This is a genomic window from Negativicutes bacterium (assembly GCA_018052945.1).
Lineage (GTDB): Bacteria > Bacillota > Negativicutes > JAGPMH01 > JAGPMH01 > JAGPMH01.
Genome location: JAGPMH010000013.1, coordinates 1 through 42,319, shown reverse-complemented (window position 1 = coordinate 42,319; position 42,319 = coordinate 1). Strand labels below are relative to the sequence as shown.

Annotated in this window: 43 protein-coding genes and 1 tRNA gene; 27 read left to right on the top strand and 17 right to left on the bottom strand. The window is 33.4% G+C overall.

From position 1 onward, the window contains the following. Window positions 1-43 precede the first annotated feature (43 nt). The 3 genes from KBI38_03595 to bioD form a co-directional block, all read right to left on the bottom strand. Window positions 44-475 (bottom strand): peptidylprolyl isomerase, encoded by a 432-nt coding sequence (locus KBI38_03595; protein MBP8629150.1) that lies wholly within the window; start codon window positions 473-475, stop codon window positions 44-46. A gap of 92 nt (window positions 476-567) precedes the next feature. Further along, entirely contained in the window at window positions 568-1,944 is a 1,377-nt protein-coding gene (gene bioA / locus KBI38_03590) for an adenosylmethionine--8-amino-7-oxononanoate transaminase (GenBank protein ID MBP8629149.1), read from the bottom strand. Between the two features lie 2 nt (window positions 1,945-1,946). Beyond that, entirely contained in the window at window positions 1,947-2,669 is a 723-nt protein-coding gene (gene bioD, locus KBI38_03585; protein MBP8629148.1) for a dethiobiotin synthase, read from the bottom strand. 212 nt (window positions 2,670-2,881) lie between these two features. Between bioD and KBI38_03580 the strand changes: the two genes are divergently transcribed. From KBI38_03580 to KBI38_03570, 3 genes are all read left to right on the top strand, one after another. Then, window positions 2,882-2,958 (top strand) — tRNA-Pro (locus tag KBI38_03580). Window positions 2,959-3,221: 263 nt separating this feature from the next. Beyond that, window positions 3,222-3,764: a hypothetical protein gene (locus KBI38_03575; protein MBP8629147.1), complete on the top strand. Its 543-nt coding sequence runs from the start codon at window positions 3,222-3,224 to the stop codon at window positions 3,762-3,764. Window positions 3,765-3,836: 72 nt separating this feature from the next. Continuing rightward, window positions 3,837-5,933 carry an AMP-binding protein gene (locus tag KBI38_03570; protein MBP8629146.1) on the top strand — a complete coding sequence of 699 codons (2,097 nt, stop codon included), beginning with the start codon at window positions 3,837-3,839 and terminating at the stop codon, window positions 5,931-5,933. Between the two features lie 28 nt (window positions 5,934-5,961). On the opposite strand, the gene KBI38_03565 is transcribed toward KBI38_03570, so the two are convergent. The 11 genes from KBI38_03565 to dnaA all read right to left on the bottom strand — a co-directional run bounded on the left by KBI38_03565 (window position 5,962) and on the right by dnaA (window position 19,211). Then, entirely contained in the window at window positions 5,962-8,619 is a 2,658-nt protein-coding gene (locus tag KBI38_03565) for a calcium-translocating P-type ATPase, PMCA-type (protein MBP8629145.1), read from the bottom strand. A 3-nt stretch (window positions 8,620-8,622) separates the two neighbouring features. Continuing rightward, a complete protein-coding gene (locus KBI38_03560; protein MBP8629144.1) occupies window positions 8,623-9,903 on the bottom strand; it encodes an SH3 domain-containing protein in 1,281 nt (426 codons plus the stop codon). An 83-nt stretch (window positions 9,904-9,986) separates the two neighbouring features. Beyond that, a complete protein-coding gene (gene htpX, locus KBI38_03555) occupies window positions 9,987-10,847 on the bottom strand; it encodes a zinc metalloprotease HtpX (protein MBP8629143.1) in 861 nt (286 codons plus the stop codon). 558 nt (window positions 10,848-11,405) lie between these two features. After that, entirely contained in the window at window positions 11,406-11,906 is a 501-nt protein-coding gene (locus KBI38_03550; GenBank protein MBP8629142.1) for a MarR family transcriptional regulator, read from the bottom strand. A 130-nt stretch (window positions 11,907-12,036) separates the two neighbouring features. Next, a complete protein-coding gene (gene gyrB, locus KBI38_03545; protein ID MBP8629141.1) occupies window positions 12,037-13,953 on the bottom strand; it encodes a DNA topoisomerase (ATP-hydrolyzing) subunit B in 1,917 nt (638 codons plus the stop codon). A gap of 47 nt (window positions 13,954-14,000) precedes the next feature. Further along, a complete protein-coding gene (locus tag KBI38_03540) occupies window positions 14,001-14,243 on the bottom strand; it encodes a DUF370 domain-containing protein (GenBank protein MBP8629140.1) in 243 nt (80 codons plus the stop codon). Further along, the gene (locus tag KBI38_03535) at window positions 14,243-15,088 is read right to left on the bottom strand and encodes a DUF721 domain-containing protein (protein MBP8629139.1); all 846 of its coding nucleotides are present in this window, start codon (window positions 15,086-15,088) and stop codon (window positions 14,243-14,245) included. Before KBI38_03535 ends, KBI38_03540 begins: the two co-directional genes overlap by 1 nt. A 4-nt stretch (window positions 15,089-15,092) precedes the next feature. Next, the gene (gene recF, locus KBI38_03530; protein ID MBP8629138.1) at window positions 15,093-16,190 is read right to left on the bottom strand and encodes a DNA replication/repair protein RecF; all 1,098 of its coding nucleotides are present in this window, start codon (window positions 16,188-16,190) and stop codon (window positions 15,093-15,095) included. A 2-nt stretch (window positions 16,191-16,192) separates the two neighbouring features. Further along, on the bottom strand, window positions 16,193-16,417 hold the full coding sequence (locus KBI38_03525) for an RNA-binding S4 domain-containing protein (protein ID MBP8629137.1): 225 nt from the start codon (window positions 16,415-16,417) through the stop codon (window positions 16,193-16,195). 9 nt (window positions 16,418-16,426) lie between these two features. Continuing rightward, window positions 16,427-17,536, bottom strand: coding sequence for a DNA polymerase III subunit beta (dnaN, locus tag KBI38_03520; protein ID MBP8629136.1), 1,110 nt, complete (start codon window positions 17,534-17,536; stop codon window positions 16,427-16,429). Between the two features lie 244 nt (window positions 17,537-17,780). Continuing rightward, window positions 17,781-19,211 carry a chromosomal replication initiator protein DnaA gene (gene dnaA / locus KBI38_03515; protein ID MBP8629135.1) on the bottom strand — a complete coding sequence of 477 codons (1,431 nt, stop codon included), beginning with the start codon at window positions 19,209-19,211 and terminating at the stop codon, window positions 17,781-17,783. Window positions 19,212-19,706: 495 nt separating this feature from the next. Here dnaA and rpmH point away from each other — a divergent pair, with 495 nt between their 5' ends. From rpmH to KBI38_03465, 10 genes are all read left to right on the top strand, one after another. Further along, entirely contained in the window at window positions 19,707-19,841 is a 135-nt protein-coding gene (gene rpmH, locus KBI38_03510) for a 50S ribosomal protein L34 (GenBank protein ID MBP8629134.1), read from the top strand. A 51-nt stretch (window positions 19,842-19,892) separates the two neighbouring features. Next, window positions 19,893-20,237, top strand: a complete 345-nt coding sequence (gene rnpA / locus KBI38_03505; GenBank protein ID MBP8629133.1) for a ribonuclease P protein component — start codon at window positions 19,893-19,895, stop codon at window positions 20,235-20,237. 2 nt (window positions 20,238-20,239) lie between these two features. Next, the gene (yidD, locus tag KBI38_03500) at window positions 20,240-20,449 is read left to right on the top strand and encodes a membrane protein insertion efficiency factor YidD (GenBank protein ID MBP8629132.1); all 210 of its coding nucleotides are present in this window, start codon (window positions 20,240-20,242) and stop codon (window positions 20,447-20,449) included. Window positions 20,450-20,466: 17 nt separating this feature from the next. Next, window positions 20,467-21,129, top strand: coding sequence for a membrane protein insertase YidC (locus KBI38_03495; GenBank protein MBP8629131.1), 663 nt, complete (start codon window positions 20,467-20,469; stop codon window positions 21,127-21,129). Window positions 21,130-21,132: 3 nt separating this feature from the next. Next, the gene (locus tag KBI38_03490; protein MBP8629130.1) at window positions 21,133-21,759 is read left to right on the top strand and encodes a protein jag; all 627 of its coding nucleotides are present in this window, start codon (window positions 21,133-21,135) and stop codon (window positions 21,757-21,759) included. An 85-nt stretch (window positions 21,760-21,844) separates the two neighbouring features. Continuing rightward, the gene (gene mnmE, locus KBI38_03485; GenBank protein MBP8629129.1) at window positions 21,845-23,224 is read left to right on the top strand and encodes a tRNA uridine-5-carboxymethylaminomethyl(34) synthesis GTPase MnmE; all 1,380 of its coding nucleotides are present in this window, start codon (window positions 21,845-21,847) and stop codon (window positions 23,222-23,224) included. Between the two features lie 12 nt (window positions 23,225-23,236). Then, window positions 23,237-25,114 carry a tRNA uridine-5-carboxymethylaminomethyl(34) synthesis enzyme MnmG gene (mnmG, locus tag KBI38_03480; protein MBP8629128.1) on the top strand — a complete coding sequence of 626 codons (1,878 nt, stop codon included), beginning with the start codon at window positions 23,237-23,239 and terminating at the stop codon, window positions 25,112-25,114. Then, the gene (rsmG, locus tag KBI38_03475) at window positions 25,114-25,833 is read left to right on the top strand and encodes a 16S rRNA (guanine(527)-N(7))-methyltransferase RsmG (protein ID MBP8629127.1); all 720 of its coding nucleotides are present in this window, start codon (window positions 25,114-25,116) and stop codon (window positions 25,831-25,833) included. Before mnmG ends, rsmG begins: the two co-directional genes overlap by 1 nt. A 71-nt stretch (window positions 25,834-25,904) precedes the next feature. Then, window positions 25,905-26,798, top strand: coding sequence for a nucleoid occlusion protein (noc, locus tag KBI38_03470; GenBank protein ID MBP8629126.1), 894 nt, complete (start codon window positions 25,905-25,907; stop codon window positions 26,796-26,798). A gap of 55 nt (window positions 26,799-26,853) precedes the next feature. Beyond that, a complete protein-coding gene (locus KBI38_03465) occupies window positions 26,854-27,399 on the top strand; it encodes a hypothetical protein (GenBank protein ID MBP8629125.1) in 546 nt (181 codons plus the stop codon). Between the two features lie 47 nt (window positions 27,400-27,446). Here KBI38_03465 and KBI38_03460 read toward each other — a convergent pair whose 3' ends face one another. Continuing rightward, a complete protein-coding gene (locus tag KBI38_03460) occupies window positions 27,447-29,807 on the bottom strand; it encodes a homocysteine S-methyltransferase family protein (GenBank protein MBP8629124.1) in 2,361 nt (786 codons plus the stop codon). A 4-nt stretch (window positions 29,808-29,811) separates the two neighbouring features. Beyond that, the gene (locus KBI38_03455) at window positions 29,812-30,474 is read right to left on the bottom strand and encodes a methionine synthase (GenBank protein ID MBP8629123.1); all 663 of its coding nucleotides are present in this window, start codon (window positions 30,472-30,474) and stop codon (window positions 29,812-29,814) included. A gap of 152 nt (window positions 30,475-30,626) precedes the next feature. Between KBI38_03455 and KBI38_03450 the strand changes: the two genes are divergently transcribed. The 14 genes from KBI38_03450 to cadA all read left to right on the top strand — a co-directional run bounded on the left by KBI38_03450 (window position 30,627) and on the right by cadA (window position 41,832). Further along, window positions 30,627-31,385 carry a ParA family protein gene (locus KBI38_03450; protein ID MBP8629122.1) on the top strand — a complete coding sequence of 253 codons (759 nt, stop codon included), beginning with the start codon at window positions 30,627-30,629 and terminating at the stop codon, window positions 31,383-31,385. Further along, window positions 31,382-32,278, top strand: a complete 897-nt coding sequence (locus KBI38_03445) for a ParB/RepB/Spo0J family partition protein (GenBank protein ID MBP8629121.1) — start codon at window positions 31,382-31,384, stop codon at window positions 32,276-32,278. The genes KBI38_03450 and KBI38_03445 overlap by 4 nt, the downstream gene beginning before the upstream one ends. Before the next feature lie 27 nt (window positions 32,279-32,305). After that, window positions 32,306-33,499, top strand: coding sequence for a [FeFe] hydrogenase H-cluster maturation GTPase HydF (hydF, locus tag KBI38_03440; protein MBP8629120.1), 1,194 nt, complete (start codon window positions 32,306-32,308; stop codon window positions 33,497-33,499). A 34-nt stretch (window positions 33,500-33,533) separates the two neighbouring features. Next, window positions 33,534-34,214, top strand: coding sequence for a DUF554 domain-containing protein (locus KBI38_03435; protein ID MBP8629119.1), 681 nt, complete (start codon window positions 33,534-33,536; stop codon window positions 34,212-34,214). A 15-nt stretch (window positions 34,215-34,229) separates the two neighbouring features. Beyond that, window positions 34,230-34,733 (top strand): DUF4446 family protein, encoded by a 504-nt coding sequence (locus tag KBI38_03430; GenBank protein MBP8629118.1) that lies wholly within the window; start codon window positions 34,230-34,232, stop codon window positions 34,731-34,733. 268 nt (window positions 34,734-35,001) lie between these two features. Beyond that, a complete protein-coding gene (locus tag KBI38_03425; GenBank protein MBP8629117.1) occupies window positions 35,002-35,904 on the top strand; it encodes a peptidoglycan DD-metalloendopeptidase family protein in 903 nt (300 codons plus the stop codon). A 24-nt stretch (window positions 35,905-35,928) separates the two neighbouring features. After that, the gene (locus tag KBI38_03420; GenBank protein ID MBP8629116.1) at window positions 35,929-36,303 is read left to right on the top strand and encodes a polymer-forming cytoskeletal protein; all 375 of its coding nucleotides are present in this window, start codon (window positions 35,929-35,931) and stop codon (window positions 36,301-36,303) included. Between the two features lie 110 nt (window positions 36,304-36,413). Beyond that, the gene (locus tag KBI38_03415; GenBank protein MBP8629115.1) at window positions 36,414-36,638 is read left to right on the top strand and encodes a DUF1659 domain-containing protein; all 225 of its coding nucleotides are present in this window, start codon (window positions 36,414-36,416) and stop codon (window positions 36,636-36,638) included. Window positions 36,639-36,670: 32 nt separating this feature from the next. Next, on the top strand, window positions 36,671-36,883 hold the full coding sequence (locus KBI38_03410) for a DUF2922 domain-containing protein (GenBank protein ID MBP8629114.1): 213 nt from the start codon (window positions 36,671-36,673) through the stop codon (window positions 36,881-36,883). 5 nt (window positions 36,884-36,888) lie between these two features. After that, complete coding sequence (locus KBI38_03405; GenBank protein MBP8629113.1) at window positions 36,889-37,032, top strand: YvrJ family protein; 144 nt, start codon at window positions 36,889-36,891, stop codon at window positions 37,030-37,032. A gap of 200 nt (window positions 37,033-37,232) precedes the next feature. Further along, complete coding sequence (locus tag KBI38_03400) at window positions 37,233-38,336, top strand: hypothetical protein (GenBank protein ID MBP8629112.1); 1,104 nt, start codon at window positions 37,233-37,235, stop codon at window positions 38,334-38,336. Window positions 38,337-38,355: 19 nt separating this feature from the next. Beyond that, window positions 38,356-39,267, top strand: a complete 912-nt coding sequence (locus KBI38_03395; protein MBP8629111.1) for a diguanylate cyclase — start codon at window positions 38,356-38,358, stop codon at window positions 39,265-39,267. Window positions 39,268-39,381: 114 nt separating this feature from the next. Then, complete coding sequence (locus KBI38_03390; GenBank protein MBP8629110.1) at window positions 39,382-39,738, top strand: helix-turn-helix transcriptional regulator; 357 nt, start codon at window positions 39,382-39,384, stop codon at window positions 39,736-39,738. 12 nt (window positions 39,739-39,750) lie between these two features. Further along, entirely contained in the window at window positions 39,751-41,832 is a 2,082-nt protein-coding gene (gene cadA / locus KBI38_03385; protein MBP8629109.1) for a cadmium-translocating P-type ATPase, read from the top strand. Window positions 41,833-41,964: 132 nt separating this feature from the next. Here the strand turns inward: cadA and KBI38_03380 are convergent. Beyond that, a partial coding sequence (locus KBI38_03380) for a SpoIIE family protein phosphatase (GenBank protein ID MBP8629108.1) occupies window positions 41,965-42,319 on the bottom strand: 355 nt, incomplete at its 5' end.

Below are 42,319 nucleotides of genomic sequence, written 5' to 3'. Positions count from 1 at the left end.
AAAAATACCGGTTAGCTAAAAAGCTAACCGGTATTTTTATGTTTTAATCTTCTACTATTGTTACATTTTGCATTAAATCGCCTTGTTGAATTTTATCAATTAAATCAATACCTTCAACAACTTGACCAAATACAGTATGAACACCATCTAAATGTGGTTGTGCTTCTAATACAATGAAAAACTGGCTACCACCGGTATTTTTACCGCGATGTGCCATTGATAAAGCTCCTCGATCATGAATGTGTGGATTATTTTCCGTTTCACAAGGAATTGTATAACCAGGGCCACCAGTACCGTTACCATCTGGACAACCGCCTTGTGCCACAAATTCAGGAATAACACGATGGAATTTCAGACCATTATAAAAGCCATCTTTAATTAATTTTTCAAAGTTTCCGACAGTAATTGGTGCTTCTTTTTCAAATAATTCAATAACTATATTGCCATGTTTCATTTCAATAATTGCTTTTTTCATTTAAATACCCCTCTTTACTTACTTTTGCCATCATTAAATAATAGCTAAACCAAAAATATTATAACAAATTAATTTTTTTCTGTCGATAAAACTTAAAAATATGCACTGCCACCAGCTGTTGTTAAATGACCTAAATTGGTTACTTCATCAATCGCTTTGTAAATAATATCAAGCATTTCACTCAATTCTTCTTCCGTACTAATAAGTGGTGGCATAAAGACAATAACATCACCCACCGGTCTAATAAATAAACCATATTCACGAGCCTTCATACATATTACCGCGCCCATACATTGATCCCATTCATACGGCGTTTTAGTTTCTTTATCAGCCATAACTTCAATCCCGACAATCATACCGGTTTGACGAGCTTGACCGACATGTTTTAAGGTATTAATTTTAGCAATTTTTTGCGCAATCAACGACATCTTTGGTTCTAAATTAGCAATAACATTTTCTTGTTCGAAAACTTCCAAACTAGCTAAGCCTGCGGCACAAGCAAGTTGATTCGCGGTATAAGAGTGACCATGATAAAAAGTTTTTTTATCGGCCATTTCACCTAAAAATTCATTGAAAATTTCTTGCGTCGTAATAGTTGCCGCTAATGGCATATAGCCTCCGGTAATCCCTTTCGATAAGCACAGTAAATCAGGTGAAACATCTTCATGCTCACAAGCAAACATCTTGCCGGTTCTGCCAAAGCCAGTTGCCACTTCATCTACTATTAATAAAACGTTATATTTTTTAGTTAAGGCCGAAACTTTTTTCAAATAGCCCGGTTTTGCCATCAACATTCCGGCGGCCGCTTGTACTAATGGTTCAATCACCAGCCCGGCAATTTCTTGATGATGTTGCTGTAAAACTTCTTCTAATTTATCAGCACATATTAAGGGACAATTTTCTTTGGTTGTAGTTAAATTACAATGATAACAAGACGGTGCAGGAATATACTGCGCTTCAAACAACAATGGTTTAAAAACTCTATGAAATAAATCAATTCCGCCCACACTAACAGTCCCAACGGTATCACCGTGATAAGCATTTGCTAAAGAAATAAATTTTTGTTTCTTCGGCTGATTTTTATGCTGCCAATATTGAAACGCCATTTTTAGCGCAACCTCTACTGCCGTCGAACCATCATCGGAAAAAAACACTTTATTTAAGCCTTGAGGCATAGTCTGAATTAATTTTTCGGCAAATTTACTGGCGGGCACATTCGCCAATCCTAACGCTGTAGAGTGAGCAACTTTGCCCAGTTGAGCTATAATTGCTTTATCAATATGAGGATGTTGATGTCCATGAATATTAACCCACAGCGAAGAAACGCCATCATAGTATTCTCGGCCTTCTTCATCGATTAATTTAATCCCTTTTGCTGCCGTTATCACCGTTTGCTCATTCTCTAGCCACCCTTTCATTTGCGTAAAAGGATGCCATAAATATTTCTTATCTAAATCAATAGTTCTCATTACTACTTCAGCTCCATCATCTTAATTATCTCATTTATATTGATATACTCTTCCGCTATTTTTCCTAATTGCGGTGAAGTTATCTCTAAATTTTTCAACATTGGAAACTTTCCTAAAATCGGCAAGCCGGTCAGTCTTGTCATATATTCAAGATTACTTTCTTCTAATATTCCTGCCTTATTTTCATCATATTTATTAATAATAATTCCCACTAAATTTATCTTACGTTGTTTTGCATATTCAGCCGTTAACACAACTTGGTTTATTGATCCTAACCCTGCTGTTGCCACCAAAATCGTTGGCAAGTTCATTGCAACAATCATATCCGCTAATAAATAATCATCTATTAACGGAGCTGTTATACCGCCGACCCCTTCTACTACAACTGCTTCATAACTATCAGCAACCTTATAACAATGCTCCATAACTGTAGCCATATTTATTGTTATCCCACTTACTTTCGCCGCTACCGCTGGTGTTAATGCCGGTTCTAACGCTAGCATATTAACTTCAGTTCTTTTACTTTCCGGAAAATCCAAAGCTCTCATTAAAAATGTAGCGTCCTCGGCTTCTAAAACTCCATCATTATTGCTAATACAGCCCGATGCCAATGGTTTTAACGCTCCAATATTAATGCCTCTATTTTTTATCGCTGCTAAAATTGCTCCGGAAATAATGGTTTTACCGATATCAGTATCAGTCGCTGTTACAAATAAACCTATCACAATATTCACCTTCTACATCAATATTATAAAACAAAGAAAAGTTAACCTATCTTTAAAAACAAGTTAACCATTGTTATTCTACCTCTTCTTTTTTATTTAGTAAATACATTCAGCCCTGTAAAATGATTTTTAAAGAAAAAAATCATTTTACTTTAATTTAATATTGACAAATCAATATATTATTTATATAATATATTTTGTCGATAAGACAGCGGGGCGTGGCTCAGTTTGGTAGAGCACCTGGCTTGGGACCAGGGGGTCGCAGGTTCGAATCCTGCCGCTCCGACCATTAAAATCTGTAACTCTTCTTGTAATAAGAAGGGTTTTCTTTTTTTTATTGATTTTTAATCCTAAATATTGTATCATAAAAGACGGGGATTGCTATGGTCTGGTAAACCATGGTGATGATGGTAAAGGGTATAGAGGTGCGAAAACGAGGGCTGATCGGAATGGCCCTCGTTTTTGTTTGTCTTTTTACTGACAAATATTTTTACTATAAGGTTTTTATGTTATAATTATCTTTATAAATACATTATGGAAGTAGTAGTCAATATGAGTAAAGTTTATGCAATTATCGGACCTACCGCCTCAGGCAAAACTGCCATTATTTCTGAACTAAAGAAATTAGGCTTACACGAAATAAAACGTTATACGACAGCTACCACTGAAGATTTTTCGGTAGAAGAATTTAAAATTGTTTCAGAAGAAGAATTTAATAACATTGATTTCTTTCACACTTTTCATTATGAAAACATTGTTTGTGCCTTTAGTAAATTAGATATTATTAAAGCGATTCAACAACATCCTATTTCGTTAATTCAAATAGACAAAGCCGGACTAAATTTACTATATCGCTTACTAGGGGAAAAAGTTGAATCAATTTACATTATGCTTGATCCAGTTAATATTGTGCAGCGTTTATTAGAAAAAAATATTGATACTTATGCTATTCAATTGAAGATAAATTCCGCTGAGAAAGCTGCTGATTTTTCATTATGGGAAAATACCGATCATATTGTAAAAAACACTGCCGATCTAGATTTGGCGGCAAAACAAGTTTTGGCCATAATGGGCTTTATGAAACCAAAAATTTAAATTTTTTGAGCCATTAGTAACAAAGCGTTTTTTTGTACTGATGGTTTTATTTATATAGGAGTTTATATGAATATTCTAAAGTTAATGTTACGATTATTTTTAAAATTATTTTTTAAAACCAAGCTAACCTATCATCAACAAATACTATTAAATGAGCCTTCGATTATTATCCCTAATCACACTTCTTTTTTAGATGCGGTCTTTGTTTTTGCTTATTTACCAAATGATGTTTATTTTGTTATTAATACAAGAATTGCTAAGAAATTAGAATTACCGTTAAAACTTATCAATCATGTAACGATTGATCCACTAAGTCCCTATTCCTTAAAAAAACTCATCAACCTCGTTAAAAGTGGTCAGTCGGTAGTTATCTTTCCTGAGGGTCGAATTAGCCGGACTGGTATGTTAATGAAAGTCTATAATGGTATTGGCTTAATTGCTTTAAAAACCAATGCCACTTTAGTGCCCATTATTTTTACCGGTCTTAAATATTCTAAACTATCTCGTGTCACCGATAAATTTAAAGCTCATTTTTTTCCACAAGTTAGTATGTACATCGGTGATTCTTTTAAACTTGATCCTAGTAAAGCTAAAAGTTTTCGTTTGCAAAAAAAAGAAATCAGCAATCAAATTTTACAAGTATTACAAAACTTATCATTAACCGCTCGCCAATTAAATGAGCCTGCTGATAATATCTTTAACCAACTTTATACTTCGGCAAAACTGTTTGGTGCTAACAAAAGAATTATTATTGATATTAATGGTGAGGTCAGTTATAAAAAATTATTAATTGGTACTTTATTATTTGCTAATAAACTAAAGCCATTATTACATAACAATGCTAATGTTGGTATTTTATTACCTAATAGTATTGCCAATGTTTTAACTTTATTATCCTTATCTTTTTTAGGAAAAACACCCGCTATTTTAAATTTCAGCACTGGTATTGATAATGTTTTAAACTCAGCACAAGTAGCACAACTTAAAACAATTGTAACCTCTAGAGCCTTTATTGAAAAAGGAAACTTTCAGAACTTAGAACAACAATTACAAACACAATTTAATATTATTTATCTAGAAGATATTAAACAGCAAATAAATTTCAATGATAAAATAATATCTTTTTTAAAGTATTTATTAAAAGTAAAAACAAAATTTACCGGTACAGTAATTTTATTTACCAGCGGTAGTGAAGGCTTACCGAAAGGTGTCGTTTTATCACATAAAAATATTTTAAGTAATATCCATCAAATTTCCACTATTATTGATTACAATAATAACGATAAATTTTTTAATGCTTTGCCAATGTTTCACTCGCTTGGTCTAACGGCTGGAACATTATTACCACTGTTAGATGGTATGGAAGTATTTTTATATCCAAGCCCTCTACATTACAAGTTAATTCCTGAAATAATTTATCGTCATAATTCTACGATTATGATTACCACCCCAACTTTTGCTATGGGCTATGGGAAAAATGCTCATCCGTATGATTTTTACAGCATTCGCTTTTTTGTTACCGGTGGTGAAAAGCTAAAAGATGAAGTCAGAACCTTTTGGCTCGAAAAATTCGGTGTACGGATTTTTGAAGGCTATGGTACAACCGAAACCGCTCCGGTCTTAGCTGTTAATACACCATTATTTAATAAACCAGGTACTGTCGGCAAAATTATGCCAGGAATTGATGTTAAGCTGGAACCGATTGCCGGTATTGCTGCCGGTGGTAGCTTAAAAGTTAAAGGTCCTAACATTATGGAAGGATATTTATTACATAATAAAGGCTTTGTTCCTCATACTAACTGGTATGATACCGGCGATATTGTTGATATTGATGAGGAAGGTTTTATTTCAATCAAGTCTCGCCTAAAGAGATTTGCCAAAATTTCCGGCGAGATGATCAGTTTAGATTTGGTCGAAAAATTAGCGGAAGAATGTTTTAATAATAGCAGTTTTGCCGCAATTAATTTACCTGATAAGCGCAAAGGTGAAAAAATCATCATTTACACCACCTATAAACAATTTGATAAACAAACTTTTCGAACCTTTATTTTAGCCAAAGGTTTTACCTTATTATTTATGCCAGCAGAAATAATAATATTAGAACAATTACCTCTACTCGGTAATGGTAAAATAGATTATGTAACATTAAAAGGGGCTGTGACAAAATGAGGAATCATTTTGTCCACAGCCCCTTTATTTATTTTGCTATTTTTTTTCTAAGCATATCTATTGGAATAATAGTTGCTGCCAGCAATATAATAACTAACCACTCTTCAAACGTTAAACCATATGATCTTAAAATATGACCACCAAAATAAGTCATAACAATTTGTATCGATAACATTAGCATAATCATTTGAATAAACCCTTGATTTTTCGTAATATTATCAAAGATATTTATCGAATCTGTTCTTGAATTAAAAGCATTAAAAATAGCAATAAAGACAAAGAAGGTAAAGTAAGCCGTTAATAAATATTCATAATTAGGAGCAAACCTAAATAATGATTGACCAATTGCAGTTAATAAAATTAATAAGCTTAGCGCTACAATCCATAATGCATTAACCGCAATCGCTTGCTTCATTCTTTGGCTAACAATATCTTCTTCTCTACTTTTCGGTTTCTCACTCATATAACGCCTTAAGGCTGGTTCTCCACCAAAAGCCAACGCCGCAAAGGTATCCATAATTAAATTAATCCATAATATTTGTGTAATTGTAATCGGATTTTCCATCCCCATTAAAGGTGCGATAAAAGATACCAACACCGCACTAATATTAATTGTTAATTGGAAGATAATAAATTTTCTAATACTGTTAAAAATCGTTCTGCCATATAAAATCGCTTTATCAATAGAACTAAAATTATCATCTAAAATAACAATATCACTAGCTTCTTTAGCAACTTCAGTCCCACTACCCATCGCAAAGCCAACATCAGCTTTTTTTAGTGCCGGCGAATCATTAACTCCATCACCGGTCATACCTACCACTAAGTTAAGATTTTGGGCAATTCCTACTAATCTACTTTTATCAGTTGGCAAAGCTCTTGCAATTACTTTAATATTTTTCAATTTAGTACTAATCTCTTGATCTGACAACAGTGCTAATTCTGCCGAAGTTATGACAATATCTTGCTGTGAAGTTAAAATTCCAGCTTCCTTTGCTATTGCTAAAGCCGTATCTTGTCTATCACCAGTAATCATCACTACCTGCACGCCAGCAGCATGTACTTCTTTAATCGCTTGAATTGATTCTTCTCTCACATCGTCACGAATACCTAATAACCCAATAAAAATCCAATCATTATTAGGCGGTAATTGATCATCAACAATACTATCTTTTGAAACCGCTATTGCTAAAACTCTAATCGCCTTTTGTGCTAATTCACTAATTTTATCTTCAATAATATTTTTATCGGTAAAATCTTGTGCTACACCATTTTTATCATAGAAATATTGACATTTTTCTATGATTTTTTCCGGTGCACCTTTTATTAAAGTATAATTATATTCCCCTTTTACTTCAGTCGCCGAATATTTAATTGCACTATCAAATGGAATATTATCAACTTTTTCTACATTAAAAACTCTGCAACTATCGCCACAAACAAATTCTAACGCTGCTTTTTCTGTCCCATTACCACCTAGCACTTTCTTTTCGCCATTATCTTGACTAATAACGGCCGTAGTATTATGTAATAAACTTAAAGAAACATAGTCAGCTAATTTTCCTTCAATTTCTTCAAACTTTCTACAGGACTGACCACTACCATCAATAAAGTTTACAACTTCTAATTGTCCTTTGGTAATAGTACCGGTTTTATCACTAAATAGAATATTTAAACTACCGGCAGTTTCTATCCCTGAAATCTTTCGCACTAACACATTGTCTTTCAACATTTTATTCATATTTAAAGCTGAGACCAAGGCAATCATTAATGGTAAGCCTTCCGGTACAGACATTACAATAATAACAACACCTAAAATAATAGATTGAATAATATCATGCATTAAATTCATATAGTTAGAACAATATATGATAATCTGCTGAATATTAAAATTATTATGCACAATAATTTTTTGCAATAAAAAGGCAAAGGCAATACAAATACCACCATAATATCCCAACTTGCTAATATCATGCGCTAATTTTGTTAATTTAACCTTTAATGGAGAGTCTCGTTCTTCATCATTTTGTAATTCTTTAGCAATTAGTCCATAAGCAGTATTATCGCCAACACTGGTCACCTTCATTACGGCATTACCTTGACAAACTACGGTACCACGAAAAACCTTATATTCATTATAAAAATCCATTTGATTATCTTCAGTCTGATAATCAGGTGGCTGCACTAATTTCGTTGCTTCTTTACTTTCACCATTTAATACAGCTTGATCAACTTTTATATGACCTTCTATTAAAATACCATCCGCCGGAATTTTATCACCTGATTGTAAAATTAATAAATCATTTACTACAATATCATCAATAATAATTTCTTTAACTTCTTCTTCACGATAAACTTTACAATAAATTTTTGAAGCGTCTTCTTGTAATTTTTTAAACGCATTCTCATTACTATACTCTGAGTATGTTGAAACAAATGTTGCAATAACAATGGCAAAAGCTATCCCTAAAGATTCATACCATGGAGTTTCTCCCATTAAGGTAAAGATAATATTAATAAACAAGGCAAAGCACAATATCTTAATCATTGGATCGCCTAAATTCTTTATTAATTTCTTTTTAAAGCCTTCGCTTTCTACTTCTGTTAGTTTATTACTGCCATATTTTTGACGACTATCTAGTACTTCTGTTTCTTTTAAACCTACTTTAAGCACTGTTACCACCATCCTTTATTTTATTTCTGCACCACTTGTTAACGCTGTTAAGAAAGTTTTGCCACTATAACGTTGTAGCTGCAAATCGCTAACAACAACTTTTAGTATCGGTATTTTTTTCATAGTGCCATCACCTTGCCTAATACTATAACTTCCTAGTGCATGAATGATATAAGGTTCATTGTTAATACTACCTAAATATAACATCACATGACCATCCATAAATAATAAACTACCTTTAGTTAATTTATTAATATCAGCATTTTTTAAGTTATCCGTGACAGCATTATAATAATGTCGTTGTAAACTAAGCTCTTGCTGATCAGCATTACGCGGTAAATTTATTCCGAAGGTTTTATAAATATTTTGTACAAAACTGGAACAATCAACACTATTCTCTAAGCCACCCCAACCATAAACATCACCTAACATTTTAAAACTTTGTTTGATAATATTATTAGTAGTATAAGGTAAATATCCTTCACTCAAGCCATCGTTATTATTAAGCTTCAAATAATAATTATTTAAGCCATCTTTATTGTAAGGCATTAATATTTTATTACTGCCCTCTTCTTTTAGTAATGGAATTTTAGCACCCATTTGATAAGTTAAAACTTCACCATTAAAGTTTATTATTTTTTTATTAGCAGTAACCACCATAAAATCTTGCGGTTCCAAATATTTTAACCAATCTGATTTTGTAGCAACTGCGACATTTTTTGTCGCCACCCAACCACTATAATCTGCTGTTTGAATATAATAAAACTGATTATTTTTACTGGTATGTAAAATAACCACCGCAGTACCGGGATCAACAACAGTTTCTTGCAAATAATCAAATTTAGTAGACTTCAGACTTTCATATAAACCTTGAGCACTAGGTAATGTTCTAATATTAGTACGCCTTACAGTAACACCATACTTTATTTCTGTCGGAATTTTTTCTAAATTTAACTCTGCTATAATATCATTTTTCAGCGCCGTAGTTATTAACCCTGAACCTAAATAATCATATTCATTTAAAATAGTGCTAGATGATTTTATTTTATTACTTAAAGCTGTTTTATTAATAATAGATTGATAATTTTTTAAATCACATAAAGCTGACTGCTGTTGTGAGATGCTTTGATTTAACTTTAGAATCTGTTGATTAGATAAGATAATATTATTACCATTTTGATAATCATAAAAAGCTTCTGGTCTCAATAGTTGTGTTTCTTGTACTATTCCTTGTGCCTGTGAAATATTATTACTACTAATGATTAACAACATTATTATTAAAAATATTTTTTTCATAACATCCTTCTTTATTAAAAATTATCTTTTTACACAAAAAACGGTCTTTTTAGATATTCTAAACAGACCGTTTTTAATTAATATTATCTCCGTCTTGCTAAAGCTTCTAATTTTTCAACCCTTTTCGCCGTTGTCGGATGAGTACTGAATAAATTCATTATCGCTCTACCGCTACCACTTAACGGATTAATAATAAACATATGGGCTGTCGCCGGAGTAGCTTCTTGCATTACCCCATACTTAGAGTAATGCTCTATTTTCTTTAACGCACTTGCTAAAGCTAATGGATTACCACAAATAGTTCCACCATCTTCATCAGCTTCAAATTCACGCGACCGCGAAATTGCCATTTGAATTAAGGTTGCCGCTAATGGTGCCACAATGATAGTAAATAGTAAACCGGCAATACCTCCGCCATTATCTTCTTCATCACTACGCCCAGTTCCCAAAATGGCAGCCCATTGAGCCATCGTGCCAATCCAAGAAATAACACCGGCAATAGAAGCAACAATCGTACTAATTAAAGTATCACGATTTTTAATATGAGCTAACTCATGTGCTACTACCCCTTCTAATTCGTCATAATTTAATGCTTTCATAATCCCGGTAGTAACTGCAACAACACCATTTTCCGGATTACGCCCCGTTGCAAAAGCATTCGGCATTTCAGTATTAATCACATAAACCCTCGGCATTGGCATCTTCGCATTTTGCGTCAATTTTTTTACCATATTATATAAATCCGGTGCTTGATTTTCATTCACCGGTTGAGCATTATACATGCTTAAGACAATTTTATCACTAAACCAATAGCTACCAAAATTCATTGCTAAGGAAATAATAAGCATAATTGATGCTCCGGTTTTACCACCTACCGCACCGCCAACCCCTACTAATAATAAGGTTAAAGCAGTTAATAATATAGTCGTTTTAAAAGTATTCATAAAATAAAATCCCCTCTCATTGTTATTAAAAATAGTTAAATAAAAAGACCTAGCCTCAACAAATGCTGAGACAAGGTCTTGCTTGCAATAAATTGCCAACAATGCCGGAGCTTAAGCTCGTATTGACGACAGTTGTTGTACAGCTACTCCCCTTGAAGTAATATTAATTTCACATTAATATTATCATATACCTTTAATATTGTCAAATATTATCTCTTAATTTTTAAAACTCAAGATTGGTATTCAACAGTTTTGTAATAGCTATTTACAATTTAAGAAATAACAAATTTGTAAAAAAATAATTAACATCTAATCCCCAAAAGATGTTATTGCTATAATAACCCATTAATACTGTTTTTTCTCTCAGTTGAATACCAATCTGCAATTTTAAAACTATCTATGGTAACCAACTAACTTAAACATCTTTAGAATTATAGTTTATATAATTTACAATATTGTTCATTTGGTTAACTATATTGTAATAATAAATCTTGTTTTTGTCAATTTATAAAAAAAGAGAGTAAACTTAATTATTAAAGTTTACTCTCTTAATAAATTTTATAATATTTTAGTATAAATTTTTTCTTCTTCTTTATAGAGATTATTAATTAATTTATCTGCCATTATATCAAACATTTTTATAAAAATATCACTATATTTTTTAGGAATTTGCTTACTAATATCAAAAATATCTTTAAAGAAAAATTCATGCATCGCCTTGGAATAAGTAATATAAACATTTTTCCCTTGTGGCGTTACTTTAAGAAAAATTTCTTTTTTATTATTGTTACAACGATATTTTTCCAGCCAACCTTTTTCTTCTAGTTTTTTAGCTATTTGCGATAATGCACTTTTAGTTATTCCCAGTCGCTTCGCAATATCAGACATTTTTTGATTTTCAACCTCTAACACATATTCCAACACTTGAATTTGTGATAACGAAACATCATTATACAGTCCTAGATTAACAACTTTATGGTGATTATTAGCATATATATTGCCACACTTTATTATTTTTTCAAATAACTCTCGATTTTGTTCCATCCATTCAACACTCATAAGCTAAATAAACACCTCTAGCATCACAAATTAAATACATTTTATTATAGCATAGTTATTAACCAAAAAGACGATAATATTACGAAAATATGAGCTCTAGCATTTGCTAAAGCTCATATTGTTATTACTATTAAATATCCAAATTACGTACTAATTTTGCATGATCTTCAATAAATTTACGACGAGGTTCAACCTTGTCACCCATTAATATTGAAAAAATTTCATCTGCTTCCATCGCATCTTCTAATTGTACTTGTAAAATTGTTCGCCCTTCTGGATTCATCGTAGTTTCCCATAATTGTTCCGGATTCATTTCACCTAAACCTTTATAGCGTTGTAAACTGATATTTTCCCGACCAATTTTACCAAGTAATTCACTTAGCTCATCATCACTATATAAATACCAACTCTCTCGGCCTTTTTTCAATAAATAAAGTGGTGGTTGGGCAATATAAATTCTGCCATTTTCAATTAATGGTCTCATATAACGATAAAAGAAGGTTAATAGCAATGTTCTGATATGAGCACCATCAACATCAGCATCAGTCATTATAATAATTTTACCATAACGACTTTTTTCTAAGTCAAAATCATCACCAATACTATTACCAAACGCAGTAATCATCGTTCTGATTTCTTCATTATTTAAAATTTTATCTAATCTCGCTTTTTCAACATTTAAAATTTTACCACGCAATGGCAAAATAGCTTGGAAGCGACGATCACGCCCTTGTTTTGCTGAACCACCGGCAGAATCACCCTCAACTAAGTAAATTTCAGTTTGCATCGCATCTTTCAATGAGCAATCTGCTAATTTACCAGGTAAGGAGCTGATCTCCAAGGCACTTTTTCTTCTGGTTAATTCACGTGCTTTGCGTGCAGCTTCTCTTGCTCGTGATGCCATTAAAGATTTTTCAATTATTTTTTTTGTAATAGCCGGGTTTTCTTCAAAAAATTCTGATAAGCCTTCACTTACTACAGAATCAACAATCCCTCTAACTTCACTATTACCAAGTTTAGTTTTAGTTTGTCCTTCAAATTGCGGTTCTCTTATTTTAATACTGATAACACAAGTTAAACCTTCTCTAACATCTTCACCGGAAAGATTTTCATCATTGCTTTTTAAGATATTAGTTTTTCTGGCAAAATCATTAGTTGCTCTGGTTAAAGCAATTTTTAACCCGCTTAAATGAGTTCCACCTTCTTCAGTATTGATATTATTAACAAAACTATAAATATTTTCTGTATAGCTAGTATTATACTGCAATGCTATTTCAACAATAGTATCATCTTTAGCACCGGTAAAATAAATCGGTTGTGGCTGTAATACTTCTTTACTTTTATTTAAATATTCCACAAAAGACTTTATTCCGCCCTCATAATAATAAGTTTCACTTTTTTCAAAGCGTTCATCAGTTAGAATAATCGTTAAACCCTTATTTAAAAATGCTAATTCTCTTAAGCGATGTTTTAAAGTATCAAAACTATATACTAAATCTTCAAAAATTTCAGCATCAGGTCTAAAAGTAACCATCGTTCCATTTTCTTGAGTATCACCAATTACTTTTAACTCTTGAATGGTATTACCACGTTCAAATTTTATTTGATGAATTTTGTTATCTTTTTTTACTTGAACTTCTAAATAACTACTTAACGCATTAACTACTGAAACTCCAACACCATGTAAACCACCGGAAACTTTGTAGCCACCGCCACCAAATTTACCGCCAGCATGTAATACCGTTAAAACAACTTCAATCGCCGGTTTACCACTTTCATGCATATCAACCGGAATACCACGGCCATTATCAACCACTGTAATACTGTTGTCTTTATGAATAATGACATTAATTTTATCACAGTAACCTGCTAACGCTTCATCAATACTGTTATCAACAACTTCATATACCAAGTGATGTAAACCTTTTAATGAAGTACTACCAATATACATCCCCGGACGCTTTCTAACAGCTTCCAATCCTTCTAAAATCTGAATTTGCCCGGCACCATAATCACCGTCTACTAATAATTCATCGTTATTTTCCATATTCATCCCCCAATAAACTGAGATTAACTTCTTTTATTTTCCATCTATTAATCATTATATAAATTATCGGCTCTTTTTTTCAAGGTTACTGAAGAAATAGCTGATAAGTAAATTTTTTTATCGGTTATAACAAAACTTTTCGGATCATTCTCAGAGATATCAATAATAAATTTCTTACTTCTCATATTTTTTAAAAATTCTTTATTAATAGTTTTTAAATATGAATAATCATTTATTGCAATAACATCTTTTAAAGCAACACTAACATCTGAGCCTAAATGTAGAAACATTATTTTTTCCTCCTAAACTTTGTTAAAGTCTTTTGAATTAAATTATCATTAATTTCTTCCATTTTTGCCCCATTAAATAACATTACTAAAGTAAGTAAATAAATTTTATTATCTTTATTATTGGCTACTAAATCAGCATAATAATTCAATAAAATAATTTTTTCATTAATAAATTCTTTGGATGTACAATTTTCATAACTATTTAATTCAGCGTAAGTCAGCCATGGTGCTTCTATTAATAATTTCCTAATTTTACTGGCTTTCTCTGCTTTCCTCTGAATTTTACAAACAGTACAATATTGTTCTTGCTTCGAACACAGAGTATCACAATTTAAACATTTATGCCAATTATTATCAACTTTTATTTTATTAAAAGCAAGATTCTTCACCATTAATTTTTTTAAATTTTTTCGTAATTTTTCATCTGTTATGGTAGCTGTCAACTCATTAACTTTATCATTTTCTTCTTTTGTTAATTTTATTTGAGCAATATTATTAGCTAAATTATATTCTTTCTTATCTACAATAGCTCTTTTATTTTTATCATAATATTGATTGCGAAATTTTAAATCTTCTACCAATAAAACTCCGGCAAATTTATTAATTTTATAAATAATATCATCCTTTAACATTGATAAATGTTGGCACCATACAGAATTATTAACGGCAACAAATAAAATCTTATTTTCAATATTAACAGGAATGGATTGCAATGCTATATCTTTACCAACAATTTTTTCCCAATGATACAGAACATTATAGTTGTTGAGTTTTTGTAAATTAGCATCTTTATTTAAGGCTTTTTCATTAATTGCTGTTGAGATAAGTTTATTTATTTTTATCAAGCAATCACCCCATTATTTTTCCTTGTTCGACTTTAAATATTTTGGCAGTAATATTTCCCGGAAAATAATTTCTATCAGTAGCGGTGATAAAGGTCTGAATTTTATCTTTAATAAAGCTTAGCAATTGCTCTCTTCTATTAAAATCAAGCTCACTCATAACATCATCTAATAATAAAATAGGATATTCACCGGTTTCCGATTTTATAAATTCAAGTTCAGCCAATTTTAAAGCTAAAACTCCGGTTCGTTGCTGCCCTTGTGAGCCAAAAGTTCTTAAATTAACATTATTAACTTTTAAAATAATATCATCGCGTTGCGGACCGATTGAGGTTGAACCTCTAATAATATCAAGCTCTCTATTTTCAGAGATCTTCTTATAATAAAAATCCAATAATTTTAAATTTTCATCATTATCCCAACCATTTATATCATAACTTATTTCTAAATTTTCCTTATTAGTAGAAATTTTGCGATGCATTAAATTTGCCAGCATATTTAATTTTTTTACCGATTCTATTCGTTTTTTGGTTATTTTTTCCGCTAAAATAACCAATTGCTCATCCCAAGAATCTAGCAAATCTTTAACCGCTTTTCTCTCTTTAATTTTTTTTAATAAATTATTTCGTTGTAAAATAATTCTATTATATTGCAACAATTGCTTATAATAAGCAGGATTTGCTTGTGATATTTCAGTATCAAGGAAGCGCCTGCGACCAGCAGGCGCTCCTTTAATTAATGATAAATCTTCCGGAGAAAATAATACAACATTAAGTAAGCCAATGAGATCTTTTGGCTTAATATTATGACTATTATATATTATTTCTTTATTTTGTGCTAATTTAAATTGAAAATTGAGATTATTTTCAATTTCCAATCGCGTAAAATCCAATTTTATCATGGCATTATTTTTTTGCCATTTTATTAATTCTTGATCATTATTACTACGATGGGATTTTCCCATCGCTGCATAATATATGGCTTCTACAATATTAGTTTTCCCTTGAGCATTTTGACCAATAAAAATATTAATATTATTTATAAAATCAATTTTTAAATCTTCATAATTACGATAATTAATAAGACTTAGTGTTTTGACTTTCATCATTACTCCCCAAATTCTCTTTGAACTTCCCACTGCCCACTATCTATAATTTCAATAATATCACCAGGATATATTTTTTTTCGTCGTTGCGTGACCACTTCACCATTGACTTTGATTAATTGATCTTCAATCATAAATTTTACAATGCCACCAGAATCAACAATACTAGCCCATTTTAATAATTGATCTAAATTTATAGTTTCTGTTTTAATTAATATTTTTTCCATAATATCCCCTTAATTTGATCTAACCGGCGTAATAATATAATTATAATTTTCATCATTTTCCGGCTTTATACTCGCCGGACTAAGTGGAGTATTTAAAGTAAAGAAAATTTTCTCATCATCAATATTTTTTAGAATATCAACAATATATTTTGCATTAAAGGCTATTTCTAATTCATTTCCTTCGATATTGGCAGCAATCGCCTCCTCCGCTTTACCAACTTCTGGATTGTTGGAGGTTATCAATATCTCATTATTTCTAAACGCTAATTTTACAACATTATAATCACCATCTCGAGAAATTAAAGAAACACGTTCCACAGCTGATGAAAAATCAGCTGTTTTTATTGCTACTGTTGTCGCGAAATTTGGCGGTATTACTCTCTGATAATCAGGAAATTGTCCTTCAATAATTCGCGAAATAATATAAATATTATCAAAAGAAAAACTGATTTGATTATGATGACAAGTTATTTTTATCGGACTAGGTATTTCAGAAACCATAATACGAGCCAATTCATTTAATATTTTAGAAGGAATAATAACCTTAATATTATTAGTAATATTATCTAAATTTTCTTTTTTTAAGGCTAAGCGGTGAGTGTTAGTTGCTACCATTAATACTTCACTATCAACAACTTCCAGCAAAGCTCCGGTAAAAACAGGACGAGCTTCATCATTTGATGCTGCAAAAACAGTCTTTTTAATTAAATCACGCAAAATATTATCACGAATTGTAAAATTAGTTTCACCAATTAACGGATATAGTACCGGAAACTCATCAGCCGGTAAACTTAATAAATTAAATTGTGCTGATAATGAAATTAATTTAACGGTATTATCTTCTTTATTAGTATAAATTTCAATATTATCCCCAGGCAATCTCTTAACAACTTCTTGAAAATAACGACCGGATAAGACTATAGCACCTGGTTCAGTAACTAAACCTTCGATTTTACAACTAATACCGATTTCATAATCAGTGGCTTGAATTTCAATACAATCAGGTTGTGCATTAATATAAATTCCTGATAATATCGGCATTTGTGGTTTATTTGATACTGCTTTTTGTACTACTTGAACAGCGTGAACCAATTGATCTTTTGAGCAAGAAAATTTCATTTAGGGCACCTCTCTTAAATATTAATACTGATTAATAATATATATATTTATAGTCGTATTAGTAGTAGGGCTTGTAGATATGTGTATAAGTCTGAAAATCTTAATGGGCGTATAAATAAGATATGTGAATAAGTTGTCAATAAAACATATCACACTTATCCACATATCTACAGGTAAATTCACAATAAAATTTATACACAGTTAATATACAGCACAATAACACAGTTATACACAGAGTTATACACTACATACTTTCTATTCTCTTAATAAGTTCTTTAATTGTATTATTTAATTTATTATCTTCATTACGTTCGCGAGCAATTTTATCGTGGGCATGAATTACCGTAGTATGATCTCTACCACCAAATAGCTCACCGATACGCGGTAAAGAAGTATCAGTTAATTCTCTTGATAAATACATGGCAATTTGCCTTGGAAAAGCTAAGTTTCTGGTTCGTTTTTTTGCCAATAAATCTTCCATTTTGATTTTAAAATAAGAAGATACTATTTCTTGAATCAGCTCTAATGTTATTTCTTTGGTTTTACCGTGTGGAAAAACATCTTTTAGAGCTTCTGAAACAAGTTCATTGGTTACTACTTGATTAGTTAAAGAGGCATAAGCCATTACTCTGATTAAAGCGCCTTCTAATTCTCTGATATTGTTGTCGATTCTACTGGCGATAAACAACATCACATCATTCGGGACCGTTAAATTTTCTAATAAGGCTTTTTTCCGTAAAATTGCAATCCTTGTTTCTAAATCCGGTGCTTGAATATCTGTAATTAGGCCCCATTCAAATCTTGATCTTAAACGATCTTCTAACGTTTGAATTTCGCGAGGTGGCCGGTCACTGGAGATAATAATTTGCTTGTTAGCATTATGTAAAGTATTAAAGGTGTGGAAAAATTCTTCTTGGGTATGTTCTTTTTTTGATAAAAACTGAATATCATCGACTAATAAAACATCAATATTACGATATTTTTGACGAAAACTTTCAGGATTACCATCGCGAATAGAATTTATAAGCTCATTAGTAAATTTTTCACTTGAAATGTATAAGACTCTTAAATTAGGATTTTTTTCTAAAATTCTATGGCCAATAGCATGCATTAAATGAGTTTTACCCAAGCCAACACCGCCATACATAAAAAACGGGTTATATACTTTAGCCGGTGCTTCAGCTACGGCTAGAGCAGCAGCGTGGGCAAACCGATTGGAATTACCGGTAACAAAGGTTTCAAAAACATATTTAGGGTTTAAAGAGAAAGAATCTTCTAAAATCACTGAATTAGTTGGTTTTATTTCCGGTGCAGTGGTAGCTGTAACAGCAGTACTGGTTGGTAATACTATTTCTTCAGCTGTATTAACAGAACTAATACTAGGAACGGTACTTACTAATTCAGGTTCGACAGTATCGCCTAATTGGAGGTTGATTATTTTTAACTGCAAATTATTATTAGTTACTTTAGCCGTAGCCGCCTTAATGGAATTAACATAGCGATCTTCTAAAAATTCTTTGACAAACTGATTTGGTGTGCCTAATTCTAAAATTTGTTCGTTAATTGATAACGGAACGATTGGCTTTAGAAAAGAATCACAGCTAAGCTTGGAAATATCTTTGGATAATTCTACTAAAATCTGCTCCCAAATAGCTTGTAATTGTTTTGTATCCATAAAAAAATCCTTTCATCAAGAGAAAATATAAACAAATTTTATTAACATGGTAATAAGTTATCCACAAAACTATCCACAAGTGTGTATAACTTTAGGGAATATAAGGTAAAAAGGCGAAAAAAAATATGCTATCATACATATAGCAAAGAAAAAAAGGTAGTATTTGCTTATGTTGCATAGTATTTAATGTTTTGTGGGTAAAACTGTGGAAAAATCAAGGGTTATGGGGATAAGAGATGAATTTATTAACATTTTTACAGTACTATGTTAATAATGTGGATAAACATCTATGATTATATTATCAAAAGGAGGTAAAGTTATCAACATATTTCCACGAAAAAAATAAAATAATCTCATAAATATCCACAGAGTTATTAACTATTAAATAGTAAAATTCTTGACACTATCTAAGACCTAGTCTATAATTTTTATAGTTAAAATTGATTATTTTGACATAGTATAGTTTTCGTTTTTTCTGAGGGAGGTGTTATAGATATGAAACGCACTTATCAACCAAATACATTGTGGAGAAAAAGAACGCACGGCTTTCGTGAGCGCATGAAGACCAGAGGTGGTCGTCTTGTTTTAAAAAGAAGACGTGCTAGAGGCAGAAAAAAATTATCTGCTTAGTAGGCCGCATTAGTGGCCTATTTTTTCCATATAGCAGGATGGATAATATTTATGTATAATTTGTCAAAGAATTTAGTTTTAAAAAAAAATAAGAATTTTCAAACTGTTTATCGTCTTGGTAAATCTTACGCTAATAGAATGTTGGTTGTTTATATCTTAAAAAGAAACGATCAGCATTCTAAAGTAGGATTTGCGGCAGGAAAAAAATTAGGAAATGCTGTGACTCGTAATCGGGTGAAGCGTTTATTAAGGGAAGTTTATCGTTTAAATCAATTTCAATTGATAAAGGGAATTGATTTATTGCTGGTTGGCAGAAAAAATCTTACGACGGTAAAATATACTGTGGCGGAAAAAGCTTTTTTGGATATTGCTAAAAAAGCTAATATTTTGGAGTGATTATGAATAAGCTGATTATTTTACTGATCAAGTTTTACAGATTATTTATTTCACCGCTAAAACCGCCGACCTGTAGGTTTGTGCCAACTTGCTCGGAATATGCAATTGTAGCTTTTGAAAAATATGGGGTCATAAAAGGTCTATCACTGACGGTGAAGCGGATTTTAAAATGTCATCCTTTTCACCCCGGTGGTTATGATCCTGTTAAATGATAAAATAAAATTAAAGTGTGGAGTTGAGTTTTTTGTTCGATAGTTTCATTGCTTTTTTACAAGCAATTTTGACGGTTTTTTATAATATTAGTGGTTATATCGGTTTTGCCAATTATGGTGTGGCAATTATTTTAATGACAATTGTTATTAAAATTTTGCTATATCCATTGACTGTAAAGCAAATTAAATCCATGAAGGCAATGCAGGATTTGCAGCCTAAAATGAAAGAACTTCAAGAAAAATTCAAAGATAAACCGGAAAAATTACAACAAGAAATGGCCGCATTATATAAAAATTCCGGTGTTAATCCGTTAGCAGGTTGTTTACCATTATTAGCGCAAATGCCGATTTTAATGGGAATATTCTTTGCGATTAGAGATTATAGTTATATCGGTGATCCGACTTTTTTTTGGTTGAGTAATTTATCAGTAGCTGATCATATTTATGTTTTACCAATTTTATCAGCAGTAACAACATATATTCAGCAAAAACAAACCATGAATGATGATAATCCGCAAACTAAAATGATGATGTATTTTATGCCAATTTTTATTGGTTATATTAGCATTAATTTTCCTTCAGGATTAGTACTATATTGGGTAGTTAGTAATATTGCTCAAATTATTCAACAATGGTGGATGTATCGTGATGAGGCTAAAGTTAAAGAGGGGGCAGTTTAAGAGATGTTGACAATAGAGAAGACTGCTAAAACTGTGGAAGAAGCTCTTAGTGAGGCATTAAGAGAGCTTAATGTTGATGAAAATCAGGTTGACTATGAAGTACTAGAAGAGCCTAGTAAAGGATTATTTGGCTTTATTGGTAATAAACCGGCGAAAATTAGAGTATCAGTGAAGAAGAATAGTCCGATTGAGATTGCTACTAAATTTTTAGAAGATATTTTTAGTGCAATGAATATTACGGTAAATATTGAAAAAGTGGAGTGTGCTGAACATATTTTATTTAAATTATCAGGCGATAATTTAGGTATTTTAATCGGCAAGCACGGACAAACGCTTGATTCATTGCAATATTTAACGAATTTAGCGGCTAATAGTGATATGAGTGAAGCTAAGGTTAAAATCATAATTGATATTGAAGATTATCGAAAAAGACGTGAAGATACTTTATGTCGTTTAGCTAATAGATTAGCTGATAAAGTTAAAAGAACTGGTGAAAAAATAACACTGGAGCCAATGAATCGACATGAACGCAAAGTAATTCATACTGCGCTACAAGATGATCGCCGTATCTTGACTTATAGTGATGGTGAAGAACCTTTTCGTAAGGTTGTTATTGCGTTAAAAAGATAATTAAATGAAAAACCCAGTAATAATTATTACTGGGTTTTGTTGATTGTAAAGTACAAGCAAAATCAGCAAAATGGAGGTAAATTTTGTGATTCACGATGATACTATCAGTGCCGTAGCAACAGCGTTAGGTGATGGTGGAATTGGCATTATTAGAATAAGTGGTAATAAGGCAATTGAAATTGCCAATAATATTTTTCGCGGGATTAATGGAAAAAAAGCTGAAGATATAAAAACACATCAAGTTTCTTATGGGCATATTATTGCTGACGGAGAAATTTTAGATGAAGTTATTTTAATCATAATGAAAGCACCCAATACTTATACTAGAGAAGATGTAGTGGAAATTCACTGCCATGGTGGCTCGTTAACAGTTAAGCATATTTTAGACTTAACCTTAAGACAAGGCGCACGCTTGGCAGAGCCGGGAGAGTTTACTAAAAGGGCGTTTTTAAATGGGCGGTTAGATTTAACACAAGCACAAGCCGTGATGGATATTATCAGATCAAAAACCGATGCTTCGCTGAAAATGGCACTGGGGCATTTGTCAGGTCAATTTGCTGACAAAATAAGTTCTTTTCGCCATGAATTATTAGGAATGATAGCACATTTAGAAGCCTCGATTGATTTTCCGGAAGATGAAATTGAGGAATTTGCGATTGCCGATGTTAAACAAAAGGTTAATAATTTAGTAGCGGAAATTAATGATTTAGTAGCAACTGCCGATACCGGAAAAATATTGCGTGAAGGCTTAGAAACAGCGATTATTGGAAAACCTAATGTGGGTAAATCGAGTTTGTTAAATGCTTTATTAAAAGAGCAACGGGCGATAGTAACTGATATTCCGGGAACGACGCGTGATATTATCGAGGAATTTATTAATATTGAAGGCATTCCGCTAAAAATTATTGATACTGCTGGTATTAGAGAAACTGATGATTTTGTGGAACAATTAGGGGTGGAAAAAGCTAAAACTTTTATTGATAATGCTGATTTAATTTTAGTATTATTAGATAGCTCAAAAGCTTTGACCAGAGAAGATGAAGAAATTTTATTAAAGATAAAAGATAAAAAAGCAATTATTTTAGTTAATAAAAGTGATTTAACCGAGGTGTTAGATTGTGCTTATGTTCAAACCTTGGTACAAGATAAAAAAATAATAAAAATTTCGACAATTGATGAAGTCGGATTAAATGAATTAAAGCAGGAAATAGTCAATATGGTGTATCACGGCAAGATGCCACAAAGTGAAGGGGTATTTGTTAATAATGTTAGACAAGCCGATTTATTAAGAACAGTACTTAAAAACTTAGATGAAGTATTATTAACCATTGAAAGCGCGATGCCGGCGGATTGTATTGTTATTGATTTACGGACAGCTTGGGAAAAACTTGGTGAAATTACCGGTGATACGGTCAGTGATGATATTATTGATCAGATTTTCACCCAGTTTTGTATTGGTAAGTAGGGAGTGAATAATTTGTTTATTGCAGGTACATATGATGTTGTGGTAATTGGTGCCGGTCATGCTGGTTGTGAAGCGGCGCTAGCGGCTGCCAGAATGGGTGCAAAGACTTTATTGACAACATTAAGTTTAGATAATATTGCGATGATGCCATGTAATCCGTCCATTGGAGGACCGGCAAAAGGGCATTTAATTAGAGAGATTGATGCCTTAGGTGGCGAGATGGGCATTAATGGTGATAAAGCGTCGATTCAAATGCGAATGCTAAACACCAGTAAAGGGCCGGCTGTTCATGCCTTAAGATCACAATCTGATAAAAATCTTTATCATGTTTCAATGAAAAAGGTTATTGAAAATCAAGAAAACTTGGATACCAAACAAGTTTTAATTGAAAAAATTATAGTAGAAGATGCTACCGTTAAGAGTGTTAAAGCAGAAACCGGCGAAGAGTTTTTATGTAAAACTGTTATTATTGCGACCGGTACTTATTTGCGCGGAAAAATAATTATTGGTGAAACAATGTATAGTGGTGGTCCGAGTGGACAGCGATCAGCGGAAAATTTGTCTACTTCGTTAAAAGAAATTGGCGTAAAATTAATGCGTTTTAAAACCGGAACTCCGGCACGGGTTAATAAACGCAGTTTAGATTATTCTAAAATGACGATTCAACCTGGTGATGAAAAGGTTAATCATTTTTCCTTTATGACAAAGGAAAATAAATTAGAGCAAGTTCCTTGTTGGCTTAGTTATACTAATCCTAAAACTCATGAAATTATTAGAGCTAATTTTCATCGGGCGCCAATGTTTACCGGAGTGGTAGAGGGCATTGGTCCAAGATATTGTCCGTCGATTGAAGATAAATTATTTAGATTTGCCGATAAAGAAGCTCACCAACTCTTTGTTGAACCAGAGGGTCTTGATACTAATGAAATGTATGTTCAAGGGATGTCAACCAGCTTGCCGATTGATGTTCAATATGCGTTTTTAAGAACAATCAAGGGGCTAGAAAATGTTGAAATTATGAGACCGGCTTATGCGATTGAATATGACTGTGTTGATCCGACGCAATTAAAACCATCCTTAGAATTTAAAGAAATTGATGGTTTATTTTCAGCCGGTCAAGCTAACGGTACTTCGGGTTATGAAGAGGCTGCTGCGCAAGGTTTGATGGCAGGGATTAATGCAACCTTGAAAATTCGTCAGGAAAAGCCGTTAATTTTAACTAGAGCGGAAGCTTATATTGGAGTTTTAATTGATGATTTGGTTACGAAAGGGACTAATGAGCCCTACCGCTTAATGACGTCTAGAGCAGAGTATCGCTTATTGTTACGACAAGATAATGCTGATATGCGGTTAACCGAAAAAGGTCGTCAAATCGGATTAGTAAAAGATGAACGCTATCAATTGTTTTCTAAGAAAAAACAAGAGATAACTGATAATCTAGCATTGTTACAAAATACTATCATTACTCCAACCAAGGAAACACAAGAAAAACTTAAACAAATTGGTAGCAGTGAAATTCATACCGGAATGTCATTGTATGATTTGTTAAAAAGAACGGAAATTACCTATAATTTATTACAACAAGTGTTTGCTTTACCAGAAATTATGCCTGAATCCAGTAATCAGCTAGAAATATTAGCAAAGTACGAAGGTTATATCAAAAAACAAAGTGAACAAATTGAAAAAGTTTTAAAATTAGAAGAAAAATTACTACCACAAGACTTTGATTATAATAAAATTGAAGGTTTAGCCTTAGAAGCACGACAAAAGCTTAATAAAATTATGCCATTGTCGGTTGGTCAAGCTTCTCGAATCTCCGGTATTTCACCGGCAGATATTTCGGTATTGCTAGTTTATTTGGAACAAGAACGTCGTAAAGGGGAAGCATAATGGGGTTTAAACAATTTTTACAAGATGCTGCTCTTAAAAGTAAGTTAGAGCTTTCAGCACAGCAACTTGATGCTTATGATAAATATTATCAAGCATTGATTAGCTGGAATGAAAAGATCAACTTAACCGCAATCACCGAACCGCAGCAAGTAGCGATAAAGCATATGATTGATTCTTTAACTTGCTATGATGAAGATTTTTTTAAAGGCAAAGTCAAACTGATTGATGTTGGAACCGGAGCAGGGTTTCCGGGTTTACCACTAAAAATTTATAATAATGAGATTGAGTTAACCTTGTTAGATTCGCTTAATAAAAGGGTAAAGTTTTTAGAAGCGGTGGTAACTGAAATTGGCTTAGAAAATGTTAATTTAGTTCATAGTCGCGCTGAAGATGGCGGAAAAAATAAGCTTTTACGGGAAGTTTTTGATATTGCGGTATCAAGAGCGGTTGCTAGGTTAAATGTTTTAAGTGAGTTATGCTTGCCCTTTGTAAAAGTCGGAGGATATTTTATCGCCTTAAAAGGTGCGCAGTATGAAGCGGAATTAACAGAAGCAAGCTCGGCGATAAAAACCTTAGGTGGTGAAGTAGTGAAGGTTCAGCCAGTTACTTTACCGGATTTGGCTGATGTCAGGGCGGTTATTTATATTAAGAAAGTTCAACCGATGGCGGCTAAGTATCCGCGCAAGGCCGGCCAAATTGAAAAAAATCCGCTAATTTAAAATGCAAAAGGATTTAGCACTGGTTATGACGAATAAAGATTGCAATAAATGTACTTTGGGGCGGTGTGTAAATGAAAAAATTAGCTAGATTATTTGGGATAAGTTCATCTCAAACCGTAGCTGAAGATAAAGAGCCACAAATTGAACCGACTTTGCCGGAAGCAGAGGCTACAGTAGATTTGAATAATATTAAAACTGTGTTAATTGAAGATGTTATTCCGAACCCGTTTCAGCCAAGAAAGACCTTTAAGCCGGAGGCGTTGCAGGAACTGGCTAGCTCAATCACTGAATATGGGGTAATCCAACCGTTATTAGTGCGACAAGTAAATGATAAATACGAACTAATCGCCGGAGAACGGCGTTTAAGAGCCTCAAAACTAGCAGGACTAGACAATGTTCCAATAATCATTAAAGAGCTCTCAGACAAGGAAATGGCGGAGCTGGCGATGATTGAAAACTTGCAACGAGAAGATCTGCACTTTTTTGAGGAAGCCGAAGGCTTTCAACAATTGATTGCTAATTTTAGCTTTACGCAAGAAGAATTAGCACAGCGGATGGGGCGGAAACAGTCTACTATTGCTAATAAAATGAGATTGTTAAAACTAAGCACTCAAGCGCGAACCGCTTTATTTCAGGCTAATCTTACCGAGCGTCATGCCAGAGCATTGTTAAAAGTTGAAGATGAAAAAACTCAATTAGAGTTGATTCAGTTAATCACAGAGAAAGCTTTAAATGTAAGAGATACCGAAGTTTTAGTCGAAGAGGTATTAGCAGAAAAAATGCCACCGGCTAAAGCTAAGAATAATAAAAGAGTCAGTGTGATTCGTGATGTTAGAATCTTTTTAAATAGTATTAATGATATTGCCGGCCAAATGAAAAAATCAGGGCTAAAGGTTAAGATAAAACAAGAACAAGATGATGAATTCATTACAATAAAGATGGTTATCCCTAAGCAAAAAAAATAATAAGAGGCAGTAAGCTGCCTCTTATTATTATAAGTTAAGCTAAGGATGTGAAAAAATGAAAAAAGTATTGTTAGTATTATTGTCATTATTATTGCTGAGCAGTCTGTGTTATGGCAAGGAAGCAACTACTGACAAGGTTACTGCTAATGAGGTTATTGAACCTGTTACTATTGAGTCGGATCGATTTAATTATTTACTAAGTGATAATAGTTTTGATTATTTTTTTGATAAAAAGACAATTTTGTTAAATAATCACCCTTATTTGAAAGAGCAAGTTATTGATGTTTGGTTGAAAGAAGTTAATAATGATGAGTTTGAAGCTGATACTGGCTATGTGATGAAACATTATTATTTTAGGGTTAAGGAACAGCAAATTATTTTACTGGAAGAAGCTGAGTTTACGCTGGATGGACGGCTGATTGATAATAGCGTTAAAGCTTTTACTGATGCAAGATGGGAAAATTTAATTCCGGGGACAACGATTGAAAAGTGTTATCAATTAACAGTAAATTATGCACAAAATAATAAAATTAATAAGGTGGAAGTGAAAGTTAAAAAGCAGCAAGATCTTTATGATATGCTTAGTACTATAATAATATAAAAAAAACTGAACGATTTTTTCGTTCAGTTTTTTTTATTGGCACTATTTTATTTTAAAAGGTCTTTCGCAAGATTAACAGCGACTACACCATCGGCAGCATAACAATCGGCACCGGCACTTTGAGCATATTCAGCAGTTAAGACTGCTCCACCGACCATAACTTTAGCACCACAGCCTGCTTTTTTTAAGGCGGATATTACTAAATCTATTTGGGGCATGGTAGTTGTCATCAAAGCGCATAATCCCACAATATCAGCTTGATGGGTCAAGGCTGCCTCGACAATTGTTTCCATTGGCACGTCTTTGCCCAAGTCAATGATTTTAAAACCATTATTTTCCATAAGAGCGGCGACAATATTTTTGCCGAGATCATGGATATCACCTTTGACAGTTGCTAATACCACTGTACCATTACTAGTAACTTCTTGGGCTGGTAGCAACTCTTTAATTTTTAGAAAAGCTTCTCGCATTGCTTCGGCTGATAATAATACTTGTGGTAAAAAGGCTTTACCTGAACCGAAGGCTATACCGACTTCATTCATGGCTGCTGTTAGGGCTTGATCAGTAATAGTTAAAGAGTCATAACCTTGATTTAGCGCAGTAGTTACTAAGTCTGCCACTAATTCTTTTTCACCATTTTTAACAGCATTTTTTATCGCTGTTAAAATATCGGTATCGGGGGAAGTTGGTGTTGCGACCACTGTTTCAACATTAGCTTCAGTAAGGCTATACTCTTTGGCATTTTTATCATAACCTAATAAAGCTGAGCTTGTTAGTAAAACATCTTGCATGGTCTTATCGTAAGGGTTAATGATTGGAGCATCTAATCCACAGGCTAAATTCATCGCAAAGAAAATACTATTCATTAAAGGTCGGTTTGGTAAGCCATAAGAGATATTACTTAAGCCCATTGTGGAAGGATAACCAAATTCTTCGCGATATGCTTTTAAGGTTTGCATTGTTTCGGTAGCGGCAATTTCATCAGCCGCTACCGTCATAACCAAGGCATCTAAGAGGAAATCAGTATCAGTTAGACCGATTTTTTTAGCGGCATTGATAATGGTTTTAATGATAGCAACTCGTTCTGGTGCGGTGCGTGGAACATCGCTAGCAATCGGCAAACATAATATTGCTGCTCCATACTTTTTAGCAAGCGGTAAAAACTCTGCTAATCTTTCAGGCTCAGCACTAACTGAATTAATTAAGGCTCTGCCAGGATAAGCTTTTAAGCCTGCTTCCAGAGCTTTAGTATCACTGGTATCAATGGCTAGAGGAACTGCAACTAGTTGAGATATTTCCGTAATCGCTTTATTCATGGCGGCAGCTTGGTCGATACCACCAACCCCCATATTTACATCCAAAATATGAGCGCCGGCTTGGACTTGCTCCAACGCTTCCTTTTTTACTGACATAAAATTGCCTTCTTTAATGTCAGCGGCTAATTTCTTGCGCCCGGTTGGATTAATTCTTTCACCAATGATGACCGTAGGCTCATCTTTACCAATAAAGACTGTTTTGCTTCGAGATGTCAAGGCTAAAACTTGTTTTTTTTGTTGGCGCACTACCGGTGCTAAGGTTTTAGCGACAGTACTTACGGCAGCGATATGAGCCGGAGTAGTGCCACAACAACCACCAATATAAGTAGCTCCTGCTTGTACTAGTGCTGGAACATAACTGGCCATTTCTTCGGGAGTCATTGGGAAAATAGTTTCACCGTCAACTAATTTTGGCATACCGGCATTTGGTTGAACGCTAATGGGGCAAGAACAGTTTTGAGCTAGTTCTTCTATTAACGGTAATAATTGGGCTGGTCCTAAGGAACAGTTAGCACCGATAACATCAGCTCCCATTGCTGCTAAAGTGATGGCAGCGGTTTGAGGATCTGTTCCGGTAACAGTGCGCCCATCAGAGCTAAAGGATAATTGACAAATAACCGGTTTATTACATACGTTTTTCGCAGCGAGTAGTGCCGCTCGCATTTCTTGAATATCAATTATAGTTTCGATTAAAATGAAATCAACACCAGCATCCGCTAAAGCTTTTATTTGTTCACTAAAAACGGCGACCGCATCATCAAAACTTAGTTCACCTAATGGTTGAATGAATTTACCGGTTGAACCGACAGAACCAGCAATTTTGATTCCGGTAGTCGCTGCCGCTTTGGCAGCACTAACCGCGGCGGTATTTAACTCGACAACTCTATCTTGTAAATTATAGTGGCTTAGTTTAATTCTATTTCCACCAAAGGTATTTGTTTCAATTATATTTGCACCGGCATCAACATATTTTTTATGCACAGCGGTAATATCAGCAGGTCTGGTAACATTCCATAGCTCGGGACATTCACCTGCTTGTAAACCAGCTCCCTGTAACATTGTTCCCATAGCACCATCAAACACAAAAATCATATAATTAAGACCCCTTTCTAGCAAGACAATTTTTTTGATTACAGTCGGTACAACTAGCTTGTGCGACTGTATTTTTTTCAGGAATAAAACCGATAACTGCTGTTACGGATTTTCGGGGTAACAGCATACAGCTATTGGTTGCAGTGACATTGATTAGATTAGCTCGTGCTAATTTCAAAATTTCTGGTTGCACGATTATATCCCAATCGCCATAGCCTGGGCTAAAGCGATAAGTTGTATTATAGCCAAGTTTATTAGCGGTTATTTTTATCAGGTTATTGATATTATCGGCCAGCATTTCTACGGCAGTTGTTGCAGCAGCATCTAGCAAAAGTGAAAAAGCGTAATTACCTTTCTTAAACTCAGCCGTAATAGTATTCTCAATTTCTTCACCGATTGTAACCGTCATTACGGCGACTTTTTCAGCATAACAAAATAATTTTAAAACCTTACTGCTATTAATCAGGAAGGGCGCTGGTGTTAAAATACAACCATTCATCGCATCATAATTATATATTTCCCAGCTTCCTTTAGGTTGTGCTAACAATTGAGCTTCTAAGCAGGCTTTATTAATCAAGTCATCATTAAAGTTGATATTTTTCAAACCGGCATATCTTTTTGTTTCTTCTTTATCAATTGCAGTTAAAGTTGCATTATAAATACCCATAAAATACCTCAATTCTTGCTTAGCATTATTAATATTTTAACATAAACCGTCAAGCTATTTTATCTTTAGTGAAAAGAATTAAAGAAATAGCAGGACTTTTACTGCTATTGTGGAATTGAAGTAATTTATCAAGTTAAAATGAGGTGGGTTTTTTGGCAAAAGTTATTGCGATTGCAAATCAAAAAGGTGGGGTTGGTAAAACGACTACATCAGTTAACCTAAGTGCTTGTTTAGGTGAATTGGGACAGAGGGTATTATTAATTGATATTGACCCGCAAGGAAATGCAACCAGTGGTCTGGGTATCGATAAAGGTAAAATTGAAAAATCAATTTATGATGTTTTAGTAGATGATATTCCGATAAAAGATACGGTGATTGGGACGGAAGTTGACAATTTAAAAGTTTTACCAGCAACAATTCAATTGGCCGGGGCTGAAATTGAGTTAGTAGCAAGTATGTCTCGTGAAACTAAATTAAAAAAAGCAATTGATAAAATTAAAAATGAATATGATTTTGTTATTATTGATTGTCCACCATCATTAGGGTTGTTGACGATTAACTCGTTAACTGCAGCTAATTCAATTTTGGTGCCGATTCAATGTGAATTTTATGCTTTAGAAGGCTTATCACAGCTATTAAAGACCATTACGTTAATTCAAGATAACTTAAATCAAGACTTGGTCTTGGAGGGGGTTGTTTTAACGATGTTTGATTCTCGGACTAATTTATCAGGACAAGTCGTGCAAGAAGTAAAAAACCACTTCCAGCAAAAAGTATTTAAAACCATTATTCCTCGAAATGTTAGACTGAGTGAAGCGCCGAGTTTTGGGCGTCCGGTTATTAAATATGATCCTAAATCTAAAGGGGCAGAAGTATATTATAATTTAGCAAAAGAGGTGTTAGCACAATGAATAAGCAAAGTAGAGGATTAGGTCGTGGCCTGGAGGCACTTATTCCAACTATGAGCGAACAAGAAGTAGTTAAAGAATTGCTCATTACTGATATTGTTGCTAATAAATATCAGCCACGCAATGAGTTTAATGAAGAAGCATTAGAGGAACTGGCAGAATCTATTAATCAATACGGCTTGTTGCAACCGGTTATTGTAAGAAAAGTATTAAATGGTTATGAATTAATTGCCGGCGAAAGAAGATGGCGCGCCGCCCAAAAAAACGGTGCTAAAACTATACCGGCAATTGTTAGAGAATATAGTGATATTGAAACAACGGAGATTGCATTAATTGAAAACTTACAACGCGAGAATTTAAATGCTATTGAAGAAGCGGGCGCATATCAAAGATTAGTTAATGAATTTGGCTTAACGCAAGAAGAATTAGCAAAAAAAATTGGGCGCAGTAGATCTCACATTGCTAACTTTATTAGATTATTAAATCTACCAGAAATTGTACAAGAATATGTTTCACGTGGAACATTAACAATGGGTCAAGTTCGACCATTATTAACGTTAGAAAGTGAAGATTTACAAATAGAAGCTGCTGAATATATTATTGCGGAAGACTTATCAGCCCGTGATGCTGAAAAACTAGTTAAAAAGTTAATGAAAGATCCACAGGTTTTGCAAGAAGAATTAGAAGAGGAAGAATATAAGGAAGATATTTTTGTGGTGGAAGCTGAAGATGTCTTAAAAATGGCGCTAGGGACAAAAGTTAAAATTAAACCAGGAAAGAAGAAAAGTAAAATTGAGATTGAATTTTATTCAGCAGATGATTTAGAGCGGTTAGTAGAGGTTTTAACAAATCCTAAAACTGTTACCAATAAGTTCAAAGGAAATTTAATTGTTTAATGTTTCACGTGAAACAGGGAGGTTAAGATGCAAGATACACCTAAAGGAGAACGATTACACATTGCGATTTTTGGAAAACGTAATGCCGGCAAATCCAGTTTGATTAATGCGTTAACAAAACAAGATGTTGCTTTAGTGTCTGATTTACCGGGAACAACCACTGATCCGGTATATAAAGCAATGGAAATACTACCGTTAGGGCCGGTGGTATTAATTGATACGGCGGGACTAGATGATGAGGGCCAGCTAGGCTTATTAAGAGTTGAAAAAAGCAAGGCGGTTTTGAATAAAACCGACCTCGCTATTTTGGTGATTGATGGGCAAAGTGAACTGACAGAATTTGATGTAAAAATATTCCAAGAGATAAAAGCTAAAAACATCCCGATCGTCGTTGTTGTTAACAAAATTGATTTACAGAAAAGAATAATGCCCCACAGTATTGTTGAGCAACTCGGGAATGATGTCGTTGAAGTCAGCACTGTCACTGGTGCTGGGATTGAATTGTTAAAAGGGTTGTTAATAAAAAATACGCCAGAAAAATGGGGCGAAGAAACTTTAGTCGGCGATATAGTGAAAGCCGACGATAATGTTGTATTAGTGGTGCCAATTGATAGTGCAGCTCCTAAAGGCAGATTAATATTGCCACAGGTTCAGGTGTTAAGAGCAATTTTAGATAATGATGCGAATGCTATTATTGCTAAAGAAAATAAATTGAAAGAAGCTTTAGCTAATTTAAAAAGACCGCCGTCTTTGGTAATTACTGATTCGCAAGTTTTTGGAGAAATCGAAAGTATTGTTCCTGAAGCAATACCATTTACTTCTTTTTCCATTTTATTTGCACGGTACAAAGGTGATTTAACAACATATATTAATGGTGTCAAAACTCTTGAAAAATTAGCGAAAAATGATAAAATCTTAATTGCTGAGGGTTGTACTCACCATCGGCAAAAAGATGATATTGGTACTGTTAAAATTCCTAAATGGCTGAAAGAATACACCGGCGTTGATTTAACCTTTGACTGGGTTAGTGGTGGTCAATATCCGGCTAATTTAGCAGAATATAAATTAATAATTCATTGCGGGGCTTGTATGCTAAACCGTCGTGAAGTATTATATCGTAATAGTATTGCCAAGGAACAAAATGTACCGATTGTAAACTATGGAATTTTGATTGCTTATCTTAAGGGGATTTTACCGAGAGTGATTAAACCGTTTCAGTAATTAGTGGATGATATTTAAATAAAGAAGGTTAGTTATGAAGGGAACATTAGTTAATACAGTAGCAGTGTTAGTTGGTAGTGGTTTAGGAGTGTTACTTAAAACCGGTCTTGCAGAAAAATATAAAGAAACGGTGATGCAAACTTTAGGTTTAGCAGTTGGGATTATCGGGATAAAGATGGCTCTAGCCTCGGAAAATTTTATTATGGTTATTTTAAGTTTAGTTATTGGCGCGATAATGGGGGAGTATTTTACCCTCAATAAAAAAATTGATAACCTGGGTCAAAAGCTCACAGCTAAATGTGGTGAAAAATATGGTGATGTGGGGGTTGGTTTTGTAACGGCTAGTTTGATTTATTGTATTGGTGCAATGGCGATTGTTGGAGCGCTTCAAGATGGCATTAATGGTGATGCCGGTATTTTGTATGCAAAAGCACTACTAGATGGTATTTCTGCCATTGTTTTTGCGGCAACATTAGGGATTGGCGTTAGTTTATCAGCCCTATCAATCTTAGTGTATCAGGGCAGTATCACCTTGTTGGCAGGAGTATTGCAACCACTTTTAATTCCTGCCGTTATCACTGAAATTACCGCAACGGGTGGTGTTTTAATAATAGCGATAGCATTATCAATGCTTAATATTTTAAAAATTAGAATTGCCAATTTATTGCCTTCAATGCTGGTGGTAATATTTTTAGCATATTTATGGAAAGCTTAGGAAAGGAGGAGGCAGATGGTTGAACTACAGATTATTTCAGAATTTATTTTAAATAATGTTCAATATTTTATTATTGGTTTAACGCTAATTTTTTTAATGGCACTTATTGTTTTTATAAATATTAATATAAAATTAGCAAAAATGACCAAGCGCTATCGCCGTCTAATGACCGGCATGGATGGTAGCAATATTGAAAGATTATTGATGGGGCATATTGATGAGGTCAGAGATGTCGTCAAGCAGGTTAACGAGTTAAGTCAACAATGTCAAGACAATCAAATTGTCTTGAATAAATGTTTACAGAAAGTTGGCGTAGTAAGATTTAGTGCGTTTGAGGGTGTTGGCAGTGATTTAAGCTATGCGATAGCGTTGTTAGATGAAAATAACAATGGTTTTGTTTTATCCAGTATTTTTACGAGAGATAATTCCAGAACTTATGTAAAACCGATTGAAAAATTGGAATCAAGCTATGCTTTAACAACCGAAGAAAGACAAGCCATTGAAATAGCCACAAAATAATAATATTTTAAAATAGGTCCTTATCAAAAAATTAATGATAAAGACCTATTTCATTTTGTAAGCAGACATAATATTATTATAGAGGTATCTTGATAAAATATTTTTTTAAAAAGCAGGAGTTTTCCCAAAAAGGTCTAATATATATAATATTATTTACAAAAATAGATTATTGGAGTTTACTGTTTTTAGAGGAGATTTAAGGAAGCTTTAACTAAGAAAATGTAAAATTTCCCGGTAGTAAGGTTCATTGGAATAGGGAGGCTTTGGTTTGAATAAGAAAGTAGTTAAACCGGATACTCGAGAATATACCTTTAAGATTATACCGCATCATAATGGTAAAGTTCGCAGTATTAGGATACCAATTAAAATGATAAAAGTGGGAGTCGCTACACTTGCCGCTACTTTTGTTTTTGTAACAGGGGCATTTTGTTATAATAGCTATAACACAGCACAACTGAAACATGACAAAGTTGAATTGGAAAATTTAAGACAAGTTAATAGTATGCAACAAACTCAATTATCGGAATTAGCAAAAAAGACGGCCACATTGCAAACAGAGATTGAAAAAATGGATCAATTGGAAATTGAGTTACGCCAAATGACAACGACTGAAGGCAATACGTCGCGCGGTAATATTAGTAGACCCAATATCACAAGTGGTGGTCAAGGCGGGTTGACGCCAACTGTGGAAAATCTTAATGCTATTGTTGACAATTTACAGGTTGATTTTCAGCAAAGAAAACAAAATTTAGAATATTTAAAGAATGTTTTAGCGGAAAAACAAGCGCAAGTTGCTGTTACGCCGAGTATTTGGCCGGCAAGTGGCGACGTTAGCTCGAGATTTGGCTGGCGTTGGGGTGGCAGTGATTTTCATCCAGGGATTGATATTGCAAATAATATTGGTACGCCAATTGTTGCTACGGCTGATGGTACAGTAGTAGAAAGTGGTTGGAATTCCGGTGGCTATGGTTATTTAGTGAAAATTAGTCATAGCAATGGTATCGAAACGCTATATGCTCATAATTCGGACTTGGTTGTAAGTGCTGGAACAGTTGTTAAAAAAGGACAGGTTATTGCTTATATGGGCAATACTGGCTTTAGTACTGGACCGCATCTACATTATGAAGTAAGAGTTAATGGTACCGCTGTTAATCCCGATAAATTTCTATAATTATAAGGAAAGGTAGCGTGATTTATGTTTGGATTTAAGAAAGATGCTTCATCAATCAGTAATGACATTCAAACAATAGTGAGCAAGGAAACGAAAATAAAAGGCTCTATTATTAGTGAGGGTAATATTAGAATTGATGGTAGTATTGAAGGCGAAATAATGGCCGAAGGTAATGTTATTATTGGGGACCAAGGAAATGTTTCCGGTGATATCAAAGGTGATAATGTTATGATTTCCGGCTGTGTTCGTGGTAACGTTACCGCTAATAAAAAATTAGAAATTTTATCCACGGGAAGCTTATATGGTGATGTTTCAGTAGCCATTTTAAGTGTTGGTGAAGGGGCCGTATTTAAGGGTAATAGTAATATGGTGAAGCCAGATTTGGCTTTTGCCGAATAATAAATAAAGTTAATAAATAAGTTGAGCATATTATTGTGCTCAGCTTTTTTTTATTATTTAGTTTAAAAATTAACATCTCCGGAATATATAGTAGTGAAGGAGGTGATAAGATGGCTACTGAAAAAACAGAGGCAACATGCAGATTGTTGCTAAAAGTAAAAGCTGGTGTGAATGCCAAAGGAACTGCTGTTTTTCGTCAAAGAAGTTTTAATAACATTAAAGCAACTATTAGCGATAGCGATTTGTATGAGGTTGCAGGACAATTAGCAAAGTTACAAGCAGCAGAGACTGTCAGCGTTATTCGTCAAGATGAAGCGGTGTTAGTCAACAAGTAAAGTTTATTAATTTCTTGAAAGGAGGTTGAGTGATGTCTAAATCTTTAAATATGGTGTTTAATACTACCCAAGGGAAAAAGGTCAGTATTAATATCAATAACCCTAAAGAAAATTTGACTAAAGAGCAAGTGACTACTGTTATGAACAGTATTATTGCAAAGAATATTTTTTACAATGATAATGGTGACTTTAGCAGTATTGCAGAGATTAATATTAAAAATACTGATAAAATTGCCTTAGTGTAAAGGTTATGGAAGGATTGTTTAGTCAAATTTCCAACTACGGTTTTCCGATGGTCGTAGCTTGGTATCTGTTGGTGAGAATTGAAGGAAAGCTAGAAAAATTGGGCAATAGTATCAATGAATTAAATAATACCATTACAAAAATGAAGTAGGGTTAACCCCTACTTCATTTTTGTATTTTAGAATATTTTATTTACCATAATATATCAATGGTAGTAAAATTAAGTTAAAGGTATTGTTGCATAATTGGCGAATAATACAATAAATACCCAAAATTTAGCAACCGAGTTTAAACAATAATTTTCTAATAATTAGGTGATATCCTAAATTTACAAGAAAGTAGCTGATTGTTATGTTAAACAGGTTTGTTAATAAAGTAAAATTAATAATGGTTTTAGCTTTAATCTTGCTAGTATTTAATACAACGGCTTTTGCCGGCGAATGGACTAATACGAAAGAAAATATTAAGTTTTGGAACGAATATCCTTTTGCTGGAACGATTTTTAGTTGGGATGGTGCTAAAGATGCTGAAAATTATGCTAATGGTAAAGGGAAGTTAACAACTTATATTGATAATGAGGTCATTGAAGTTTTTTCCGGTAATATGAAAAAAGGAAAATTTCAAGGTAAAGCGACCATTGATATTGTGGGCATAGTTATTTATGAAGGTAATGTCGTTGATAGCAAAATGCACGGCAAAGGTAGTTTGATCTGGAGTAATGGTGATAGCTATAAGGGTGAATTTGTAAATAATGATCAAGAAGGAAAGGGTGTTTATCTTTGGAGTGAAGGTAGTATTTATGAGGGGCAATTTAAAGATAATAAAAGAGATGGTAAAGGTGTTTTAAAGTGGAGTAATGGTGATAGTTACAGCGGACAGTGGCAAGCCGGAATGCAAAATGGCAAAGGAATTTATACTTGGGCTGATGGGACTGTCTATGAAGGTGATTTTGTTGATAATGAACGGACCGGCAAAGGGAAGATTAGCTGGACTACCGGAGACAGTTATGACGGTAGTGTTGTTAAGGGGCTAAGAGTTGGTTATGGTGTTTACAAATGGAAAAATGGTGATGTTTATAGCGGTCAATGGGCCAATGGTCAACAAAATGGCAAAGGCGTTTATAAATGGCAGGATGGAACGGTCTATGAGGGTGATTTTGTTAATGATGCCAGAACCGGAAAATGTAAGATTACTTGGAAAACCGGCGATTATTATACAGGTGATATTGTTAATGGCGTTCAAGAAGGCAAGGGCTTTTTTAAGTGGAACGATGGAACAACTTATGATGGGGACTGGGTTAATGGCTATTTACATGGCTATGGTATTATCAAATGGCCGAATGGTGATGTTTATGAGGGTGAGTTTGCCTATGGCCTAATGGATGGGTATGGAATTTATACTTACAGTGATGGTTATGTTGAAGAAGGCTATTGGCTAAATGGTGAACCGATATAATAAAGATAGGGGTATTCTGATGATAGTTAAATATATTGAAATATTAGATCAATTATTTGAACCGGCCTATATTATTGACGATAAACAAAAAATTTTATTTTGGAATAAGGCGGCAGAAAAGTTAACCGGTTATGATGCAAAAAGTGTTATCGGCAAAAACTGTAGCCTTAGTGAAATTGTCCATACCAATGAAAGCGGTGAAAAACTTTGTTTAGACCAATGTCCATTTCAAGAATTACTGGATAAGGGTAAGGTTAGTGAACATAATTTATTTTTAAGTCATAAAACCGGCTATCGTATTCCGATATCCTTAAGAATGGTACCGATTTTTAATCAAAATAAAAAAATAATTGGTGCAATTGAATTTTTTATTAAAAGAGATCAATTTACCACTTCCGCCCGTCCGGATGTTATTAAAGAATTAGTAAAAACAGCTTATATTGATTCGATAACAGGTTTGCCGAATAAAGAGTATATGGAAAGTAAACTTCTTAAAATTTTAAATGAGGCTAAAATAAATCCCTTGGATACACAATATGGATTGCTAGTAATTGATATTCATAACCTCCAAGAATTTAACAATGTTGGAGGATTGGAAGGTGGCGATTTTTTATTAAAGGTACTTGGACAAACGCTTGTTAATAATTTAGAAGATATCGCAGACTGCTTTGTTACAAGGTGGTATGGTGGTAAATTTATTATTATTATAAACAGTAATAAAATTAATACCTTACTGAATTGGAGTAACAAGTTTAAAACTTTAATTGAACAATCTATTATTTTAGGATATGAAAATCATAAAATAAAAGTATCAATAGCAGGAGTAATTATTTATCCTGAGGACACCTTGAAGAGTTTAATTAGAAACTTAGAGCAACAACTATTAATTAGTAAAAGACAAAATAATAATATTAGCATAAAAGAAGGCTAAAAAAATTACCCTCCGCTACTTGTAGCTGGAGGGTAATTTTTTTAGGTCTTGACGATTGTGAAAAAAAATAGTAACTTATATATGAACATATATTCATATATAAGAGGTGTAATTATGAAAAGTGAAGCAGAGCAATGTAAAGCTTGTTGTATTAATCCAGAGAAAATATTTTCAGTAGAACATCAAATTATTCCGGAGGCTGAAACACAGATTTTAGCAGAATTTTTTAGAATTTTTGGTGATGTCACTAGATTGAAAATATTACAGGCTGTTGCAAAAGAAGAATTATGTGTTTGCGATATTTCTGCGGTAGTGAGTATGGGACAATCAGCCGTATCACATCAATTAAGAATTTTACGCAATGCTAGATTGGTGCGTTGTCGTAAGGATGGAAAAAACACGTTGTATTCTTTAAATGATTATCATGTATTAAATATTTTAAAACAAGGAATTGAGCATATTCAAGAGTAAGGAGTTGAGATAATGTCTGAAAAAGAGCAAGAACAAATTTTTTTGGTAAGTGGAATTTGTTGCGCTGATTGTGCGAAGAATTTTGAAAGTGAACTCAATGATATTGATACAATCAAGAGTGCTGATTTAAATATTTTAACAGGAAAGCTAAAAATTGATGGACAGATCGAACTAACAGAACTTAGAAAGCTCGGACAGAAAGAAAACTACCAAATTGATTATTACAATAATCAAGTACTGGCTGTTCCAAAGAAATACTATCACGCGAAAGAGTTTTTAGTGATGGTGTTAGCAGGAACGTTATTGCTGCTAGCGATAGTTTTTGAGAAAATGCAAATTGGCGGTCAACTGTCAGTAGGACTATATTTATTGGCTATTATCAGCGGAGGCTGGAATAATTTCAAAAAAGGGTTTTATTCGCTACAACAAAAGAAACTGAATATGAGTGTTTTAATGAGTGTGGCAATTATTGGCGCTTGTATTATCGGTCAATATGAAGAAGGTGCAACCGTTGCCTTTTTATATGCTATTTCTGAGCTATTGGAAAATTGGTCAACTGAAAAAGCTAGACAATCTATTAGAAATTTAATGGATTTAACCCCAGCGAAAGCAATCGTTAAACGGGGGCGGGAAATGGTCGAGCTGTTGGTAGGTGATGTTAATGTTGGTGATATAATATTGATTAAGCCAGGCGCTAAGATTCCTTTAGACGGCAGTGTTGTCAGTGGCGAAAGTGCTGTTGATGAAGCTCATATTAGTGGTGAAGCCTTGCCGAGAGATAAAAAAATTGGAGCTGATGTTTTTGCCGGATCCATTAATACTTATGGTTTTTTGGAAGTTGCGGTAAATAAATTGGCGCAAGACAGTACTATTGCTAAAATCATTAATTTGGTGGAGAATGCTCAAAGTCAAAAATCACCAATGCAAAAGTTCATTGAAAAATTTGCCGAAATATATACACCGGTAGTAATGGTGCTAGCAGTAATGGTGGGGGTTATTCCACCACTGCTTTATGATGGTGATTATATTGGTTGGCTTTATCGAGCGCTAGCATTATTGGTAGTAGCGTGTCCGTGTGCCCTTGTTATCTCTACCCCGATTGCAGTGGTCAGTGCTATTGCACAAGCTGCTAAAAATGGAGTGCTAATAAAAGGGGGAATTCATTTAGAAGGTTTAGCAGATATTAATGCTATTGCATTTGACAAAACAGGAACGATCACAAAAGGTGAACCTAAAGTTCAGAACGTTATTAGTTTAAGCAATATTGGAGAAAATGATATTTTGCAAATTGCTGCCAGTTTAGAGTCGTTATCGGAACATCATTTAGCAAGAGCAATTACTGCTGATAGTAAAGATAAACAGATAAACCTTGAGAATGTATATAATTTTATCGCCATACCGGGACAGGGTGTTAAGGGAGTAATCAAAGGTCAAGAATATTTAGTTGGTAATACCAAGCTTTTTAATAATATTTCCCCGGAAATAAATCAATTGGAGCAGCAAGGTTATAGTGTAATAATTGTGGGGACAGCAACAACAATATTGGGTGTGATTACGATTAGTGATTACTTAAAAGATAATATTAAAACGGTGATAAAGCGGTTTTTACAAAAAAATATTGCAGTATCAATGTTAACCGGTGATAATAGTGCGGTGGCAACACTGGTAGCAACAGAAAGTGGAATCAAGGAGTTCTTTGCCAACTTATTGCCTGAAGAAAAAATGTTGGTGATAAAAAAAATGAAAGAGTCCAAAAAAGTGGCGATGGTGGGAGACGGTATTAATGATGCTCCGGCGTTAGCCATAGCGGATATTGGCATTGCCATGGGGAAAAAGGGCACAGCAGTAGCGTTAGAGACGGCTGATGTCGTTTTGATGAAAGATGACATTGCGAAACTTGACTATGTTATGGAGTTAAGTAAGCGGACAAAAAATATTATCAAGCAAAATATAACATTTGCTTTGCTGATAAAATTTTTGGCAATTATCAGTATTTTCCCGGGCTATTTAACGTTGTGGCTGGCCATTTTAGCTGATATGGGTGCTACTGTTATTGTGACATTAAATAGTATGAGGTTATTAAAAAAGACTTAGCTATCATAGATTATTAAGCTTTTAGAACATATTATGTTTATCTAAATTTAAGATAGGTATCTAACTCACATTAGGTAACGCGAAACTTTACTGGTATTTAAATAAAAATAATCCTGCTGTGCAGGATTATTTTTATTTAACCTTAATTAAGATTGCTGTAGCATCATCCTTACAAGGATTGCTGTTGACTAAAGTTTCTACTTGTAGATATAAATCAGGTAAATCCTTAATTGAAAAATTACAACTTTCCATTAAATCGGTAATACCATCAGTCATAAAACAGAATACATCATTACTACTTATTGGAATTTTATGCTCTTCATAATCGATATCTTCGAGCATGCCAATAAAGGGCCCTGTTGCTTTGATAAAGGATTTTTTCTTGTTATTAAGCTTTAAAAAAGAATTAATACCCGCCGTAACATAAGTTAAGGTCATTGCAATAAAGTCAAATTCAAAAGCAATGATTGCGGCAAACGAATCTTCG

Excerpts from the sequence above, each read along its gene's own strand:
- KBI38_03595 (MBP8629150.1), bottom strand. The coding sequence starts at position 475 with ATGAAAAAAGCAATTATTGAAATGAAACATGGCAATATAGTTATTGAA.
- bioA (MBP8629149.1), bottom strand. The coding sequence starts at position 1,944 with ATGAGAACTATTGATTTAGATAAGAAATATTTATGGCATCCTTTTACG.
- KBI38_03575 (MBP8629147.1), top strand. The coding sequence starts at position 3,222 with ATGAGTAAAGTTTATGCAATTATCGGACCTACCGCCTCAGGCAAAACT.
- KBI38_03565 (MBP8629145.1), bottom strand. The coding sequence starts at position 8,619 with ATGGTGGTAACAGTGCTTAAAGTAGGTTTAAAAGAAACAGAAGTACTA.
- KBI38_03560 (MBP8629144.1), bottom strand. The coding sequence starts at position 9,903 with ATGAAAAAAATATTTTTAATAATAATGTTGTTAATCATTAGTAGTAAT.
- htpX (MBP8629143.1), bottom strand. The coding sequence starts at position 10,847 with ATGAATACTTTTAAAACGACTATATTATTAACTGCTTTAACCTTATTA.
- KBI38_03550 (MBP8629142.1), bottom strand. The coding sequence starts at position 11,906 with ATGAGTGTTGAATGGATGGAACAAAATCGAGAGTTATTTGAAAAAATA.
- gyrB (MBP8629141.1), bottom strand. The coding sequence starts at position 13,953 with ATGGAAAATAACGATGAATTATTAGTAGACGGTGATTATGGTGCCGGG.
- KBI38_03540 (MBP8629140.1), bottom strand. The coding sequence starts at position 14,243 with ATGTTTCTACATTTAGGCTCAGATGTTAGTGTTGCTTTAAAAGATGTT.
- recF (MBP8629138.1), bottom strand. The coding sequence starts at position 16,190 with ATGAAAGTCAAAACACTAAGTCTTATTAATTATCGTAATTATGAAGAT.
- KBI38_03525 (MBP8629137.1), bottom strand. The coding sequence starts at position 16,417 with ATGGAAAAAATATTAATTAAAACAGAAACTATAAATTTAGATCAATTA.
- dnaN (MBP8629136.1), bottom strand. The coding sequence starts at position 17,536 with ATGAAATTTTCTTGCTCAAAAGATCAATTGGTTCACGCTGTTCAAGTA.
- dnaA (MBP8629135.1), bottom strand. The coding sequence starts at position 19,211 with ATGGATACAAAACAATTACAAGCTATTTGGGAGCAGATTTTAGTAGAA.
- rpmH (MBP8629134.1), top strand. The coding sequence starts at position 19,707 with ATGAAACGCACTTATCAACCAAATACATTGTGGAGAAAAAGAACGCAC.
- rnpA (MBP8629133.1), top strand. The coding sequence starts at position 19,893 with ATGTATAATTTGTCAAAGAATTTAGTTTTAAAAAAAAATAAGAATTTT.
- yidD (MBP8629132.1), top strand. The coding sequence starts at position 20,240 with ATGAATAAGCTGATTATTTTACTGATCAAGTTTTACAGATTATTTATT.
- KBI38_03490 (MBP8629130.1), top strand. The coding sequence starts at position 21,133 with ATGTTGACAATAGAGAAGACTGCTAAAACTGTGGAAGAAGCTCTTAGT.
- rsmG (MBP8629127.1), top strand. The coding sequence starts at position 25,114 with ATGGGGTTTAAACAATTTTTACAAGATGCTGCTCTTAAAAGTAAGTTA.
- noc (MBP8629126.1), top strand. The coding sequence starts at position 25,905 with ATGAAAAAATTAGCTAGATTATTTGGGATAAGTTCATCTCAAACCGTA.
- KBI38_03465 (MBP8629125.1), top strand. The coding sequence starts at position 26,854 with ATGAAAAAAGTATTGTTAGTATTATTGTCATTATTATTGCTGAGCAGT.
- KBI38_03460 (MBP8629124.1), bottom strand. The coding sequence starts at position 29,807 with ATGATTTTTGTGTTTGATGGTGCTATGGGAACAATGTTACAGGGAGCT.
- KBI38_03455 (MBP8629123.1), bottom strand. The coding sequence starts at position 30,474 with ATGGGTATTTATAATGCAACTTTAACTGCAATTGATAAAGAAGAAACA.
- KBI38_03445 (MBP8629121.1), top strand. The coding sequence starts at position 31,382 with ATGAATAAGCAAAGTAGAGGATTAGGTCGTGGCCTGGAGGCACTTATT.
- hydF (MBP8629120.1), top strand. The coding sequence starts at position 32,306 with ATGCAAGATACACCTAAAGGAGAACGATTACACATTGCGATTTTTGGA.
- KBI38_03435 (MBP8629119.1), top strand. The coding sequence starts at position 33,534 with ATGAAGGGAACATTAGTTAATACAGTAGCAGTGTTAGTTGGTAGTGGT.
- KBI38_03430 (MBP8629118.1), top strand. The coding sequence starts at position 34,230 with ATGGTTGAACTACAGATTATTTCAGAATTTATTTTAAATAATGTTCAA.
- KBI38_03420 (MBP8629116.1), top strand. The coding sequence starts at position 35,929 with ATGTTTGGATTTAAGAAAGATGCTTCATCAATCAGTAATGACATTCAA.
- KBI38_03415 (MBP8629115.1), top strand. The coding sequence starts at position 36,414 with ATGGCTACTGAAAAAACAGAGGCAACATGCAGATTGTTGCTAAAAGTA.
- KBI38_03410 (MBP8629114.1), top strand. The coding sequence starts at position 36,671 with ATGTCTAAATCTTTAAATATGGTGTTTAATACTACCCAAGGGAAAAAG.
- KBI38_03405 (MBP8629113.1), top strand. The coding sequence starts at position 36,889 with ATGGAAGGATTGTTTAGTCAAATTTCCAACTACGGTTTTCCGATGGTC.
- KBI38_03400 (MBP8629112.1), top strand. The coding sequence starts at position 37,233 with ATGTTAAACAGGTTTGTTAATAAAGTAAAATTAATAATGGTTTTAGCT.
- KBI38_03395 (MBP8629111.1), top strand. The coding sequence starts at position 38,356 with ATGATAGTTAAATATATTGAAATATTAGATCAATTATTTGAACCGGCC.
- KBI38_03390 (MBP8629110.1), top strand. The coding sequence starts at position 39,382 with ATGAAAAGTGAAGCAGAGCAATGTAAAGCTTGTTGTATTAATCCAGAG.
- cadA (MBP8629109.1), top strand. The coding sequence starts at position 39,751 with ATGTCTGAAAAAGAGCAAGAACAAATTTTTTTGGTAAGTGGAATTTGT.